This is a genomic window from Neobacillus sp. PVCKKU3 (assembly GCF_058323225.1).
This window is the reverse complement of the sequence record NZ_JBLVQN010000002.1, coordinates 115,343-173,013: the sequence shown is the minus strand read 5'-3', so window position 1 is coordinate 173,013 and position 57,671 is coordinate 115,343. Positions and strand designations below refer to the sequence as shown.

General features: G+C 42.1%; 54 protein-coding genes (2 of these 54 running past the window's edge). 14 read left to right on the top strand and 40 right to left on the bottom strand.

Annotated elements, in window-relative coordinates; genetic code table 11:
* A protein-coding gene (gene pepF / locus ACNQGS_RS02440; protein ID WP_491485966.1) for an oligoendopeptidase F crosses the window boundary here: on the top strand, window positions 1-744 show its 3' portion. It extends 1,074 nt beyond the left edge of the window; only the last 744 of its 1,818 coding nucleotides appear in the window; its start codon lies beyond the left edge, outside the window; its stop codon occupies window positions 742-744.
* Window positions 745-1,675: 931 nt separating this feature from the next.
* Here the strand turns inward: pepF and ACNQGS_RS02435 are convergent.
* Window positions 1,676-2,740: a tellurite resistance/C4-dicarboxylate transporter family protein gene (locus tag ACNQGS_RS02435; protein WP_491485965.1), complete on the bottom strand. Its 1,065-nt coding sequence runs from the start codon at window positions 2,738-2,740 to the stop codon at window positions 1,676-1,678.
* A 150-nt stretch (window positions 2,741-2,890) separates the two neighbouring features.
* Here ACNQGS_RS02435 and ACNQGS_RS02430 point away from each other — a divergent pair, with 150 nt between their 5' ends.
* A complete protein-coding gene (locus ACNQGS_RS02430; protein WP_491485964.1) occupies window positions 2,891-4,033 on the top strand; it encodes an acyl-CoA dehydrogenase family protein in 1,143 nt (380 codons plus the stop codon).
* A gap of 75 nt (window positions 4,034-4,108) precedes the next feature.
* On the opposite strand, the gene ACNQGS_RS02425 is transcribed toward ACNQGS_RS02430, so the two are convergent.
* The 10 genes from ACNQGS_RS02425 to ACNQGS_RS02380 form a co-directional block, all read right to left on the bottom strand.
* A complete protein-coding gene (locus ACNQGS_RS02425) occupies window positions 4,109-5,860 on the bottom strand; it encodes a bifunctional metallophosphatase/5'-nucleotidase (protein WP_491485963.1) in 1,752 nt (583 codons plus the stop codon).
* 146 nt (window positions 5,861-6,006) lie between these two features.
* On the bottom strand, window positions 6,007-7,002 hold the full coding sequence (locus tag ACNQGS_RS02420; RefSeq protein WP_491485962.1) for a VanW family protein: 996 nt from the start codon (window positions 7,000-7,002) through the stop codon (window positions 6,007-6,009).
* Window positions 7,003-7,302: 300 nt separating this feature from the next.
* Window positions 7,303-8,229 (bottom strand): thermonuclease family protein, encoded by a 927-nt coding sequence (locus ACNQGS_RS02415; RefSeq protein WP_491485961.1) that lies wholly within the window; start codon window positions 8,227-8,229, stop codon window positions 7,303-7,305.
* Between the two features lie 157 nt (window positions 8,230-8,386).
* Window positions 8,387-9,373 carry a proline dehydrogenase family protein gene (locus tag ACNQGS_RS02410; protein ID WP_491485960.1) on the bottom strand — a complete coding sequence of 329 codons (987 nt, stop codon included), beginning with the start codon at window positions 9,371-9,373 and terminating at the stop codon, window positions 8,387-8,389.
* 96 nt (window positions 9,374-9,469) lie between these two features.
* A complete protein-coding gene (locus tag ACNQGS_RS02405; protein WP_491485959.1) occupies window positions 9,470-9,970 on the bottom strand; it encodes a hypothetical protein in 501 nt (166 codons plus the stop codon).
* Between the two features lie 41 nt (window positions 9,971-10,011).
* Complete coding sequence (locus ACNQGS_RS02400; RefSeq protein WP_491485958.1) at window positions 10,012-10,950, bottom strand: NAD-dependent epimerase/dehydratase family protein; 939 nt, start codon at window positions 10,948-10,950, stop codon at window positions 10,012-10,014.
* Between the two features lie 84 nt (window positions 10,951-11,034).
* Entirely contained in the window at window positions 11,035-12,102 is a 1,068-nt protein-coding gene (locus ACNQGS_RS02395) for a phosphotransferase (RefSeq protein WP_491485957.1), read from the bottom strand.
* 32 nt (window positions 12,103-12,134) lie between these two features.
* On the bottom strand, window positions 12,135-13,313 hold the full coding sequence (locus ACNQGS_RS02390; RefSeq protein WP_491485956.1) for a carboxylate--amine ligase: 1,179 nt from the start codon (window positions 13,311-13,313) through the stop codon (window positions 12,135-12,137).
* Between the two features lie 14 nt (window positions 13,314-13,327).
* A complete protein-coding gene (locus ACNQGS_RS02385) occupies window positions 13,328-14,623 on the bottom strand; it encodes a glycosyltransferase family 4 protein (RefSeq protein WP_491485955.1) in 1,296 nt (431 codons plus the stop codon).
* Entirely contained in the window at window positions 14,620-15,276 is a 657-nt protein-coding gene (locus ACNQGS_RS02380; protein ID WP_491485954.1) for a PIG-L deacetylase family protein, read from the bottom strand. The genes ACNQGS_RS02385 and ACNQGS_RS02380 overlap by 4 nt, the downstream gene beginning before the upstream one ends.
* A 150-nt stretch (window positions 15,277-15,426) precedes the next feature.
* Here ACNQGS_RS02380 and ACNQGS_RS02375 point away from each other — a divergent pair, with 150 nt between their 5' ends.
* Entirely contained in the window at window positions 15,427-17,007 is a 1,581-nt protein-coding gene (locus ACNQGS_RS02375; protein WP_491485953.1) for an acetolactate synthase large subunit, read from the top strand.
* 68 nt (window positions 17,008-17,075) lie between these two features.
* On the opposite strand, the gene ACNQGS_RS02370 is transcribed toward ACNQGS_RS02375, so the two are convergent.
* The 3 genes from ACNQGS_RS02370 to ACNQGS_RS02360 all read right to left on the bottom strand — a co-directional run bounded on the left by ACNQGS_RS02370 (window position 17,076) and on the right by ACNQGS_RS02360 (window position 20,638).
* A complete protein-coding gene (locus tag ACNQGS_RS02370) occupies window positions 17,076-19,031 on the bottom strand; it encodes a TRAP transporter permease (protein ID WP_491485952.1) in 1,956 nt (651 codons plus the stop codon).
* A complete protein-coding gene (locus ACNQGS_RS02365; RefSeq protein WP_491485951.1) occupies window positions 19,018-19,551 on the bottom strand; it encodes a DUF1850 domain-containing protein in 534 nt (177 codons plus the stop codon). The genes ACNQGS_RS02370 and ACNQGS_RS02365 overlap by 14 nt, the downstream gene beginning before the upstream one ends.
* Before the next feature lie 79 nt (window positions 19,552-19,630).
* Window positions 19,631-20,638 (bottom strand): TAXI family TRAP transporter solute-binding subunit, encoded by a 1,008-nt coding sequence (locus tag ACNQGS_RS02360; RefSeq protein WP_491485950.1) that lies wholly within the window; start codon window positions 20,636-20,638, stop codon window positions 19,631-19,633.
* Window positions 20,639-20,832: 194 nt separating this feature from the next.
* On the opposite strand from ACNQGS_RS02360, the gene ACNQGS_RS02355 reads away from it, so the two are divergent.
* On the top strand, window positions 20,833-21,336 hold the full coding sequence (locus tag ACNQGS_RS02355) for a DUF2243 domain-containing protein (protein ID WP_491485949.1): 504 nt from the start codon (window positions 20,833-20,835) through the stop codon (window positions 21,334-21,336).
* Window positions 21,323-22,129: a cytochrome c oxidase assembly protein gene (locus ACNQGS_RS02350; RefSeq protein ID WP_491485948.1), complete on the top strand. Its 807-nt coding sequence runs from the start codon at window positions 21,323-21,325 to the stop codon at window positions 22,127-22,129. The genes ACNQGS_RS02355 and ACNQGS_RS02350 overlap by 14 nt, the downstream gene beginning before the upstream one ends.
* Before the next feature lie 31 nt (window positions 22,130-22,160).
* Here the strand turns inward: ACNQGS_RS02350 and ACNQGS_RS02345 are convergent, their stop codons facing one another.
* The 3 genes from ACNQGS_RS02345 to ACNQGS_RS02335 form a co-directional block, all read right to left on the bottom strand.
* Entirely contained in the window at window positions 22,161-23,066 is a 906-nt protein-coding gene (locus ACNQGS_RS02345) for a fumarylacetoacetate hydrolase family protein (RefSeq protein ID WP_491485947.1), read from the bottom strand.
* 14 nt (window positions 23,067-23,080) lie between these two features.
* A complete protein-coding gene (locus ACNQGS_RS02340) occupies window positions 23,081-23,851 on the bottom strand; it encodes a cyclase family protein (RefSeq protein WP_491485946.1) in 771 nt (256 codons plus the stop codon).
* A gap of 169 nt (window positions 23,852-24,020) precedes the next feature.
* A complete protein-coding gene (locus tag ACNQGS_RS02335) occupies window positions 24,021-25,211 on the bottom strand; it encodes an aminotransferase-like domain-containing protein (protein ID WP_491485945.1) in 1,191 nt (396 codons plus the stop codon).
* A 239-nt stretch (window positions 25,212-25,450) separates the two neighbouring features.
* Between ACNQGS_RS02335 and ACNQGS_RS02330 the strand changes: the two genes are divergently transcribed.
* Window positions 25,451-26,350, top strand: coding sequence for a DMT family transporter (locus ACNQGS_RS02330; RefSeq protein ID WP_464494301.1), 900 nt, complete (start codon window positions 25,451-25,453; stop codon window positions 26,348-26,350).
* Between the two features lie 32 nt (window positions 26,351-26,382).
* Here ACNQGS_RS02330 and cysI read toward each other — a convergent pair whose 3' ends face one another.
* Both cysI and ACNQGS_RS02320 read right to left on the bottom strand, forming a co-directional pair.
* Window positions 26,383-28,101, bottom strand: coding sequence for an assimilatory sulfite reductase (NADPH) hemoprotein subunit (gene cysI / locus ACNQGS_RS02325; RefSeq protein ID WP_491485944.1), 1,719 nt, complete (start codon window positions 28,099-28,101; stop codon window positions 26,383-26,385).
* 27 nt (window positions 28,102-28,128) lie between these two features.
* Window positions 28,129-29,934, bottom strand: coding sequence for an assimilatory sulfite reductase (NADPH) flavoprotein subunit (locus ACNQGS_RS02320; protein ID WP_491485943.1), 1,806 nt, complete (start codon window positions 29,932-29,934; stop codon window positions 28,129-28,131).
* Window positions 29,935-30,171: 237 nt separating this feature from the next.
* Between ACNQGS_RS02320 and ACNQGS_RS02315 the strand changes: the two genes are divergently transcribed.
* Complete coding sequence (locus tag ACNQGS_RS02315) at window positions 30,172-31,059, top strand: LysR family transcriptional regulator (RefSeq protein WP_491485942.1); 888 nt, start codon at window positions 30,172-30,174, stop codon at window positions 31,057-31,059.
* Between the two features lie 102 nt (window positions 31,060-31,161).
* Window positions 31,162-32,007: an MBL fold metallo-hydrolase gene (locus ACNQGS_RS02310; RefSeq protein WP_491485941.1), complete on the top strand. Its 846-nt coding sequence runs from the start codon at window positions 31,162-31,164 to the stop codon at window positions 32,005-32,007.
* Here the strand turns inward: ACNQGS_RS02310 and ACNQGS_RS02305 are convergent.
* Window positions 31,984-32,658, bottom strand: coding sequence for an NUDIX hydrolase (locus tag ACNQGS_RS02305; RefSeq protein ID WP_491485940.1), 675 nt, complete (start codon window positions 32,656-32,658; stop codon window positions 31,984-31,986). The genes ACNQGS_RS02310 and ACNQGS_RS02305 overlap by 24 nt on opposite strands.
* Before the next feature lie 121 nt (window positions 32,659-32,779).
* A complete protein-coding gene (locus tag ACNQGS_RS02300; protein WP_491485939.1) occupies window positions 32,780-33,283 on the bottom strand; it encodes a DinB family protein in 504 nt (167 codons plus the stop codon).
* Window positions 33,284-33,449: 166 nt separating this feature from the next.
* On the opposite strand from ACNQGS_RS02300, the gene ACNQGS_RS02295 reads away from it, so the two are divergent.
* Entirely contained in the window at window positions 33,450-33,845 is a 396-nt protein-coding gene (locus tag ACNQGS_RS02295; protein WP_491485938.1) for a DUF2243 domain-containing protein, read from the top strand.
* A 36-nt stretch (window positions 33,846-33,881) separates the two neighbouring features.
* On the opposite strand, the gene clpP is transcribed toward ACNQGS_RS02295, so the two are convergent.
* From clpP to ACNQGS_RS02255, 8 genes are all read right to left on the bottom strand, one after another.
* Entirely contained in the window at window positions 33,882-34,466 is a 585-nt protein-coding gene (clpP, locus tag ACNQGS_RS02290) for an ATP-dependent Clp endopeptidase proteolytic subunit ClpP (protein WP_491485937.1), read from the bottom strand.
* Between the two features lie 28 nt (window positions 34,467-34,494).
* Window positions 34,495-35,172 (bottom strand): sigma factor-like helix-turn-helix DNA-binding protein, encoded by a 678-nt coding sequence (locus ACNQGS_RS02285; RefSeq protein WP_491485936.1) that lies wholly within the window; start codon window positions 35,170-35,172, stop codon window positions 34,495-34,497.
* 155 nt (window positions 35,173-35,327) lie between these two features.
* On the bottom strand, window positions 35,328-35,474 hold the full coding sequence (locus ACNQGS_RS02280; RefSeq protein WP_491485935.1) for a hypothetical protein: 147 nt from the start codon (window positions 35,472-35,474) through the stop codon (window positions 35,328-35,330).
* Between the two features lie 144 nt (window positions 35,475-35,618).
* Window positions 35,619-36,329 carry a type 1 glutamine amidotransferase gene (locus ACNQGS_RS02275; RefSeq protein WP_491485934.1) on the bottom strand — a complete coding sequence of 237 codons (711 nt, stop codon included), beginning with the start codon at window positions 36,327-36,329 and terminating at the stop codon, window positions 35,619-35,621.
* 33 nt (window positions 36,330-36,362) lie between these two features.
* Complete coding sequence (locus tag ACNQGS_RS02270; protein ID WP_491485933.1) at window positions 36,363-37,709, bottom strand: glutamine synthetase family protein; 1,347 nt, start codon at window positions 37,707-37,709, stop codon at window positions 36,363-36,365.
* Window positions 37,710-37,711: 2 nt separating this feature from the next.
* Window positions 37,712-38,902, bottom strand: a complete 1,191-nt coding sequence (locus ACNQGS_RS02265; protein WP_491485932.1) for a M20 metallopeptidase family protein — start codon at window positions 38,900-38,902, stop codon at window positions 37,712-37,714.
* A gap of 14 nt (window positions 38,903-38,916) precedes the next feature.
* Window positions 38,917-40,281: an APC family permease gene (locus ACNQGS_RS02260; RefSeq protein WP_491485931.1), complete on the bottom strand. Its 1,365-nt coding sequence runs from the start codon at window positions 40,279-40,281 to the stop codon at window positions 38,917-38,919.
* Window positions 40,278-41,447, bottom strand: coding sequence for an amidohydrolase family protein (locus ACNQGS_RS02255; RefSeq protein ID WP_491485930.1), 1,170 nt, complete (start codon window positions 41,445-41,447; stop codon window positions 40,278-40,280). The genes ACNQGS_RS02260 and ACNQGS_RS02255 overlap by 4 nt, the downstream gene beginning before the upstream one ends.
* Before the next feature lie 310 nt (window positions 41,448-41,757).
* On the opposite strand from ACNQGS_RS02255, the gene ACNQGS_RS02250 reads away from it, so the two are divergent.
* Complete coding sequence (locus ACNQGS_RS02250) at window positions 41,758-43,527, top strand: sigma-54 interaction domain-containing protein (RefSeq protein ID WP_491486050.1); 1,770 nt, start codon at window positions 41,758-41,760, stop codon at window positions 43,525-43,527.
* A gap of 14 nt (window positions 43,528-43,541) precedes the next feature.
* Complete coding sequence (locus ACNQGS_RS02245) at window positions 43,542-44,870, top strand: aspartate aminotransferase family protein (protein WP_491485929.1); 1,329 nt, start codon at window positions 43,542-43,544, stop codon at window positions 44,868-44,870.
* 51 nt (window positions 44,871-44,921) lie between these two features.
* Here the strand turns inward: ACNQGS_RS02245 and deoD are convergent, their stop codons facing one another.
* Both deoD and ACNQGS_RS02235 read right to left on the bottom strand, forming a co-directional pair.
* Window positions 44,922-45,626 (bottom strand): purine-nucleoside phosphorylase, encoded by a 705-nt coding sequence (deoD, locus tag ACNQGS_RS02240; RefSeq protein ID WP_491486048.1) that lies wholly within the window; start codon window positions 45,624-45,626, stop codon window positions 44,922-44,924.
* A gap of 140 nt (window positions 45,627-45,766) precedes the next feature.
* Entirely contained in the window at window positions 45,767-46,336 is a 570-nt protein-coding gene (locus ACNQGS_RS02235) for a YitT family protein (RefSeq protein WP_491485928.1), read from the bottom strand.
* Window positions 46,337-46,496: 160 nt separating this feature from the next.
* Here ACNQGS_RS02235 and ACNQGS_RS02230 point away from each other — a divergent pair, with 160 nt between their 5' ends.
* On the top strand, window positions 46,497-47,621 hold the full coding sequence (locus ACNQGS_RS02230) for a CAP domain-containing protein (RefSeq protein WP_491485927.1): 1,125 nt from the start codon (window positions 46,497-46,499) through the stop codon (window positions 47,619-47,621).
* A gap of 558 nt (window positions 47,622-48,179) precedes the next feature.
* Here the strand turns inward: ACNQGS_RS02230 and ACNQGS_RS02225 are convergent.
* The gene (locus tag ACNQGS_RS02225) at window positions 48,180-48,881 is read right to left on the bottom strand and encodes a 3-oxoacid CoA-transferase subunit B (protein ID WP_491485926.1); all 702 of its coding nucleotides are present in this window, start codon (window positions 48,879-48,881) and stop codon (window positions 48,180-48,182) included.
* Between the two features lies 1 nt (window position 48,882).
* Entirely contained in the window at window positions 48,883-49,569 is a 687-nt protein-coding gene (locus ACNQGS_RS02220; protein WP_491485925.1) for a CoA transferase subunit A, read from the bottom strand.
* 401 nt (window positions 49,570-49,970) lie between these two features.
* On the opposite strand from ACNQGS_RS02220, the gene ACNQGS_RS02215 reads away from it, so the two are divergent.
* Window positions 49,971-50,747 carry an acetoacetate decarboxylase gene (locus ACNQGS_RS02215; protein ID WP_491485924.1) on the top strand — a complete coding sequence of 259 codons (777 nt, stop codon included), beginning with the start codon at window positions 49,971-49,973 and terminating at the stop codon, window positions 50,745-50,747.
* A 91-nt stretch (window positions 50,748-50,838) separates the two neighbouring features.
* Here ACNQGS_RS02215 and ACNQGS_RS02210 read toward each other — a convergent pair whose 3' ends face one another.
* The 6 genes from ACNQGS_RS02210 to ACNQGS_RS02185 all read right to left on the bottom strand — a co-directional run bounded on the left by ACNQGS_RS02210 (window position 50,839) and on the right by ACNQGS_RS02185 (window position 57,040).
* Window positions 50,839-51,369 carry a DUF2179 domain-containing protein gene (locus tag ACNQGS_RS02210; RefSeq protein ID WP_491485923.1) on the bottom strand — a complete coding sequence of 177 codons (531 nt, stop codon included), beginning with the start codon at window positions 51,367-51,369 and terminating at the stop codon, window positions 50,839-50,841.
* Window positions 51,370-51,435: 66 nt separating this feature from the next.
* Entirely contained in the window at window positions 51,436-53,175 is a 1,740-nt protein-coding gene (locus tag ACNQGS_RS02205) for a CocE/NonD family hydrolase (protein WP_491485922.1), read from the bottom strand.
* Between the two features lie 103 nt (window positions 53,176-53,278).
* Window positions 53,279-54,163, bottom strand: a complete 885-nt coding sequence (locus ACNQGS_RS02200; protein WP_491485921.1) for a glycine betaine ABC transporter substrate-binding protein — start codon at window positions 54,161-54,163, stop codon at window positions 53,279-53,281.
* Window positions 54,164-54,175: 12 nt separating this feature from the next.
* Window positions 54,176-55,012, bottom strand: coding sequence for an ABC transporter permease (locus ACNQGS_RS02195; RefSeq protein WP_491485920.1), 837 nt, complete (start codon window positions 55,010-55,012; stop codon window positions 54,176-54,178).
* On the bottom strand, window positions 55,009-56,208 hold the full coding sequence (locus ACNQGS_RS02190) for a quaternary amine ABC transporter ATP-binding protein (protein WP_491485919.1): 1,200 nt from the start codon (window positions 56,206-56,208) through the stop codon (window positions 55,009-55,011). Before ACNQGS_RS02190 ends, ACNQGS_RS02195 begins: the two co-directional genes overlap by 4 nt.
* Window positions 56,209-56,266: 58 nt before the next feature.
* Window positions 56,267-57,040 (bottom strand): IclR family transcriptional regulator, encoded by a 774-nt coding sequence (locus ACNQGS_RS02185; protein ID WP_491485918.1) that lies wholly within the window; start codon window positions 57,038-57,040, stop codon window positions 56,267-56,269.
* 269 nt (window positions 57,041-57,309) lie between these two features.
* Here ACNQGS_RS02185 and ACNQGS_RS02180 point away from each other — a divergent pair, with 269 nt between their 5' ends.
* Window positions 57,310-57,504 (top strand): alpha/beta-type small acid-soluble spore protein, encoded by a 195-nt coding sequence (locus ACNQGS_RS02180; protein WP_026576247.1) that lies wholly within the window; start codon window positions 57,310-57,312, stop codon window positions 57,502-57,504.
* Between the two features lie 69 nt (window positions 57,505-57,573).
* On the opposite strand, the gene ACNQGS_RS02175 is transcribed toward ACNQGS_RS02180, so the two are convergent.
* Window positions 57,574-57,671, bottom strand: partial view of a malate synthase G gene (locus tag ACNQGS_RS02175; protein ID WP_491485917.1) — the final stretch only. 2,080 nt of this gene lie beyond the right edge of the window; only the last 98 of its 2,178 coding nucleotides appear in the window; the start codon falls outside the window, past its right edge — the gene reads right to left on this strand; the stop codon is at window positions 57,574-57,576.

Below are 57,671 nucleotides of genomic sequence, written 5' to 3'. Positions count from 1 at the left end.
GACAATATAGGCAAATCAACCGGGGCCTTTTGTTCGAGCCCTTATGGCGCACATCCGTATATCTTGATTACATGGCAGGATAATATGCGCGGATGCTTCACACTCGCCCATGAATTCGGTCATGCAGGACATTTCTATTTAGCCAATAAGAATCAACGTATCATGAATGTCCGTCCTTCGATGTATTTCGTCGAGGCCCCTTCTACGATGAATGAAATGCTGCTGGGCCAGCATTTATTGGCTAATTACAAAGATGACAAGCAGATGCGCCGCTGGGTTATTTTACAGTTATTAGGAACTTACTATCATAATTTTGTCACTCACCTGCTCGAGGCTGAGTATCAACGTAGAGTGTATGCCTTGGCCGAAGAAGGCAAAGCAATGACTGCGAAAACATTAACAGAAGTAACTGGCACAGTTCTTTCCGAGTTCTGGGGAGACACAGTGGTGATTGATGAAGGTGCCCGCCTGACCTGGATGCGCCAACCGCATTATTATATGGGCTTATATCCGTACACTTACTCCGCAGGACTAACTGTTTCCACGGCTATGGCGCAAATTATCCAGGAAGAAGGCCAGCCTGCGGTTGACAGATGGCTCGACGTCCTTCGCGCTGGCGGAACCATGAAACCATTAGAATTAATAAAACATGCCGGCATCGACATGTCTAGCCCGGAACCAATTAAGAAAGCGGTAGCTTATGTTGGGTCACTAATTGATGAATTGGAGCGGTCTTACGAATAAAAGGTAGGTGTCAGGCAGTGCAAAAAGAAAAAAAGGCAAATTGTCCACCTGAGGCGGACAATTTGCCTTTTTTGTATATGATTGAATTTCATAACCACTGGAGTTCCCATTTTTTCAGCCGTGGGATGTTATGAATCTTTTATAACGACCGGAGTTCTGATTCCTTCGGGTATTCGGGTGTTATGAGCTCTACTTAATGACCGGAGCTCTGTTTTCTTCGGGCATTCGGGAGTTATAGAGGCCTTCATAACGGCCGGGCTCTGATTTCTTCGTGCATTCGGGAGTTATGAGCTCTTCATAACGACCGAAGTACTAATTTTTACGGTCGATTGAGAGTTATGATCCCTTTATAACGCCCGGGGCTCTGATTCCTTCGGTCGATCGGGAGTTATAAGTGCCTTCATAACGCCCGGAGCTCTGATTCTTTCGTGCGTTCGGGAGTTATGAGCTCTTCATAACGCCCGGAGCTCTGATTTCTTCGGGTCTTCGGGTGTTATGATCCCTTCATAACGCCCGGAGTTCTGATTTCTTCGTGCGTTCGGGAGTTATGAGCTCTTCATAACGCCCGGGGCTCTGATTCCTTCGGTCGATTGGGAGTTATAAGTGCCTTCATAACGCCCGGAGTTCTGATTTCTTCGGGCCTTCGGGAGTTATGAGCTCTTCATAACGCCCGGAGCTCTGATTTCTTCGGGCATTCGGGAGTTATGAGCTCTTCATAACGGCCGGAGCTCTGATTCCTTCGGTCGATCGGGAGTTATAACCATTTCATAGCGAACGGGAGTTCTGATTCCTTCGGTCGATTGGGAGTTATAAGTGCCTTCATAACGCCCGGAGTTCTGATTTCTTCGGGCATTCGGGAGTTATGAGCTCTTCATAACGCCCGGGGCTCAAATTCCTTCGGGCCTTCGGATGTTATGAGTTCCATAGGTTGTTAGGCACCATGCCCAACACCCGTATTGTTATGATTGGTTTTAATGTGGCGATACAAATGATGAATAAGTCCAATAAATACGGTCACCCATGCCCCCATCGCGATATAGACCATAATGTCCGGAATAACGGTTAAAAATGGCACCTTGAGGGCTTTCGAAAGTTGAAATGTGCTAAGCGTGTACATGGCAAGCGGAAATGCCATTCCCCAAAATTGCGGGTCATAGTTTATTGGCTCCCGATGATATAAATGCTTCCATACCATCAAAATGAATAAAAGCGGTATCCACCAAGTACCGGTAATCCAAAAGAATAAGGTGAATCCCTTAATAAATGGCGTTATTTCGATAAGAAATGACCAATTTTGTGAATTTAGAATCAACGTAGCACCCGCTAAGGTCGTTATCGCAACTGCGCCCATATTAATCCAATAAGGCGGTGTCAATGCGGAGAATTTCAACTCTATAAAAGTAAATCTATAAAATATCAGAGTTATAATGTTTATGTATAGCATACATCCCAAAAAGTACATGCACAGAGTAAAAAATAAAACCATATCCCTCCCTGCCACTAAATGCGGGGAAAGCAAGGTGCCGAGAATAGAAACAGACTGTGTCCCCACAACCGCAATTAACCAGCCGCCGTTAATCCCATCTGCCAAAGAAGGTTTATCATTTCGTATCGTTACGGCTGCGAAAAATGTATACATGACCAAAATCCATAAAAATATGGCAAGGTACCATAAAATGACCGCGATTGAATAATTCTTCTCAACGATAATAAGCTGGCTTCCGAGGACGCTGGTCCCTGCGACTAAGGTAAAAAAACCGGGTCCTTTTGTATGACTGGAGATGTCTGCTCTAAGACTAGGAAAATATTTAAATAACCGAATCAACGTTAAGAACCACAGAATAATATACGCCACCACATTAACATATAACAAAGCTATCGAAATCAGTTTCATTCCAAGCAAAAAGGCCGCAATCGATAATGCTCCGGTAGCCATCACCACAGCGAAATACCCGGGAAAAAGCGTTTTCGCAGTTTGCTTGATAAAATTTATCATCTTACCCACTCCTAGGATGCAAAAATATCTCTACTATAACAATAACATTTTTTCGACCTCTGTGATACAGCTCATAGAACAATAGCCGAGCCTTCTATATACTGGCAATAGATTGAAAATTCAGCAATGTCGAAAGGGGTTTTTAGAGAAATGAATTTATTGCTTTCTGATGAACAGACTCAACTCCAAAAAATGGTGAAGGATTTGGCTGCTGAAAAAATAGCACCTTTATCTAAACAATTTTATCAAAACGGCGCTTTTCCATCCGAAATTTTCTCCCTTCTTTCAAAACAAGGGTTGATGGGATTAATGCTGCCGCCGGTTTTTGAAGGAGCAGGTGCAGATACATACAGTTTCCTTATTACGATGGAATCCATCGGCAGGGCTTGCCCTTCCACAGCCTTCCTATTCAACACACATCTGGCTGCTTCATTAGCCATTCTTGCTATTGGTTCTCCCGCACAAAAGGAAAAATATTTAAAGCCGCTGGCACGAGGAGAATGGATTTGTGCCCTTGCAGGAACCGAATCAGGCGGAGGTTCGAACCCATTTACAATCCAAACAACCGCTGTCAAAAGCGGGGATTCTTATATTTTAAATGGAACAAAAACCTTTATCAGTGGTGCAGGCTCAGCAGATGTTTATTTGGTGATGGCGAAAACAGTAAACGAATCAGGCCAACCTGGATTAAGTATGTTTTTAGTCGAAAAAGGCACACCTGGATTTACCTTCGGAAAATTGGAGGATAAACTTGGGATGCTCGCTCTTCCAACAGGAGAATTAATTTTCGAAAATTGCCGCCTCTCAGGTGATGCCCTGCTAGGATCAATTGGATCCGGTCTTCAGGTAATGGGTGTGGCAGGCGGATTGGCTGCTTTAGGCGCGGGGTCCATCGCTTTAGGATTAGCCCAGGCTGCCGTTGATGAAACAAAGACTTATCTCAAGGATCGTCAAATCCTTGGGCAAAAACTAGGAGAAATGGGTGCAGTTCAGATGCGCTTTGCTGATATGCTGATTGAGCTTCAAGCAGCCCAAAGCCTTTTATACCAAGCTGCCCGTGACAGGGATACAAGTAAACCAGGACCGATTCCAACCGTCTTTCAGGCCAAAATCAATACCACGGAAAAGGCATTAAAAATCATTGATACCGCTATTCAATTACACGGGATGTATGGCTATTCCAAAGAATATCCGTTCGAACAATATTACCGGGATGCCCGTGCATTGACGATCCATTTTGGCAATAATGACGTGATGAGATCAAATTTAAGTAAAATGGTTCTTGGAGTTTAGAATGGTTTTTAGAGTCAAAAGAAAAAAGGGCTTTGATTTTCTTAATCAGCGCCCTTTTTTATTGCAAAGCTTCGATTATTTAACCTTCTGAATCCTATTTTGGTTGCTGTAGGTGAATGGTTTTGGCTGCGCCTGAATGTAATTCACTAGAACGTCTAAATCGACCGGACCAATCTCTTTATTGGTGGCCCTAGTGAATTCTGTGAAACCGTCTCCTCCGCCAGAGAGGAAGACGTTGGCCGCTACCGTATAGGAAGCATTAGGATCTAGTTCCGTTCCATCGGCAAGCTTGATAATTCCTACCCGTTGGCCTACAGGTTTCGTGGAATCCCAAGTATAGGTTATCCCGGAAATCTGCAGCATGGTCATTTTCGAGTCTGTCCACTGCTGGTTAAGCAAATTGCGAATTTGCTGACCTGTCATTACCATTTTCACCATATCATTATTAAATGGCTGAACCGTATACACTTCGCCCCATGTGATATCCCCAGGATCAAAATCTGCGCGGATCCCGCCTGGATTCATAAATGCCATTTGCGTCCCTAGTGCTTGTCTTTGGGCATTGGCAATGAAGTCGCCGAGAACCGATTCACCATTTTCGTTTTGCTTGGCTGTTAATGGTTCGGACGTGGAACCAACAACACGGTTTACAATCGGTTCAATTTTTGATTCATATCCTTCAATCATTTGTTTTATATCAGGGTCTGGGTCAATTCCCTCCTGGAATGTTGTCACAATTTCACCTCTTTTTGTGACAATATCCTTTGTCTTTGGATCAATCTCGATATCGACATCAGAAAAAGCCGTTCCATAAGAGTAGGCTTGAACTATTAACTTATTATCGATTGTGGCATTCATATAGGCATGGTTATGTCCGCCGAAAATCACATCCACTTCGTCATCAACACGATTGGCGATATCGACCAGCTGGCCCGTTGGGTTTTCCCCATTTGGACCGGAAGTACCCGGATTATGGGCTAAAACAACGATCGCTTTGACACCTTGCTTTTTCAATTCTGCAACGTTTTTATTAATGGCTTCGACCTCATCCGTAAATTGCAAACCTGCTACACCGCTTGGTACCACAATGGTTGGAGTTTCCGTTGTGACAACGCCGATAAAGCCGATTGGCATTCCGTTTACTTTCATGACTTGGTAAGGCGGCAAGATCGTTTTGCCTGTTTCTTTATTAATAACATTGGCGACCACCCAAGGGAATTGGGATCCTGCAAAATTGCCTGTTTTCGGATGGGAGCCGCCATGGATAAGCCTAAGCAGTTCATTTACCCCTTCATCAAATTCGTGGTTTCCAACCGTTCCAATATCAAATCCCATTCTGTTTAAAAACTCAATTGTCGGTTCATCCTGCAAAAGCGCGGAAACGGGCGGGCTTGCTCCGACCATATCACCTGCCTGGACAAGCAGGGTGTTTTTGTTTTCTGCTGCACGCTGCTTTAAATATGCCGCTAAATAATCAGCGCGTCCGACAGGTTTCCCGTTTACCTTACGGGTTACGTTTAACTGGCCATGCAAATCATTGATTCCCAAAAGCTGAATGGGAATATAGCGCTGACTCGGGGCAGGCGGCTTCGTTTTTTTCTGCTTTGTTTCCGGACGGTCTGAAATATGTCCATGATACTTTTCAGATAAACCTTGGTCGCCGTTTCCTCTTTGATTCTGTCTCACTGTTTCAACACTATGTGTTTCAGAAATTAGTTCATGATGCTGGTGACCCTCCGTCCCTTGAGCGGAGACCTGTAAGGTTCCCGCCCAGCCCATCAAGGAAAGAACAATAACAAAAACGAACATCTTATTTATCCACTTCATTCCATTTCCTCCTATATTTTTCTAACAAACCAAAGCTATTTTTCGCTTTGTATAGAAGGAATATGCATTTAAAAATTAACCAAATAAAAAAGTGGAGTCAGACACTTTATCCATATTGGATATAGTGTCTGACTCCACAAAAACATCTAATGTCCCTGTGCATAAAGGGTTTGATAAGCTGCGGATGTTCTTATTTCAATGGTTAATTTTCCTTTTCCGTAAATGGTTTTGATTAATAACGGCACTCCTGTGGTGTTTTGAAATTGAAAGTCCTTGCCGCCGTATGAGACAGTGGCATCACGGCCAGGAGGGACATAGCCAACCGAAAGTGAATGGTGATTCCATTCAATATATTGCACACCTACTTTGTCAATGGCATTAAACAATGTTGAAGACGTTTGGCAGATACCGCCGCCAATCCCATCGACCAGCTTCTTATTGACGATTTCCTTTGCGGGCTGATAGCCATGAGCAGCATCACTTGGGCCGACAGTTGTATTAAAGGAAAAAACATCTCCAGTACCAACAATTACGTTATCAATGGCTTCGCCTGATAGCTCGATATTCTTGGAGCGCCCCGCCACCCTACTGTCAAAGTATGTCGAGTACGATGCCAATACTACTTCTCCCAAACCAGCAATATCTTCAGGCTTATAGCCGCTTTCTGTCACATAAATTGGCAGATCCACATCCCCGCCTGCAACAGATGCCGCCATTATTTTTTCCACCAATTCCGATTCTTCAAGGATAATCCGCGGTTTTCCTTTAATTAATTGACCATTGGCATCGATTTTATCGAGAACCATCTTTTGATCATATCCCGGTTTCGCTTCAGTTCCTCTTGCCAAATCCTTCGCCCATTTTTCAAGTTCTTTTTGATAGGCATCTTTATTTGTTTCAAAGCCCATTTCCTTTGGTGAAAACGTTCTAATAGTTTCCTTAGTATTTGGATCAATAACATTGACTATAATTGGTTTTGGTTCTTCCTTCTGAGGTTTTTCTTCCCCTGTTTTAACAGGTGGTTTGGCCTGTTCTGTCACCTTTGGGCCAGTGTTCTCTTTGACCGTTTTTTCAGCACAGCCGGCCAATCCTAGTAAACTAGCAATTAAACAAATTGGCACGACCCACTTCCACTTTCCCATTACGCAACTTCTCCTCTTATCCTTTATCAAGTTGTCTTATCAACGCCATATTTGAGACCCACTGAACTATCCTATTCCGGAATACATGTCAACATGACTAGGTATTTCCCAATCTGCTTCAAATGACCTTATTAACCGACAAAATATGTAATGAGAAAACAGGGATTATTATCCAGTCCTTTATTATTATAAAACAAAGGTGATGTCGAATTTTGTCCGTTTGTCTGACTTAAAAACAAAAAAAGCCATCAAAAAGATGACTTTTTAGAACTGACCGGGAAAAATAACCGCCCTGCCGCCTTATTGCTCACACGCATAATTATCTTTATCTCGATCCATTTTCGCTTGATAAGCTGGGTGGCCGGCAGGAACACCGTTTGGATACACCTTCCTCAATTCAGTGCAATTTTGAAAAATCTCAGATTTAGTCCCTGTTGTGCTTGTATCCGTTCCGCTCGAAGTAGATCCTGTAGACGTGCTGCTCCCTGTTGAATAGGAACCGCTGCTTTTTGAAGTAGAACTTCCGTCCAGATCCCCCTTCGTCGTTCCATCTGCGCCATATGACCACAGACCTTTATTTGCTTCCCGTGCTTCCCGCGCGAATTTTACAAAAAACTCACTGTATTTGACATCCGGAGGATATGTGGAGGGTTCCGCATATCCATTTAAGACCAAATCCGCGTTGTACATTTTGCTGCGAATTTCCGCTTCATCCATATCATTTGTTGGTACATCCATCCAGATAATCCTTAAATAGCGTCCATAGCGATCGGTTGAGGATACATCCTTTTGCAGCCAAACCTGTTTTCCCTCCAGCTTCGATTTCGTATAATTGCTGGCTTCTTTACCGTAAACTTCATGTCTAGTCGTCGATTCCGGGGTGTTGACCCCAACAAAGCGAACTTTTCTTCCGTCTGAAGTGACAATCGTATCACCATCTACAACCCTGCCAACAGTGACTAGCTCCAAACCAAGACTTTTGGCAAGCTCCTCTTGACTTTGCTTGGGCTCAGTGACAGGCTCGCTATTATTCCCGACTTCTACTGGTTGCGCCGACTCTTTTACTTCAACATCAGCCTTCTTTTCTGTTGTTTCCTTTGAAACCGTATCTACTTTTGTTTTGTTCGTTTCCTTAGATGTAGGATCGTTAGAACATGCTCCCAACAGTAATGAAGTGATGACGGAAATGACAATTACCCAACTAGGGTTCCACTTAAATCTTTCCAAAGCTTTTCTCTCCTTTTTTAAAACAAACCGAACTATTCAATTAGTTTACTATATCATTTTTCATGAAAAATTTCTTTGGATTTACTTATATTTACAATGTAAATGCGTGTTTTAGCTAAAAAAACCCTCATTCCTGAAAATGAGAGTTTGTAGTTCATTATTTACGTTTATTTTTATTGCCTCTTGTCACACGTCCTAAAATAAAGGCTCCAGCCGCAACACCAAGAATCGTGTTTGTTTTCTTATTGAAAACTTGCTTCGCCACAAGATTTAAATTCTGTGGTCTTTCTGCAAGCCGACGCATGAAATAGCCGTACCAGTCGTTGCCAAATGGGACATACGTACAGAAATTAAAGCCTTCTTTTGCCAGCTTTAACTGCAGCTCTTTTCTAAAACCATACAGCATTTGGAATTCAAATTTATCGTTAGGAATATTGTTCAGTTTAACAAATTCCTTTACATGATTGATAATTCGATGGTCATGAGTGGCAATTGATGTAAATTTGCCGTTTAATAGGTGCCATTCAATCAACTTGATATAGTTGGCATCAATATCCTTTTTGTCCTGATAGGCAATCTCTGCAGGCTCTTTATAGGCTCCTTTTACAAGGCGAATCCGAAAGTTTTTATATTTTTCAAGATAATCCATTGCCTGATGGAAGTAAGCCTGGATAACGGTACCGACATTATCATACTCTAAAGAAAGATCATCCAATAGATCAAACGTTGGCTGAAGATGCTTGAAATCCTCCATGTCGATATTGACAAACATGTTATATTGATTAGCCTTGTCGACAATCTCTCTGACATTGTTTAAGCAAAGACTATAATCAATATCTAATCCAAGTTGAGTTGGTTTTAAAGAGATATGTGCGTCGGCATTATTAATATGTATTGCTTCGATAACTTTAAGAATCTGTTCCCTAGCAGCTGCTGCCTCTTCTTCTTTGAATACAAACTCACCCAAATTATCGACAGTACAGGAGATACCGTTGGCGTTGAGGTCTTTAATACTCTTAATTGCTTCCTCAATATTTGTTCCCGCAACAACACTTTGTGCTCCCATCTTCAAGCCGTACTTTTTAGCAGTACTATTAAGGAATTGATTTTGTGATAGGCTCATAAAAATATCTTTTAACATCATGACTGCTCCCTTTTACTGATGTATTCAATTTACAAAAATATTATAGCATACGCTTACAATAAAACTTATTTTGAGAAAATTCAAAATGAATCTAGCTTATACCCAATTATCGTCACCGCTGTCCCAATCTCCTTGGTCATAATCATCCTGCTGATTATCGTTGTCTGAATTGTCATAATCGTAATCCTGGTTTGAGTCATCCCCTAGTTCTTCCCGGAGTTGTTCAATTTCATCCTCTTGGATAATATTTTGGTCCATCAACTGCTGCATGATTTCATGGTCTTGCAGGTGCTGCATTGCTTGAAACTGATCAAAGCCAATTCTGCCTTGTTCAAAAAGATAGGTTAATAAAGCCCCTGCTGCCATGCCGCCTGCGAAGGTTCCGAACCGCCCAAAGCCACCATGACCTTGAGGGTAATATTCCTGCCTGCCGTAGTAATTTCTGCGCGGCGGTTCCATGATTTGCGGTCGGTTGCGATTGGTTAACGGTCGAATAATCAAAAAGTATACTAATAAGATAATGATTATGATGCTTGTAAAAATCATTTTCATCCCTGCCCTCAAATAGCTTAAGTCTGTCTGCCTATAGTCTTGCACTTATTTTAAAAAATAAAAGCCCCCATTTTAGGAGGCGATGTTCAGGCACCAACTGAACCTTTTTCATTTGTGTTCAAGTAATAATTTAGTGTTTCGGTTAGACCGCTATGAAGATCATATTTTGGCTCCCAGCCCAAAAGTGACTTCGCTTTGGAGTTGTTAAGGCAGCTGTGGAGGATATCTCCACTGCGGGCTTGCGAAAAGATTGGTTGGATGTTTTTAGAGGTAAGTTTGGAGATAGATTGAAAGAGTTCATTGATGCTAGTTTTTATATTGCAGCCAATATTAAAGGTTTCATTCGTACTACTGTTAAGCGAAAGCACATTTGCCTCGGCAACATCTTTCACGAAGACGAAATCTCTTGTCTGCTCTCCGTCGCCATAAATAAAGGGAGGAATTCCCTGAAGAACCTTTTGCGCAAAAATCGAAATGACCCCGCCTTCCCCTTTTGTGCTTTGCCGGGGTCCGTACACATTGGCATATCTCAATATCGTATAGGGAAGTTGATGCAAACTGTTAAAGGCTTTGATATACATTTCTGAGGAATACTTGGAAATCCCATAATAGGATAAAGGCTGAACAGGGAATGTCTCCTCTATACTTACATCATCCTGTTTCCCATAGACAGCACAGCTAGAGGAAAAGATAAATTTCTTCACATCAAATCGCTGGCTATTGGCCAAAAGCTGAATCGTTCCAAGAATATTTTGTCTGGCGTCCCCCGCCGGATCTTGCATTGAATAGGCCACATCCACCTGTGCTGCTAGGTGAATAACTGCATCCGGACGTTCCTTTGCAAAAACAGTCTCGATCTGCGGCGAGGTTATATCTACCTTGTAAAAGGGGACATCCTTTTCAACAAACTCAAGACTACCTGTACATAAATTATCGGCCACAACCGGATCATGGCCGGACTTTACTAAATTTTGCACCACATGAGAGCCGATAAACCCCGCTCCACCTGTTACCAGTACTTTCATTTATACTCACTGCCATCCAGTTCACTGAGATTGCCCTGCTTTTTTCTCATCAAAAAGTGATCCCCCTAACTTTCAATAAAAAACCTAATATAAATCGAGCTCCTTACCCCAAACCACGATTTTCTCAAGGTATCTTTTTAAAAGGAGGCTCTTTTCTCCGTTTAACACCCTTCGTAAATGATTAAGTAATCTTTTTTCCAAAACCCTTTGCAAATAAGTCATTTTTAAAAGCTTAACAGGATCTTCTTGAAAGACAATTCCGTACTTTGCCATTTCCTTGCTGTAAATGTCTACACATCGGCTGCGAATGTCCTCCTCCTTCTTATGCCAATCGGCGCGGAAATCAATAAGCAGTTCAACAAGGACAACAAGATCATACCAGCAAGGTGCGTATTTGGCAGACTCCCAATCAATCAATTGAACAGGCCAATTGTGCTCATCGCTCGTGTCTTGACAGCAAATATTGTGAATATGAAGATCACCGTGGATGAGGCACTGACCAGCTTCAATCACTTCCGGGAAAAATAATGGCCCCTTCCCCAAAATAACTTTAATGATATCATAAGCGGGCTCTACCAATTTCCTTAAATCTGGATCCTTCATGGCTAAATCCAGGTGTTCCTTTGTTTTTTCAATATGTTCGATTCTTTCCGTAGTCAACTCCTTAGACTCATAACGGGGAAGCCAAGAATCAAATAACGTCGCCTGCTCATCCGAAAGAGGGCTTTTGAAAGTAAGGGCATGAAATTTTGCCACCGTTGGAATCATCCGTTCCAGGTGATAAGGTCTCAGCTTAATCTGACCCCGAACGGGCTCCAAACATTCAGTGAACAGCCAGAATTCACCGTCCTTTACATCAGACTCGAGCCAAATCATTTTCGGCATCATTTCCTGAAAGACAGGATAGGCTTTACGATACATATTCATTTCTACGATGTGGTTTTCTTTTAGCGGTTGCTGAAAAATTTTCAGGATGACAGGAACGGTTTCTGATTCCGAATTTAAAGTTAGTTTCCAAACGCTTGTTTTATCCCGTGAATTCTTCAAACATTCTATTTCACTTAAGGTGACGGGTTTTTGAAGAACGCCCGCGAACTTTTCTTCCCAGCCATAGTACTGCCATTGACCGAGAATTTCTTCCTTACTAGTCAAAGGAAAAATCACCCCTTTTTTGGTAAAATTTTTTAATGCCTACCCCATAAATTGCGAAGATGCGAGACAAAGCTGCGACAGAACGGAAGCGGGTCGTCCCACCTGAACAGCGCCTCGACTTTTTTCCCGGAAAGACCCTTCAGCCACTCGAAAAATGTCATCTCACCGAGTCTTTTCTTTTGCCGGAAGGACAAGAAATCACGAACAAAGTAGACCCATTTGATTCCATCCTTCTGCACTACGACTGGCTCCGGATCTTGATTCGTAAGTGATAAATAATATAAATAGGCTAAATCAACGCCACAAGCAATCGATAAGCCTTGAGTCAAACCGATTCTTGGGTTAATTTCGATGAATTTAAACTTTCCGTCTCTAGGATCCTTCTTAAATTCAGCAATGGCCAATCCTTTCATTTCAATTGCCTTCAGAAAGGGAACAGCAAGCTCGATGACTTCCTCCTCCCTTTTGCTGACGACCAATGCCGAAGAGCCAAAGTGCGGCGGAAATTGATGAAGCTTTTGATTCATCCACAGACCCTTTAAAGCCATCTTCTTATCAAAAAAGGTTTTAACGGAGAAAATAGCATTCTCCTCACCCGGTATGGCTTCTTGAATCATTAGCTCTCCATATTGACGATAAAAAAGATATTCCTTTTGTAGTTGTGCGGCATCTTCAATCAAGATGGCTTTTTTATACAGCTTGTGATCAATATTAGAGCGAAAATGAGAGGAATGGACGGGTTTTAAAATACAGGGGAAGATCAGCTGTCCGATAATTTGTTCTAGCTGCTGTTCATCGTTTACGATAAAAGTCTTTGGACAGGGAACGCCGGATTTAACGGCCAATTCATAGGTCAGTCGTTTATCGAGGACTGCTTCGATTAGAGAGTGCTCTGGCAATAAAAAACGATAGTATTGCGATAAAACATATCTATTTTTTGAAATAAAATGAACATAATCGTCTGAGCCTGCTAACATGACCGCTTTCTGCGGAAAGTTATGTCCAATTTGGCAGAGAAAATAGAGCAGCTCCTCTTCTTCTGTAACCGGATTTGGACAGGCGCCGCAAATGGCATGCCGCGTTTTGCCAATTTTGTATTTTCCTAAAGTATCAAATGCATAAACTGTGATTCCTTTTTGGGCCAGGCTTCTGACGATGCCGATTCCGGTGGCACTCATATCAAGTACGACGGCAGGGATATCGTGATGCACACGTTTCCCTCCTTTCATAATAAAGATTGATAGATTCCAGCTATTTTTAGAGCCATATAATTCACAGTCAATTGTTTTTTCGCATAGTTCCGTGCCTGCCTCGCCAATTTTCTCCTTAAGGTCTGATTCTTTACGAGCCTAAGCAGTTTTTTTGCGAACTGTTTAGAATTGGCGGGCTCTGCTATCAGTCCGGAATATTCATCACGGATAATCTCAGGAATGCCGCCGCAATCAGTTGTTAAAATGGCTTGCTTGGCAAACATCGCTTCAATGACTGAAATCGGTAAAGTATCACTTGTCGTTGGTAACACAAAGATGTCAGATTCGCTTAAAAGATCCGGAATATCGGTCCGCTTCCCCAAAAATTTAACATTCTTCAATTGAAGGTCCTGAACCTGCTTCTCGAGTTCCTCCCGCATCTCCCCGTCACCGACAATACGGACTTCTACATTTCCTAGTTTTTTCTTAAGAAGGGCAAGTGCCTCGAATAAATATTTATGGCCCTTGCGCGGGCGAAGACGGGAAACGCAGGTAATCACGACGGTGTCCCGTTGTTTCGCCGCTTTCACTCTTTCAAATTGGATACCGGTATAAACGGTTGTCATCTTTTCATCTTCTGCTCCTAGATTTTGCAAAAGAGGCCTGAATACCTCGCACAAGATGACGATATGACTGGCGTTGGTTACTGCTTGTCTATCAATTTCAGAAAAGTAGAATTCCTCTATCGATCCCTTTTCAATTAGATTGAACTTTAAGCGGCGCTGGGTCATAAAACCATGCGGAGTGAATAATAGTGGTTTGTTATATTTCTGATTTAATTTTGCCATCACCAGTGCAGTAAACCGATCTTGCGAATGAATAATATCGTATTCTTTTAAATCCACACTTTTTGCCAAAGCTTCAAAAACAGATAAATCACAATAATTTCTTAAAATTTTTTGATTATAACTCCCATAACGGTTAATAAAAAATTGTTTTGCATTCTCGGTAATCTCAGACCGAAGCTTTTTCACTTCATCCCTTGGAAATTGATTCGGGCTCAAAACATCGACCTGGTGCCCCAAATCCTCAAGCCCGCTCTTCAAAGCCGCAATATAATTCTGCAAGCCCCCCACAAACGGATATTCCCAAAAAGTTGTCATTAAAATACGCAATTTATCCTTTTGAGAACTTATGGAAGAAGGTGTCTGACACCTTTTTCCATTATCCTCCAATTGTTCCGTTATTCCATAATATTTGTCCATTTGGGTGATGAGCTGCGGGAATAAGATTTGTGTGGAGGGTGGTTTATTTTTTTGTTCTTCAGTCACTTCCAAACCCTCCTGATGATTTCAAATGCTTCGGCATATTCGACACCGACCGTCATCCCGCGGACTCGAGCCAAATAGGTGACTCCCTCATAAGAACGTGGATGAGGATAAGGGCGCATTTCTACATCATAATGCTTTAGGGCACTGATTTTATCATGAATGGTATCGGATATATCGACAAAATAATTAGGTTTAAATTCCTTATCATTTGTGTGCTGACTCCATTCGCTTGAGGAAACTGTTTCGAAGCAGAGAATCTCTATCGGTCGCCTGCCGGGCAGAGGCCGGGCTGCCGTAAGGACCGCTTGAAACAGAACCTGATGATCTCGGTTTAGGTCGCCATAATGATGGGTAAAAATCATGCATGGGTCATATTGGGCGATTAGTTTTTCCACTTCCTTATTAAGTTTGTGCAAGGGAATCATTTCTAATAACAGGTTCGGCATTTCTAAAAAAACGGTTTCTTCTACCCCTAGTTGTTCGTTTGCTTTTTGCATAAAGGGCTTGATATGATTCTCCTCTTCCTTCCTCCCTTTTGCAGCAACAACGGTTACAACCTTATAGCCGTGATTAATTAATTTTTTTATTGTTCCGCCGATTCCGAGGATTTCGTCATCGGGGTGTGCTGCAACCACGAGAACTGTCTGATTCACTGTTCCACCTCACCTTATAAAAAATGCTTTCTTGTAATTATATGTAAAAAGCGTATCAGGGACAGGGACACCCGTTCAGGAACAATGAAAACGGGCAGATTTTTTGGACATTATTTGGTGAAAACTAGAGTATGAAAAAATTTGGGGGAGATGAATGATTTGAAAGTAACGGATGTGCTTGTACAATGCCTGGAGAACGAAGGTGTGGAATATATATTTGGAATTGTTGGTAAGGAAACGCTGGATTTTGCCGAATCCTTGTCAAAATCGGAGCAGATCCAGTTTGTAAATGTCCGGCACGAACAAGGTGCCGCTTTTATGGCAGATGTTTATGGGAGGTTAGCTAATAAACCTGGTGTTTGTACGTCCACTCTTGGACCCGGTGCCGCCAATCTATTAACTGGTATTGCCAGTGCCCAGCTCGATCATTCACCGGTCGTGGCCATTGTCGGCCAGGCAGGCTTGAATAGGCAGCATCCGGAATCCCATCAATTTGTCGACATCGTCAAGTTGTTTGAACCGGTCACAAAATGGAGCACGCAAATTCTGGAGTCTCAATCCATTCCAACTGCAATCCGAAAAGCTTTCAGAACGGCAAAATTAGAAAAACCCGGCTCTGCAGTGGTCACCCTCCCGGAAAATCTGGCAGCGCAGATGATCCCAAACAAACCTCTGCAGGTGCCGCCGATTCCAGACTTGGTTCCCGATATGGAGGCGATAAAATATGCCGTCCGCCTTATTGAAAATCATCTTAAGCCATTTGTCATTGTCGGAAACGGGGTCATCCGTCAGGATGCCGGGGACGCACTGCTCTCCTTTATCGAGGCCCTCGATGTCCCTGTCACACATAGTTTTATGGCCAAAGGGGTGCTGCCAAAAGACCACCCTCAGCAATATTTTACATTTGGCTTTAATGAGCAGGACAAAGTTTTAGTTGGACTAGAAGAGGCAGACCTCCTCATTGTCATAGGGTTTGATTTTGTTGAAAAATTGCCAAAGGACTGGAATCCGAAAAAGCTGCCGGTTTTCCATATTGATACAGTTCCGGCAGAGGTAAATGAGTATTACCCAGTTGAAGCTGAATTGGTCGGAAATATCAAGAAAACACTTGAAATGCTTGTGCAGCAAAAGCTTCCGCACAAAACTTGGGCCCCATCTGGCGGCCTTCAGGAAAAAATAAAGACAGCTTATCAAACAGAGCAAACCGATTCGAATTTAACGATCGAAAACATTCTTCATATAGTTGAAAAATGCACCAACGAAAATGCAATTGTGATTTCCGATGTAGGGGCCCATAAAGTTGCAATTGCCCGAACCTATCAGCCTAAAAAGCCGAATAGAACGATAATCTCAAATGGGCTGGCTTCAATGGGGATTGCTATTCCGGGATCCATTGGTGCGAAGCTTGCCTGCCCTTCCGACCAGGTTATTTGCATTACCGGAGACGGCGGAGCTTTAATGAATATTTCCGAAATCGAAACCGCCAATCGTTTAGGCCTTTCTTTTATCATCATTGTCTTAAACGACTCAATGCTCAAGCTTGAAGTCCAAACTATGAACAAAATGTTTGGAGAAAACTACGGCCTTACCTTCGGGAATCCTGATTTTGTCCAATTGGCCGAGAGCTACGGCATTAAAGGTTTCCGGATCGAAACGTTGTCGTATTTTGAAAAAGTTTTTAAAGAGGCACTTGCCTCAGAGGAAATCGTATTGATTGATGTTTCCCTCTGAAGTAACCCATGACGGGATATAAAAAGGCGGTTCCACCTTAGATCTTTTTGGTGGAACCGGCCTTGTGTTTAGGCACTAGTTTTCGCAGCATTTCCTCGTTTATGCATTACCTGTAAGCCGAATAAAAGCGCGAACGCCACCAGCCCGACAATGTCGCTTATTTTTTCCGGATAAATTAAGCATAAACCGGCAATCAAGGCGACAATCCGTTCTAACCAGTGCATTTTTCTCATCCAAAAACCAATTACACCTGCACTGATGGCAATCATTCCGATAAACGCCGTAAAGACCACCCAAATCACATACGTCCAGGTTGTATTAATCATTAGCAATTCCGGTGAAAGCACAAACATATACGGGATGATAAATGCACTGATCGCCAGTTTCGTTGACTCCACCCCTGTTCGGAATGGTTCACCTCCCGATATAGCCGCTGCAGACATCGCAGCTAAGGCCACTGGCGGTGTAATATCGGCGACAATCCCAAAATAAAACACGAATAAATGGGCTGATAAATCTGGGACCCCTAATAAAATGATGGCTGGTGCGGCAATCGTGGAGGTGATGACATAGTTGGCCGTCGTTGGAGAACCCATGCCCAATATCAGAGAAGCGATCATTGTCAAAAATAAAGTCGGCAACAAATATCCACCGGATAAATCGAGCAAGCCATTCGCCATTTTCAAGCCCAGCCCCGTCTTCGTCACCACCCCAACAATGATACCGGCGGCTGCCGTAGCGGCGGCCACTCCGAGGGCCGACCTCGCACCATCTGCCAACGCGTCGATGATTCCTTTAAAACCGATTCTGGTTTCTTTTTTAATCGCACTTACCACCACGGTAATAACGATTGACCAAAGAGCAGCGCGGATTACACTCATCCCGGACATCAACAACAGAACGATGGCAACAATAGGAAGCAATAAATAAAGCTTGCTGAATACTTCTTTCCGGTTTGGCATCTCTTCCTTTGTCAACCCGCGAAGGCCGATTTTCTTAGCTTCGAAATGAGTCATAATCCAAATTCCGGTAAAATACAGGACAGCTGGGATTGCCGCAGCTTTAGCGATGTCCCAGTAAGAAATCCCGTTTCCGATAAACTCGACCATGAGGAAGGCCGCTGCCCCCATTACCGGCGGCATCAACTGTCCCCCGGTTGATGAGGCTGCCTCAACTGCCCCGGCAAATTCCTTTTTATAACCAAGGTTTTTCATCATCGGGATTGTAAAGGCCCCAGACGTTACTACATTGGCGACAGAACTACCGCTGATTGTTCCTTGCAAGGCACTTGAGAAAACCGCCACCTTGGCCGGCCCGCCGACACTTCGTCCCGCAATCGCAATCGACAAATCGTTAAAGTATTCGCCCACCCCTGTTTTAATTAAAAAAGAACCAAATAATAAGAACAAAAAGATGTAGGTAGCAGACACCGCAATCGGTGTTCCCAATATGCCTTCCGTCGTAAAAAACATCGTTTGCACGAGACGGTCCAATTCCAAGCCGCGGTGCGCTAAAAAGCTGGGCATGTAAGGACCGAAAAGTGCGTACACCATAAAAACTATCGCAATAATCGCGATGGGCAGACCGACCGCTCTGCGGGTTGCTTCCAACACCAATACAATCGCTGCTAAACCTACATAAAAGTCTAGATCAGTAAGCATACCAGCCCGTAACACCAAGTCATCGATCATGAGCGGCCAATAGGCGCCAACAACGACTGAAATGGCAGCTAAAATATAATCGTACCAAGCAACCTTATGCTCTTTCCCACGTTTTTTCTTACTGGCCGGAAAAAGTAAAAAAATAAGCGCTAATGCAAAACCTAAATGAATAGACCTCTGCAGCTGGGCAGTTAACACTCCGAAAATTCCCGTATAGAGATGAAATAAAGAAAAGGCCAACAGAATGGCAAACACAATCCAGCCAATCCTACCCTTCAGCTTTCTTGCTCCTGCTTCCGGGTCGTATTTTTCTAAAAGCTCCTGCTGTTGTTCTTCAGACAGTGCTTCTTCATAAGTACTCAAGGATGTTCACTCCTTTCCAAATTTGAAATATATTCAGTTTCCGTATTTCTACATTAACGACTGTTCCCGGTTTAATGGTATGCGCTAAAGGATATTCCTTATGATTAAAAATGACGCGGTGATTGGCCCGAACCTGTCCGATTCGCAAATAAAAGGATGGGAAAATTCGTTTCATATCCTTGATGTAATACTTTCCGTTGAGTTGTTCAAAACGTTCTCCCTTATCGGCATTTGCCGGCATTCCGATTGATGTATCCTCATACTCTAATTCATATTGCTGAATTTGCTGGTCAGCAGTGATTTTGTAGCTTTCCACTACGTCAGACAGGTGGATTGAATGGGTGTACTTAATTTGAAAGGTGGATTCATTGTTTACTAGAATAAAAGCGGCTTTGGCACTTGAATGAACCGGTGTGAACACAAGCGCCTGCCGGAGTGGAATGAATGCTATTACAAGCATAGCGATAGATAAGCAAGTAGCTAGCACAATGAATATTTGTGCTATTTTATTAATTTTCATTTTTCCTCCTTAAATAATGAAGAAAACGAGACCGGCTAGCGTATGCCAGAGCCGGTCAATAATTGTGAACAAGATAGTTTTATTGGGCCTTGACGCCTTTCTCATCAAAGTATTTTTTTGCTCCCGGATGGACATCAATCCCTACCCCATTTAGGGCATTCTCCACTTTAATGAGCTTCCCTTTGGCATGGGTCACTTTATCGAGATTTTCAAAAATGGCTTTCGTGATATCGTATACGACTTGCTCTGACAGATCACTTCTTGCTACAAGCATGGCCTGGACAGCTACAGTAGAAACCACAGAACTGAGCCCATAAGTTCCGGATGGGACTTCATCCTTGATATAGTATGGATACTTTTTAATCAGCTCGTCGATTTTATCCTGGGCAATCGGGACAATCACCACGTTTTCTGTCGCGGATAGGCTCTCTACAGCTCCGGTTGGCGTACCTGCCGTTACGAATGCTGCATCAATTGTCCCGTCCTGAATTCCTTGGGTAGATTCATCAAAGGAAAGGTCCTGCTTTTGAATATCATTGAAGCTAAGGCCATGTACTTCGAGAATTTGCTCTGCATTTGCTGCTGTTCCGGAACCTGGTGCTCCCACAGAAACTTTTTTCCCCTTCAAATCTGCTATGGATTTGATACCTGATTTCTTAGTCGTGACAATTTGAATGGTTTCCGGATAGAGGGTGGCAATAGCCTTAATATTTCCGACCTTTTCCTTGAACATCAGCTTACCTTCAACAGCATAAGCCGCAATATCGGTCTGGGTGAAAGCAATTTCTCCGTCACCATTTTTTAAGGTGTTCATATTTTCCGCGGATGCTCCTGAAGTCTCAGCGTTTGCCTCAATTCCTGTGGCATCCTTAATAATCTTGGCAAAAGAACCGCCCAGTGGATAGTAGGTCCCGCCTGTTCCACCGGTCAAAATACTGATGAATTTTGGCTTCTCTTCTGCTTTTTCACCGCCGCTTGTCCCGGTTGTGGTCCCTTCCTCCTCCTTCGTGCTGGAACCGCATGCTGCCAGAATCATAGACATGACCACAACAAAAATCATAGAGAGAAGAAACTTTTTCTTTTTCAATTGTAGATCCCCCTTTAAAAATTTTCTGTCTGTCGTAACTATCTTTATTAAGTAGAAGGAGGAAACTTGTCATTTCTGGTTAAATTGGTTCTTTAGTCCTAATTTATGATTATGGCTATTCTATTTCGGATAAAGTAATGATAGGAAAAAAATAGACTGTTATAAATAACAGCCAATAAAACGAGGTTGGTAATATGGTTCGAACGATTAAACAAAAAAATAAGAAAGAAGTTTATTCTACTCGAAATGTCTGGTCGGGCTTCCTGTTTGGTATTGGATTGGTGGCATTTATAGATGAGACTTTTTTTCACCAGCTTCTCCACTGGCATCACTTCTATGACAAATCCACTACTGGCATTGGTCTGGTTTCTGATGGACTTTTCCATGCGTTTAGTTGGATTGCGACTGTAGGGGCATTGTTTATGGTGGCAGATCTGCGCCGCCGGAACGCATGGGAGACAACAAGATGGTTAGCTGGTATGTGCCTTGGTGCAGGTTTATTTAATCTATATGATGGCATCATACAGCACAAACTGATGAAGCTTCACCAGATTCGCTATAACGTTGAAATATTGCCCTATGACATCGTATGGAACGTTCTGGCAATAATGATTATAATCGCAGGCTTCATTCTTCTGCATCGGGCACGGAGAAAATCTTTGCCTTCAGGAGAAATGACAGAAAATGCACTCCAATAATCATGTTACTCATTATTTGGACGATACATTTTTACAGGTTGTCCTTTTATTGCCGCTCGTGTTGGTATTGTTTTTGTATCTGTTAGCAGTTTCCCTATTAAAATTTCGAAAAAAAACATGGCCGTTGAACCGGACATTTTTCTTTGTTTTAGCTATATGTTGTGCTGTTGCCGCGGTTAGCGGACCCTTAGCTGTGCGGGCCCATCAGGATTTTACAGCACATATGCTCAGCCACCTGCTTTTGGGCATGCTGGCTCCCTTATTAATGGTAATAGCGGCTCCGATGACAATAATTTTACGAACATTAAACGTGAATGCTGCGCGAAGACTTGTTTCCTTTTTAAAAAAGAGATATTTTCTGTTTCTTAGTGATCCGGTTGTTGCATCCCTGATAAACGTCGGAGGACTTTGGGTTCTTTATACAAGTGACCTTTATATGGCTATGCATAAACACACCCTTGTTTACGTGGCAGTCCATTTACATGTCTTTCTGGCAGGATATCTGTTTACAGCCGCGCTAATTTGCATAGACCCGGTAGCGCATCGAAAGAGTTTCATATATCGGGCAATCGTTATGGTTCTTGCTTTTGCCGGGCACGGAATCTTATCGAAGTATATTTATGCTTACCCGCCAGACGGAGTAGCGGCTGCTCAGGCGGAAGCGGGTGGCATGCTCATGTATTATGGCGGTGATGCTATCGACCTGATCATGATTATTATTTTTTGCCATCAATGGTATAAGGCAGCCCGTCTTCCTATTCCCAAACAAAAATTGGCGGCAAATTCCCCCTGAAAATAATTGGAGAAATGCCGCCAATAAAGTATTAAATTATTTGATTTCTTAATTTTCCTATCCCCGTTATTTCTAGTTCCACCGTATCCTCTGGCTCTAACCATCGGTGAACCTCTGGTCCAAGCTCGAGGAGGCAGCCCGTTCCGACAGTGCCGGATCCAAGGATATCTCCAGGGTAGAGCGTGACTCCAGCCGATGCCCTTTCAATCATTTGCCCAAATGAGTAATAGAGATCTTTAGCATTTCCTTTTGATAGGAGTTTTCCATTTACTTTGGCCGTCATCGTTAAATCAAAGCCGCGGCCGGAGCGATATTTTTCAAGCTCATCCTTTGTGACGATGACAGGTCCTATGGTTGTCGCAAAGTCTTTCCCTTTTGCTGGCCCCAGACCAATTTTCATTTCCTTCTGTTGCAGGTCACGTGCTGACCAATCGTTAAATATGGTGTAGCCGAAAATATAGTCTTCAGCTTCCTCTGCCTTGATGTTCTTCCCTTCCTTACCAATGATGCAGCCCAGCTCCAATTCATAATCCAACGCGAAACAGCCGGGAGGACGTTCTATTTTTTCATTGTGGCCCGACAAAACTAAATGGTTGGTAAAATAAAAGGCAGGTATTTCATACCATTCTTCGGGTACCTTGCGGCCTGTTAGTTTCCTTGCATTCAACACATGCAATTCAAAAGCCATAAAATCCCTTACACTTGGCGGATTTGGCAGTGGAGCTGTTAGTGTAACTTCGTTTAACTGAGCAGATGGCTCCGCAATGCCCTCCAAACTCTTCAAAACTGGCAAATATCCGGAATAGTTCTTAATTAACTCTAATAGATTATCAGGCAGCTCACCGTTGCTAACAAGATTAATATCATAAACGTTCTCATCCTTAATCCAGCCGGCTTTTTGGGTGCCGTTTGCATCAATAAATGTTATAAATTTCATTCCTATTGTCTCCTTTATTCAAAAATGGCAACTGGTCTCGCCCAGCCTGCGCTGGCACCTGTTATTTTGACTGGAAAAACCGCTAATTTGAAGCCGAATCGTTTTGGCAGTAAATCCAAGTTTGCCAGTTTTTCAATTTGGCAATATTCTGCTTCCTTTCCGACAAAATGGGCCGCCCACAGGACGCCATCACGCGGATTTTGCTTATAATCGGCAGCCTGATGATAAAGCGGAATGTCCCAGCCCCAGCCGTCTGTTCCCATTACTTTTATTCCTTTTTGAATGAGCCAGCGTGTTGCATCCGCTGATACGCCTGCATGCATTGCTGCATAGTTTTCTTCGAAGTATTTTTTATCGGCATCAGTTCTTATCAAGACAATGTCATAAGGTTTCAGCTGATAGTTCATTTCTTGCAATTGTTTTTCTAAATCTTCTATTTGGATTTCAAAGCCCGGCTGTCTTTCGCTAAAGTCAAAGAGAACACCATTGCCATAGAACCATTCAAGAGGCAGTTGGTCGATTGTTCTTGATGGTTCTCCTGCTGTTTTGGCCGCATAATGCCACGGCGCGTCAACATGTGTTCCGGTATGTGTTGTCAGCGTGACCGTTTCTACCGCCCAGGCAGCGCCGTCCGGAAAATCACTGGCCTTTAAGCCTAGGATTTTGGCCGCCTGCTCGGCCCCTTGTTCGTGCGATTCATAGATGATTTCAGGCGGGAACGGCTCCTTTGCTCTAATATCCAATGGAACACTTAAATCAATGATTCGCAATTGGCTGCGGTTCATTTAATTACCCCTTTTCCGTAAAGGTATAGGTTGGACATTTTCCGTTTACGACTGAAATCATAACAAATATAGGTTGAAAATGTTGTCGAAATATACCAATGAGTAAGTATTGACTCATCAAAAAAAGTGTTAAGGAAATTAATCCTTAACACTTTTTTCAATTTATATTTTATTTAGAATGTGCCGGTTTCAGCAGGACACTTACCAACCGGTCCATCCCTTCCTGAATCCGTTCAGGTGAAGAATGGCTGAAGTTTAGGCGGAAGGTGTTATACTTTGGCTGCCCTACATAGAATGGAGCTCCTGGCACGAAGGCTACACCTTTTTCAACTGCCTGATGCAGCAATGCGGTGGTATTAATCTCTTCATTGGCTTCCACCCACATAAACATGCCGCCTTTCGGTTCAGCACATTTGAACAAGTCAGTGCCGAGCTTTGCAAGGTAATCCCGCATAATCGTCATTCGAAGATAATACTCGCGACGGATTGTTTGGATATGGGAATCCAAGTCAAAATCGCGCAGCAGATAATATAGTGCCTGCTGGTCTATACTGCTCGAATGCAAATCGTTCATTTGCTTGGCTTTCGCCATCATTTGAATGATTTCGATCGGACCGGTTACCCAGCCTGTGCGTAGTGCAGGAACAACGGATTTCGAGAAGGTACTCGTATAAACGACATGGGTACGTTGCTCATCAAGTGATGCCAGCGGCTGGTAATACTCGTCGTCATGGAATTGAATATCCCCGTATGGATCGTCTTCTAATATCAGAATATTATATTGATAGCAAAGATCTAGTAAATGCTGGCGTCTTTCCGCGCTCCAAACCTTGCCGTCTGGATTTGAAAAAGTTGGAATGACATAAACAAATTTAGGCTGGTATTGTTCCAGTTTAACCTTTAAATCCTCAGGGTCCATTCCCTCACGATCACTATGGACAGCAATTACCTCCGCCCCGTATGAGTGGAACACTTGCAAGGCTGATAGATATGTAGGGTCCTCGGTGAGAACAACATCCCCTTCGCTTAGCATGATTCTTGAGAACAAATCAATGACCTGCTGAGAACCTGTTGTAACCAATATATTTTCAGGGGAAGATGTAATTCCCTTTCGCTCCATTTTAGTTTGAATCATTTCACGAAGCGGGATAAAGCCTTCAGTTAAACCGTATTGTAAGGCGTTGTTTCCTGAGGAAAAAACCTTATCATAGGCAGTTCTTACCGCTTCCACTGGGAAAATGTCCTCGGCAGGCAGTCCTCCGGCAAATGAAATGACATGAGCCTGCTGCGTTACCTTTAGGATGTCCCTGACAGCAGATGATTCAAAGCTTTGAGTACGAGATGCAAATGGATAATTCAATGTTAGTCGCTTCCTTTTTTGAAAAATAAATAGTTCAATTTAATGTTATTTTACTAAAGCATATAATTGAAAATTGATATTATTTTAAATAGTATAATATAAAATCCTTAGATGCAAGAATTTATTTCTAAATGTTTTGAAAAATTGAAACCATTCGCTTTCCTAAATAATTTTAAAGTAGTATCATAACTTAATAGTATTAACTGAATGTTTCAGACTAACTAGAAAGGGTAATTTACATGAAAAAAGGTGTTGCACTATTAATCTTAGCCACCATTCTTTGGGGCGGTAATTACATATGCGGACGTTTTCTGGCACCGGCCCTGCCTGCAACGCTGCTAAACACGATTCGGTGGGGCATATCAACGATCCTTCTTTGGGGAATACTTGCATTTAATAAAAAAGATTTCCCTATCCTAAAGAAATGGAAGGAATTTTTGATTCTTGGGTTTTTTGGGGTCTTTGCTTTTTCAACCTTAAATTACTTAGGATTAAGATCCTTAAGTGCTTCTCAAGCTGGAATGATATCTGCAGGGATTCCGATTGCCATCTTGCTGTTTACACCGTTTGTTTTAAAGGATAAGATTCATGCCAAATCGTGGATTGGTGCTGTCATTTCAGTGATTGGTGTGATGATTTTAATTCAGGGAAAACAAGGCGGGGCATCCCACAGCTCTCTAATCGGAGAAATTGAGATTCTGTTATCCTGTTTGGCATGGGGAATGTATACCGTTCTTTTGAAACGCTACGGGAAAAGTATGGATCCGTTAACCATGACGGCCGGCGCATCCTTTTATGGCACCCTATGGAGCGCGTTAAGCTGCATAGGCACCGTCGATACGGGAATGATCCATATGACCGGTTCCGCCTGGCTTGCAGTCGTCTACGTTAGTACATTGGCTTCTGTTGTTGCCTTCTTCTCCTGGAGCGCAGGAGTAGAAATGGTTGGACCGGCACTAGCGGCGCCATTTATCAATTTACTGCCCGTTTGGACCGTTGTATTTGGTGTTTTGTTATTAGGAGAGAGCGTGTCCTTGGCAACCCTGCTAGGAGGCATCATAACCATTATAGGTGCTGTTCTTGCAACCTATCAAACTCCAAATAAAAGTAAGAAAAGGGGCATGACCCGCACTGCCTAATGCACAGCGGCTTCATGCCCCTTCTTAATTTATTAGTCGTGGAAATTAGTTCCGTCTGTTACAGCTTTAATGATTTCAGCACGGATAACGTAGTCTCCGAAGTGCTCTCCTTCATTTCGTTCCTTCGCATAACGGCCAAGAAGGACGCTCAATTCATTTAGAATTTCTGCTTCACCAATGTTCTCACGATACATTTTGTTCATACGGCTGCCGTCAAAAGCGCCCCCAAGATACAAATTGTACTTTCCGACCGCTTTTCCGATCAGCGCGATTTCTGACAGCGCCGGGCGGGCACAACCATTCGGACAGCCAGTCATGCGGATCGTAATTTCCTCATCACGCAGCCCGTTCTCATCTACAATCTCTTCAATCTTATCAATTAGCTGTGGCAGGTAGCGTTCACTTTCAGCAAACGCCAAGCCGCATGTTGGCAGCGCAACACACGCCATTGAATTACGGCGCAGTGCCGTATGGTGTTTACCATCCGTTAAGCCATATTGCTCCATTAATTCAGAAATCTTTTTCTTTTTCTGACTAGAAACATTGGCAATCACAAGATTCTGATTAGGTGTTAAACGGAAATCACCAGTATGGATTTTGGCTAGTTCTTTTAAGCCTGTTTTCAGCTTGTAATCTTCATAATCTTTCACCCGTCCATTTTCAACAAACAAGGTAAAATGCCACTTGCCGCCAACGCCTTTCACCCAGCCGTAGCGGTCACCATTATGGTCAAAGTGGTATGCCTTTGCCTCATCCAAGCTCCAGCCTAGGCGGTTTTCTAATTCTGCCTTAACGGTATCTAATCCAAGGCGGTCAATCGTATACTTGAATCGGGCATTCTTTCGGACAGAGCGGTTTCCGTAATCGCGCTGAATCGAAATGGTCTTTTCAGCTAGCTCCACGATTTTGTCAGGAGTCACGAATCCGATTACTTTCGCAACCTGTGGATAGGTCGCTTTGTCACCATGTGTGCTTCCCATGCCGCCGCCGATGGCTACGTTGAAGCCAGCAAGCTTGCCGTCTTCGACAATCGCAATTAAGCCAAGGTCTTGGGAAAAGACATCGATATCATTAGACGGCGGTACAGCAATCCCAATCTTGAACTTACGAGGCAGGTAAGTAGGTCCATACAATGGTTCCACTTCTTCCACATCTGGAGTTCCAGCTACCTTCTCCTCATCCAGCCAAATTTCATGATAGGCTCTTGTACGCGGCAATAAATAATCGCTCAAATACTTCGCCCATTCATATACTTCGGAATGAATCTCCGATTGATAAGGGTTCGGGTTGCACATTACGTTTCTGTTAACGTCGCCGCAGGCAGCAAGCGTCGTCAATAGCGAATTATGAATCTCTTGAATCGTATTTTTCATGTTCCATTTTAAAATGCCATGAAATTGGAACGATTGACGAGTAGTCAGTTTGATGGTGCCGTTGGCGTTCTTATCGGCAAGCCCATCCAATACCAGCCATTGTTCCGGTGTTACAACACCGCCTGGTGCACGGACACGGAGCATAAATTGATATGCTGGTTCTAGTTTCTGTTTTTGCCGCTCATTCCGAAGATCGCGGTCATCCTGTAAATAACTGCCGTGATGCTTCATCAAACGGTTGTCATCATCTGGAATACCTGCGCTCAACCGGTCCTGCATTACTTCCGTCAGCGTGCCGCGTAAATAGTCGCTTTCTACTTTTATACGCTCGACATCACTTGGCTTACCATCCGGTGCTTTTAAAATTGAGTTCACCATGTTGAATAGACTCCTTTCAAAACCAAATCAATATACGTCACGCTGATAGCGTTTTAGCTGCTGCATTTCGGCTAAATACTCTTCTGCTTTATCACGGCTCATATGGCCTTCTTTTTCAATAATTTCAATTAAAGTATTATGGACATCATGTGCCATGTGCTTTTCATCACCACAAATATAGAAGTAAGCACCTTCCTCAAGCCATTGGAACAATTCCTTGCTTTGCTCTAACATGCGGTCTTGCACATATACCTTTTCAGCTTGATCTCGTGAAAAAGCTACATCCATTTTCGATAATACGCCATCCTTCAGCCATTTTTGCCATTCAAGCTGATAGAGGAAGTCCGTTACGAAATGTTGGTCGCCAAAGAACATCCAAGCTTTACCTTCCGCACCATTTTCCTCACGTTCCTGCATGAATGAACGGAACGGTGCTGCCCCTGTTCCTGGCCCAACCATAATAATTGGCGCATCCTGGTTGACAGGAAGTTTAAAGTTTTCGTTTTGCTGGATGAAAATCGGCAAGGTATCTCCTGCTTCAAGACGCTCCGCTGTTAAAATCGAGCAGACTCCCTTGCGCTCGCGGCCATGTGCCTCATAACGGACAGCGCCAATTGTCAAATGTACTTCATCCGGATTAGCTGACAAACTGCTAGCAATGGAATAAAGTCGTGCTGGAATTTTACGTAATACGGATACAAACTCTTGTGCCGATTCTCCCCAAGCACCGAAGTCATGGATTAAATCTAGTAAATCTCTGGACTCAATATAAGTCTTTAATTTATCCTCATTGCCTGCCGCTGTAAGCTCCTTCAACTCAACATTTGTTGAGACCTGAGCGATTTTTTCGAGCAGTGGTTTTGTCAACACGGTTATTTCATAATAAGAAGTAAGCACGTCTTTTAGTGGACGGGCATCCCCTTGTTTCACGGTAACAACTTCATCCGGACTCCATGTTAATTCCTGAAGTAACAGTTCAACTAGCGCAGGATCGTTCTCTGGATATATCCCCAGGCTGTCACCCGGCTCAAAGCTGAGACCAGATCCTTCAAGCGATAATTCAAGGTGACGAGTTTCTTTATTCGAACCGCGGCCGTTTAAATTAATATTTTCAAGGACCTCCGCACGGAACGGATTCGTTCTTGAGTACACAGACTCGGCAGTTTGAGTTGTTCCTGCAGGAACTGGGGCTGGTGCTGCACTTCCACCCTGTACTTCATTCATGCTGCCAAGAACACCTTGCAGCCATTCACTTGCCGGCTCGTCAAAATCCACATCACAGTCAAAGCGTGGATAAAGTCTAGTGCCGCCAAGCTCTTCCAAACGTTTGTCAAAATCTTTTCCGGTTTGACAGAAAAACTCATATGAGCTGTCTCCAAGTGCCAAAACGGAAAATTGCAGACCGTCAAGCTTTGGCGCCCGTTTTCCAAACAAAAATTCATGGAAGGATTTTGCGTTATCAGGCGGCTCACCCTCACCATGTGTACTAGCAATAATGAGCAGGTTTTGAACCTTTTTTAAATTATTTGGTTTAAAATCACTCATCGCAGAAACGGTTGCATTAAAACCGATCCCCTCAAGTGCCTGACTTGCTTTTTTGGCCAGACTCTTGGAATTCCCAGTTTGCGATCCATAAAGAATCGTCACCTCTTTAGATACGCTTTGGGATTGCACAGGCTGACCTGCCGTTGCTCCCAATACAATTGAATTCGCAGAGGCAGCAAAATACCCGCTTAACCAGACTTTTTGCGATTCTGTTAAGCTTGGCAGAAGACGATTTAGGAGCTCTGCCTGCTCCTCAGTAAATGGACTGTTCAATACCTGAAGTTGCAAAAAATATCACTCCCCTAAGGAAAATAAGCCATTTTTGAAATTGCTTTAAGACATCATTTTCATTGAAAAATTGATTACTATTATAATAGTTTTACTATTCCTATAAGTCAAGTAGGAATTATAGAAAAACTATGCTTGCGGATATTTCATTTTCACTTTACCGAATATCTAAACATTAGTAAAATAAATATTAATTATCGAAACTATTAGTTTTCTTAATAATAAGGCGGGATTCCTATGCATTACGAAGAATTAAAAACGTTCGTCACCCTTGCAGAAGTGAAAAATTTTACAAAAACGGCGGAGCTGCTGCTAATGTCACAACCCAGTGTGAGTTTACATATCAAAAATCTTGAGAAAGAATTTCAAACAAAATTATTTCTGCGCTCTCCCAAATTCCTGCAAATCACTCCAACGGGTGAGATACTTTACGAACGAGCGAAACAAATGATTACCATTTACGAACAAACTAGGCAGGATATTCTTGAACACCAAGATTCCATAAAAGGGGAATTAATCATTGGGGCCAGTTTTACGATTGGGGAATACATCCTCCCGTCATTACTGATTGACCTACAGAAAGATTATCCGGAATTGAATCTTCACGTGGTGATCGGCAATACCGAGGAAATTGCGCAATCAGTCAAATTGTATAAAGTGGATATTGGATTAATTGAGGGGCACACAAATGAAAAGGAACTATCGGTCCACCCTTTTATGGAAGACGAGTTATTCGTGGTTTCATCGAACGACCATGAACTCACCCAAAAACAAGAAGTAACGATGGCTGAGCTGCAGAATCAAACATGGGTAACACGGGAAAATGGTTCCGGAACCCGTGAGTATTTAAATCATGTTATTCGTTCCAATGGTTTGAAGGTCAAATCCTTTTTAACCATCAGCAGCAGTCAAGGGATTAAGGAAACGCTTATCAATGGAATGGGGCTTTCACTTCTGTCCGGCAGTATCATTGACAGGGAGGTCAAGCAAGGGCTGCTATCTATTATTCATGTAAAAAATCAAACTTTTAATCGAACTCTTTCATATATATATTCGCCTATCATGGAAGAAAAGCGAAATGTGAAGACGTTTATCTATGCTTTAAACAATAAATGGCTCAGTTAATATTCTTTCCTATCCTTTTAGCAGGATTTTTCCATTAACACGATGAATATGTAAGAAAAATAAATAGAAATCTGCCGAAAAAGGATGAAAGGATGTATTTTTATGAAAAAAGTAAATGATTTTAAGATAATACGTGTGCCCGTTCCGACCCCTACTTTGCTTCCCCATATGACAACAAACTGCTATTTGATTGGGAATGGGGAGGAAAGTATCTTGGTTGACGCCGGATATGACCAACCGGAAACGAGAAGTGTAATAGAAAATGCCCTTGTTGAAAATGAAATCGCTGTCCCAAAAACGATTATTCTTACACACTCCCATCCTGACCATGCTCCTGGTGTTTGTCAGCTTATCGACTGGAATCCGGTTGTGTACTGTCATCACCTTGAAAAAGAGGAAACTCAATCAGCCATTTCACCTTGGAGCAATATTTCTTTTTTTAATGATTTGGACGTTCTTCGTGTTGCGGGTGAGGAAGTGCATATTCTTCATGCCCCTGGCCATACGGCTGGCCAGTTGAACCTGTATATTCCTTCTAAGCAAATTCTCCTCGCAGGGGATAATATCGTCGCGGAAGGAACATCCTGGATTGGCCCTCCGGATGGTGACATGGGTGATTATTTTAACACCCTCCATCGCCTGCAACAGTTAAAGATCAGTAAAATCGGTCCTGGCCATGGGGAATGGGTTACAACGCCGTATGAGCACATTGAGTTTGTGTTAAACCGAAGATTGTATCGTGAAAACCAAATTAAGGACTTGCTGAAAGAACATCAGTGTTTAACTTCTGTCGATTTAACGAATTTGATTTATCAAGATTCCATTCATCCTAGTGTGTTTGAAGTAGCAAAAAGAACAACTGAGGCACATTTAATCAAATTGATAAACGAGGAATCCGTTACACAGCATGAAGAAGCCTATATGTTAAAAAACAATCTTGTAGTCTGATCGATTAAACTCCGGCATCGAAAGCTGACCGCTTTTTACATAATGAACAATCGTTTTCAATGTATGAATCGTTGGCGGTGCTAATGGAATTGTTTCCTCTTCATATCGAGTTAGAGCTTCTTGGGGATTAATCCATAAAGAATCATCAATTTCATTTTCATCTGGTATTGGCGTTTGACCCTCAGGCAGCCTGGCCAGGAAGAATTTTGTATCAAAGCGAATTTTGCTCTGACTAGGTGTGACAATTCGGCCAAAATAAGTTAAGGATTCTAGATTCAGATAAAGCGCTTCCTTTTTTAACATGTGTAAAAAGGAAATTTCTCCTTTAATTAACAGACGGCGGTATTCCAGGGCGGTATCTTCTTCCAAAAGAACTGGGGTACCGTCGACTGTTTGACAAAGAAGAATGCCTGCTTCCTCAAATAATTCACGTGCCGCGGCGATATAGTAAGACTGGCTTATTGATTCATCCCGCTTTTCGTTTTTTATATACTCATCATCATGGATGGCATCGCTATCATCTACCGCTCCCCCGGGGAATACATAAATACCTCCCATAAATTTCATCGTTTTCGGTCTTTGTGTCAAGTAAACTCTATTGAGATGATCCAATAACACGACTGTGGATGCAGGTCTTGGTGTAACCTCCATATTTCTACCACCTTTCTGTTATTTATAGTTTAATTACATCTATATTCAACCAACCGAGCAAATTTCCCTTCCTTTTTCCATAAGAAAGAGCACACTATTTTTTAGTGTGCTCGAAAAGTGTTTATATGGCTGGTGCTTCCATTCCCATTTGGCCCCATTCTTCTCTGGCAGGACCATATACACCAGGCACCTGAAGTCCGGCTTGACGCATTAGCACGGTCATCTGGCCGCGGTGATGGATGACATGCTTGATGAGAAGACTTAGAGTAACTGCCTTTGGCATCGTCATCCCAAAAACATCTTTCATATCTTTTAACGAGTCATCGGTCCACTGCTGCTGGACTGCTTCCACGGTGTCGGCACTTACCTTGCGAAATGCATCAGCGATAGTTTTGGCTGAAGTTGGGACTGTTCCTTCGTTTTCAACCTGGGCTACATTGATACCGAATTCCTTTAACATTCCCGGTGTACTGGCAACGATATGCCAGGCAATTCTCCCGAGCGAACGATCATCCGCTGACACCATTTGCTGAAGGGAACCATCGGTCAACGCATCCATGATTTTTTGTGTAGACCCCGCCTCTTGGTTCCATTCCTGCACGAATTCTTGGATTGATGTATACATGAGTATTCCTCCGTTTTGTTGGTCATGATTTACTACCTATATCATTATTACCAAAATGTGGTGGTTCATGTATGTATTTCTTTTTCAAAAAAAGATTAACGAAGCTTGTCTATTAGAATATAATTTTAAAAGTGGTTTTAATTTTTTCTAAAAGGAGAAATATCAATTGCGGATTCTTGGAGCGATTACAGCTTTCTTTGTAACAGATTTTTTCTTTCATTTAATTGATGCTTTAGCCATGGGGCTAAAAGCGGAAACGCAAGCCCAGCGGATTGGCGCAGTGTTTTTTGGGATGCTGGTGCTGTTAATTCTAATGGCAATCTTTTATCGGTTCTTTTCGCGGTCCTTCTTTAATGGATTTACCGTTGCCGCAGGGCTGTTCTTGAGTTTTGACATTGTTGTCTTTCATTGGATTTTCCAGCTACACCGGATCACCAATGGACCGGAAGCCAATTGGCTGGAGCCGTTGTTTGTTGTCTTTGGTTCCATTTTTGTTTGGTTTGGTATCAAACAAGAAAGATCTGCTGTCACTAGCAAGCATAATGGTGTACCATTTTCTTAATAAAAACCGCCTGGATTGTCGTCCAGGCGGTTTTTGTTAACGCTTCGGATATAAAATCTCATCTATTATCCCATACTCTTTAGCTTCTTCAGCGCTCATGAAGAAATCGCGGTCTGTGTCTTTTGCTACTTTTTCAATCGGCTGGCCGGTTCGCTCCGCGATAATTTGATTGATGTGCTCGCGGAGTTTTAAAATGCGGCGAGCGGAAATTTCAATTTCTGTTGCCTGTCCTCTAGCCCCTCCCAACGGCTGATGAATCATAATTTCACTGTTTGGCAAGGCAAATCGTTTCCCTTTTGTTCCGGCAAGGAGCAGCATAGCGCCAAACGATGCCGCCATACCGGTACAGATGGTTCTGACTTCCGGCTGAATGTATTGCATGGTGTCAAAGATGGCAAACCCAGCTGATGTCGATCCTCCCGGAGAGTTAATATAAAGGGAAATTTCTTTTTCGGCGTTATCCGCCGCTAAAAATAAAAGCTGGGCGACTACGCTATTGGCGACATGATCATTGATTTCATCGCCAATGATGATAATTCTGTCCTTTAACAAGCGCGAGTATATATCATAGGATCGTTCGCCACGATTCGTGTTTTCAATTACGTATGGAATTGTACTCATAATAACCGTCTCCTTATAAGCAATTTGGCTAGGCAGCCATGCAGAGAGTGCTTGAAGGAGAATAGCTTTGAATAGACTTTGCTTTTGGAATTTCGCTGATAAATAAAGGCATTGCTTCAATAAGAATAGTTGGATCTTCGTTTTTTAATGCCTCATAAAAGAGTTCTGATAAATGCTCACGTTCATCGATATTCCAGTATGGTTCTACGGTCTGGAACTGGTCTTCCTCTATTTTATTCAGCCGATTTTTGGCTCGATGCAAGTTAGCCTTTACCGCCATTTCTGTAGTGTTTAGGATTTCGGCAATTTCCTTTATTTGATATTGAAACGCTTCTTTTAATAAAAAGATTATCGATTGCTTTGGGGTGAAATGATTGATGAGCATCTCAACAGTATTGAATAGTTCATCCCGAGGAGCGTTGAGGCATGCACTGGTAAATTCAGTATCCTCTTGAATGCTTTCCTTTTTTCTTTTGCGAATGACGTCCACCCAGTGGTTATAAGCAATTTTATTTAACAGGGCGGGCGTTACGCTTTGCTGTTGATTTTCATACTTTAATGCTTTTAGATAGGTTTCATGTGCAATATCGTCGCCATCCCAAGCGTTTTGAGTAAGAAAGTGACAATACTGCTTGAGTTTTGGATACTGCACCTGCCAGTATGAATCCGCTAGTTCATCGACTTTCGGGTTAAGCTTGTGTAACATGATTTTCACTCCTTTTGCACTCTCTACACAATAAACGGATATGGGGAGACGAAAAGATACGGGGTTGGAAAATTCTTTTATAAATTTAATTTATCATATTCGAAAATGAAAGTAATAACACGATATACATAAAAAAACGCCATTTCTGGCGTTTTTCATGACAATTGGTTGTTATTTTCATTAATCATCTCTTTAACATCTTGAGAAATTTTATCGAAGGTTTGGTTTACTCTATTCATAATAGCTTCATTATCTGTTTCTTTTGTTTGGTTTTCGGAAATTTGGTTATGCTCTTTTTCCATAAAATTCACCTCCACTTTTAGAGTGCTTCATTATGGAAAAATTTATTACACACCAAGGCCAAGATAGACTAAAGTTAACATAATATTATTATAAAAAAGCAAGCACTATTAACATAAATAGTGCCCCGCAAAGTCAGTTGTATTTTATTTATGAAACATTAAAAATCCCGCTTCCATATTATTTAGCAAAGTAAATAGTAAGGACCTAGCTCCAGCTATTGATTTTTTCTGCTTTAGCCAAGCTACGGGCTCTTGGATATAGCGGTCAGGTGTGATTTGATCTCCAAAGGTACCCTGAAGGAATTCAATAATCTCCTCTGAAAACTCAGGATGAAACTGCAGCCCAACCACCCTTTCTCCAAAAGCAAAGGCCTGATTCTTGCATCCTTCACTTTGTGCGAGGTTCTTAACACTTTTTGGCAGGTCAAAGGTATCTCCGTGGTACTGGAACGCATGAAATGTAGAAGGCACTCCGTTAAAAAGGGGTATTTCTCCCGATTCAGGAGTTAGCTCAATTTGATGCCAGCCGATTTCCTGATGGGTATGGGGATATACGTTACCTCCCAAAACATCAGCCAAAAGCTGCGCCCCTAAACAAATCCCCAGCACCCATTTATCCTGATTGATCGCTTCTTTAATAAAATTCTTTTCGTCCACAAGCCATGGATAAAGCTCCTCCTCGTATGCTCCCATTCTCCCGCCTAGAATCACCAGCATGTCAAAATCGTTTATTGAAGGAAACGCTCCATTTTCATAGACAAACGTGCATGATATATAATGATTTCTTTCCAATGCCCACTCTTCAATGAAGCCTAAAGTAGCCAATGGATCATTCTGTAAGTAATGTATTCTCAATACTCTTCTCCCTTGCTTGGTTTAAGAGGTTTCTTAAAATCTGGCAGAAAAAAGATTTCGTTCCCAATTGCTTACATATCGGGAATATTTGTCCCATTCTGTTCTCTTTATCTTGATAAATTCTTCCCAAATTGATCTGCCGATAGTTTGGGCCAAAACGGAATCCTGTGCCAAATAATCAACCGCTTCCTTTAAGCTTCTTGGCACCCAGCTAATATTTCTTTCCTTCAATTGGAACTCGGATGCAGCACTTACATCGAAATCTACCGGTTCGCCAGGATCAAGCTGGTTTTGAATCCCCCTTAAACCTGACGCTACCAAACAAGCCGCTAAAAGATATGGGTTGCATGTTCCATCCGCACCACGATATTCAAAACGTCGTGCTCTTCTTTTCTCTGGAATACGAACTAATACCGAACGATTTCCTGAGCCGTAACAGATATGAGCAGGTGCCCAGGAACCTGGCTGCATCCTTTTATAGGAATTAACGCTAGGTGCCCCAATTGCTATTAAAGAAGAACCATGCTTTAAAAGTCCGCCGATAAACTGATAGGCTTTTTCAGACATATCAAGTCCACGCTGGTCTGTCGGATCTTCAAAAAGATTTTCCCCCGCTTCATCGTAAAGGCTGATATGGACATGTAGTCCGCTGCCGGCTAAGTGTTGAAAGGGCTTAGGCATTAAGGTCCCGACCATTCCTTTATCGCGGGCAATCTGCTTGAATAAATGCATGAAAGTGACTTGGTCATCTGCCGCTTTTAAAGCATTGGTGTATTTTAAATTGATTTCAAGCTGGCCTGGTCCATATTCACTTGAGATTTGCTCAGTTTTAACTCCCATGCCTTCAAGGGAATAAACAAAGTCTTGGATGAAATCCTCTTGCAAATCGGCGCCTTCGGATGAGAAACAATGGCTGTTATCGGCAGGAACCAGCTGTCCATCTTGGTCCTTCAAAAGGTAAGCCTCCTGCTCGAAGGCCATGTACATTTTTCCGCCAAGCAGGGTTTCTACCTCATTTAACAGCCTTTTTAACGCCCCTCTTGGACAGCCGTGCCATGGTTCTCCATTATTATCAACTAGGTCACACAGCATCCGGGCAGTGTTTTTTCGGTATGGAAGGATAGCAAAGGTGCTTGGATCCGGAACAGCGAAGAAATCTCCATCATTCGGACCATATGCCGGGTTTGGAATATATTCATCAAAAGTATCAAAGCTCATAATGGCTGAACTAAAATTGACTCCCTTTTCCATTGCATCCTCAAGCTGTGCCGGGCGGATTGTTCTTCCACGAGTCACCCCAGCATAATCTACGAATTCCACACGGATAAATTCAATCTTTTCTTTTGCTACGATATCAAGAACCTTTTCTTTTGTAATCATCTTTATTCGACTCCTTTATGCAATCTGTTCAAAATGACATAGGTGAATAGCTCGACCCCAATGGGAATGATCGAGTCATGAAACTCAAATTGAGGATGGTGTAAATCAAAAGCTGGTTTCCCCTCCTGAGCGACTCCCAACCTAAAATATGTACTTGGAACTTTTTCAGCAAAAGCCCCAAAATCATCCGCACCCATCGATGGCTCGTTCAATTGGAATACCTTTTCAGGTCCAAGAAGCTCTTTTGCACCTTCCTCTAATGCTTTCGTCACCCAATCGCTATTGATAACCGGAGGATGGCTTTCTTTATAGTCGACGATTGCCTTACCGCCAAAGACTTGGGCGATATTCTGGCACATTTCTGTTACTTGTGCAGCTAATCGTTTTCGAGTCTCACTTGTAACGGCCCTTGTTGTCCCTTCCATTATTACTCTGTCTGCCACAACATTGCTTGCTGTTCCCCCGATAATTTTTCCGACATGTACCACAACTGGTTCTACAGGGTTGCTTGCTTTTGTGACTAACGTCGGGAATGCCTGAAGAATCTGCGACCCTATCGTAATCGCATCAATTGCTTGATGCGGCCTTGCACTATGGCCGCCTTTTCCTTCTACGATAATTTCAAAATCGTCGCAGGAAGCGGTAATTGCTCCATATTTTACACCGACCGTCCCATGCGGGAGGTGAGGCCACAAATGAAGAGCCAGCATGGCATCAACAGACGGATTTTCTAAGACTCCTAGTTTAATAAGTTGCTCGGCAGCCCCATCGGCTTCCTCTCCTGGTTGAAAAATGCAGCGGACTCTCCCAGACAATTGACTTCTTAAACGATATAACTGATAAACCGTTCCAAGGAGAATCGTCGTATGGCCGTCATGGCCGCACGCGTGCATAACCCCTGGGTTCTTCGATGAAAAATCGAGACCGGTTTGTTCGCGGATCGGAAGGGCGTCAATATCCGCCCTAATACCGATATGTGACCCGTCGCCGTGTTCCCCGATAATATCTACGAAAATACCAGTTTCACCAATCGCTTGATAAGGTATTCCCCACTCTTCCAGACAGGAAGCAATAAAGCGGGAGGTCTCAAACTCCTGAAAGGAAAGTTCAGGATGCTGATGGAGATGACGGCGTATTTCAAATAGTTTTGTTTCAAGGTCTTTTCGTACTGCCAATTCCTTTTTGGTAAGCACTGTTGAATGCCCCCTTACATTGTTGTATCTTTACTTGAAGTGTTTGATAGATTTTTAGACTTATTAAATAACTTAAATAGCACATACAGGACTACCATGCCAATTGCGCCCCGAACCAAGGTCATTGGCGAGCCGATAAAGGTTCCGTAGAAGACGATTCCAATTCCCACGAAGCCAAGAACCGGGAATAACGGATAGAGAGGTTGTCTCCAAGGGAGTTGTTTGACCTCTTGCAAAGCTTTCTTTCGATATAAAATTCCAGCAATAAGTGCTAATGTCCAAGAAACCAGCCAGGCTAAAACCAGTTGAGTGGAAAGTTCAACATATAGGAAATCAGGATTCAACACCCCTAAAACAACTAATCCTACAGACAACGCCCAAACCACGATAATTCCGTAAACAGGTGTACCAGTCTTAGGGTGAACATACGCAAAAAAGGAAGGTAAAAATCCGCTCTTTGCCTGTGCATAAAAAATCCTTGATGATGCATAAAGTGTACCCATTAAAATACAAGTGGCTGCCGCAATCCATGCCGTCATATTCATGATGTAGGCACCGGCAACACCAAATACCATTCCTGCCGCTTCGGTAAATGGAGAACTATCCATGGTAATTTTGTCCCAAGGAATTAATCCCTGCAATACAGCCTGTGCTGTCGAATACAAAATAAGGAAGGTCAAACTAGACCAAATTAACGCTTTTGGCAGATCCTTCGGATTTTTCACCTCTCCTCCAGCAGTTGCCAGCGTAACTGCCCCTAAATAAGCATAGGTTCCAAGTGGAATTGCTGACCAGAACCCATCCATTCCGTGTGGTAAAAATGGTGTGAAGTTTTCAAAGTTCATATCTTTGATGCCGATGATTGAGAAAAGGGCCATGACAAGCGTCATAATCACAACGAGAATCAACTGTGTTCTGGCAGCGATTTCTGTTCCGAGAATATTCAGTACAGCAAAAAGGGTAATAAAGAAAATGGCAAAAAACATTGGCCATAAGTCACCTTTTAGCTGCGGGAAAAACCACATGGTAATTTTCCCCAATGCGAGCCCAACACTTCCTCCGGCAATAACCCAGCCGAGTGCAAAGGTGAAACCTGACAAAAAGCCCCACCATTTTCCCATAAAGCGCTCGACCCATGTAGACATGGCTCCTGCAGTCGGCATTCCGACAGCCAGCTCCCCTAGCGCAATCATCAAGAACAACTGCGACATTCCTGCTACACCATAGGCTAGAATCGCTCCAGGTCCCGCGGTCGCAATCCCCTGCCCCATCAATAGGAAAATCCCATCGCCGATAACGGCACCTACACCCAGTGCCCAAATGGACCAGTAGCCAAGCTTTTTCTGTGATTCAAGCCCTAATTGATTATTGTTGCTCATCCAATCGCCCCCTTTAAATATTTCTGATAAACATTTTCAAAATTACGGAATAGTACCATTTCTCCAATGACTCTTGCTGTTTCGGCATCCATATAATCGGATTCTACCCAAGAGGTTAAAACCTCTTCGAAGCACTCCTTAAATAAATGAACACCAAGCCAGTTCATTTCCGGTACCGTAAAGGCGTCTGAACCGTACATCACCTTATCAAATGGCGCAAATTCAAATACCTGTGAAATAATTCGCTTGACCCCGTGGCCGCTAAATGGATTCTGCAAGGAAATATCCATATAAACATTAGGCAGTATACTGACAATGAAGGCCGCTTCTTCCACCCAAGGGTATCCCCCGTGAACAAGATGTACTTTTGTATCTTGATATTTCTCATCTCTTAGCATATCTAATAGAAAACTAGGGCTTGCTTTTGGCAGCACCACTTCACCGTCTCCAACACCTGTGTGAATATGCATAACCTTGTCCGATACGGTACATTCCTCCATGGCAATATGCAAACAATAATCGCGGAAGCTTTTCACCGTTGCCCTGGTGTTCGCTCTAAATTCGGAATACTCATCGGCAGCACCCTTTTCATCCATTGGTCCGATTTCAAGACCGCTGCGGTATGCAATGATCGACTTTAATCCCACCACTCCATCTTTTTTCAATTCATTTGCTAAATCTTTACGATATTGATCTTTAAATTCTGCAAAAGTTTGACATTCCTCGCTCAAACGGACCATCACCGGTTCAATTCGATAAATTTCCCAGATTCGTGCCCCGCATAAATCTGCATATTCTGATTTCAAGAGCGGGGGCTGCGGATAGCCAAAGTCTCCGACGATTCCGGTAATGTTGGCATCTTGGAAAAGTTCCCGAGTATACCTTTTGAAATCAAGCGCTCTCGCATTCCGCTGTTCCACTACCGCTTCGAGTGTCGGATCACATGAAAAATATTTTGCTAAACGCTGAATCAAAATTTGCACCCACATGTTACTTCCTGGATATGGCTGTTTAGCAACCCGCTGATAGTTTTCTGGAATTTGGTTCGGAATGACAGCAAGCGACAGCTTTCTTACAAACTCATCCACTGTAAAAGGCTCCGAATTGGCTATGTATGGATGTGCATGGACATCGATCGCTTGACAGTCCTGTAATGATACTTTCATTTGTTTCCCTCCTTGGTTGTATGAAAAATGTTATGCAAATTTTATGCCAACTTTTAATGTTCGGAAAATAGCTCGAAGAACCTTATAGTAACAAGGAAAAAATAATATTCCTCTTTATCAAAGAATGTAATTCTAGAGAAAAAATTTTTTCTATCGAAAAATATTTTTCGGTAAATCTTTTTCATTTTTATTAAAATTCAAAATATATATTTGGAACTTGCAATAATTATGATAATATTTTGAAAATGGGACCTTTCCTTTTTAAAGAGACAAAAATTTTTCGCTCATTATTTTTCATGTTAGACAGGTGATGAAATTGAATGTTGATCAGCATCCGTTATTAGAAGAAGTATGGAATCAAGCCTTTGATTGTATGATGGTTATCAATGAAGATGGAAAAATTATTTCCTTAAACCGCCCAGCGGCAAGGTTATTTCAAGGCAGTCCATCTACCCTAATCGGATCTTCTGTATTTGAACTTATTCCCTCTGAAGAGTTTGAGAGGTGCTTTCAGAAAAAGGGAAAAACGGGCATCCCGATTTCTTTGGGTACGAAGCAGTTTGTCGGGAATATTGGCTGCCATGAAAACATGGATAAAAGTATTACCTACTATTTATTCTTAAAAGACATCACTCATGGTCAACAGCTACAGGAACAAATTAATGAAATGAATAAAGTCAGGCAATTATTTGACGTTATCCTAGACCAGCTTGAGGAAGGAATTTGTGTTATTGATGAGCACGGTAAGATTCTTTTTTACAATCGGAAATCAGGGGAAGTGGATTCTTTAGAGCCGGACGCAGTTAGAAACAAACGGGTTCCTGACATCTGGAATGTGGATGAACATACAAGCACACTCTTAACGACTGTTCGTACAGGAAGGACACTAAATCATCGAGAAACACATTTCACCACAAATGGGAAACCGGTTACGACACTTGTAAGAACCGTACCGCTGCTTCTCGGGGAACAAAGGACAGCTGCAATGGAAATTTCGAAGGATATTACAGAACAAAAACAATTAGCTGACACCATTATGGAGCTTCAGAAACAAACAAAGAGCCCTTCATCCCTTCCTTCAACCCTGGCATTACAAAAGAATCATACCCGTTTTCAATTTGAAAACATTATTTTTTCAAGCCGGGAAATGGCTCAAACCATTGAACAAGCCAGAAGATCAGCGAGGTCTAAATCAAATATCCTGATTATTGGTGAAACCGGGACAGGCAAGGAATTGTTCGCTCAAAGCATCCATAATGAAAGCCCGAGGAAAAACAATCCTTTCATTGCTCAAAACTGTGCAGCTCTGCCTGAATCGCTCCTCGAAAGCCTCCTCTTTGGAACGACTGTAGGAAGCTTCACTGGAGCGGTGGATCGAGCCGGATTATTTGAACAGGCACAAGGAGGAACGCTTTTACTGGATGAGATTAATTCGATGAGTCCAAACCTTCAGGCAAAGCTTCTTCGCGTCCTGCAGGAGCGCAAAGTTCAGCGTTTAGGCTCGGCAAAAGTCATTGACATCGATGTTCGTGTGATTGCCACTATGAATGAAGAGCCGCTTGAAGCGATTTCTCAAGGGAGGCTTCGGGAGGATTTATATTATCGACTCGGGGTGGTCAACCTTGTGATTCCTCCTTTGCGTAATCGTAAGGACGATATCAGGACACTGGCCCATCACTTTATCGCTAAACATGCGAAAGCATTGGATGTATCCGTAAGCGGATTAGATGAGGATGTTTACCAATTTTTCTATCGTTATCAATGGCCGGGAAATGTCCGCCAGCTTGAGCATGTCATCGAAGGCTGCCTAAATCTTGTTTATGATGAAAACACAATTGGCTTTGACCATTTACCGCCCGTCATGAAAAACAAAATCCAGCATTATGAACAACCTTTAGCAATAGAATCACCGGTCCAGTTATCAGGGAATTTGCCGGATCAAATTGAAAAACTTGAACGCATCATGATTGAACAGGCGATGAACCATTCTGGAGGAAACATCACAAAAGCTGCAGAACAGCTTGGAATCTCAAGACAAAATCTTAATTACAAGCTGAAAAAATATCTTATTTATTCTTAAAAGGGGGAACAATTTTGAGCCAGACTTTTTTGAAAGCCGAAGATCAAGTGATTGCCAACAGTTTAAAAATCCGCTTTTACCCGATTGCTGTCCAATCCGCGAAGGGCACCCGTGTTACTGGTCAAAATGGCACGGAATATCTCGATTTAACAGCGGGCTGGGCTGTTTCAGGAATTGGCTATGGACATCCTAGGATTGCAAGCAAACTTAAGGAGCAATATGATAGACTATCATTTACTTCCCAGCTTTCAGCACCAGAGCCGACAATGGTGTCTCTTGCAGAAAAACTACTCGATATCACCCCGGGAGATTTTCCAAAAAAGGTTTGGCTTGGCCATTCTGGTTCAGACGCCAACGATTGTATCGCCAAACTCGTTCCTCTCGCAAAAAACCGGACGAGAATGATTTCGTTTATGGGATCGTATCATGGACAGACCATGGGCTCCCTTTCCCTCTCTGGGCATCCGGCCCAATCGCAATTTATCGGAAGCGGGAATGTGATCAAAATCCCATTTCCGAATCCATACAGGCCGCCTTTTGGGGAGACAGATCGCTTAACCGACCAAGTGCTGCAATACCTAGAACAAGAAGTGTTTAGAACTATCTGTCCACCGGAACATACGGCGGGAATCATCATTGAAGGAATTCAAAGTGATGGTGGATTAATTGTTCCTCCTGAGGACTTTTTGGCGCGCCTTGAATCATTATGCAGGCATTATGAGATTAGTCTTATATTTGATGAAGTGAAAGTTGGTTTAGGGAGAACAGGAAAATGGTTTTCGTTTGATCACTATGATGTGGTTCCAGATGCCGTAGTTCTCGGCAAATCCTTGGGCGGTGGACTGCCTATTAGTGCAGTAGTAGCCAGGCAAGAAATTCTTGATGTGGGCACTGGTATTCATATGTTTACAACAAGCGGAAACCCTGTTTGTAGTGCTGCCTCCCTGGAAACACTGCAAATCATCGAGGATGAAAGTTTAATAGAAAATGCACGAGTTAATGGAGAATATTTCATGAAGCAGCTCGAGAAGCTTCATGAAAAGTACGAATGGATTGGGGATATCCGCGGAAAAGGTCTTGCGATTGGAGTGGAGTTAGTGGAAGATAGATTCACGAAAACCCCTGCAGCCGCAAAAACAGCCGCTATTTGCTATCGTTGCTTTGAACTGGGGCTGCTTGTTTTTTATGTCGGTATCCATAGTAATGTGATTGAAATTACTCCTCCGCTTACCATCTCCAAGGAGGAAATTGACCTGGCAATCTCCATTTTGGATCAATCCTTTTTCGATCTGCAGGAGCAAAAAATCAATATGGATTTGGTCAAACAATACGCTGGTTGGTAAAAAAATAGGTGTCAGAACTAAGTTCCTGACACCTTTCATGGTTTCGTCGATTTATGCCAACTCCAGCGCAACCTCCATCATGTTTGTAAAAGCGGTTTGTCTTTCCTCTGGAGTTGTTTGTTCACGGCGAAGGATATGGTCGCTTACGGTTAGGATCGTCAGGGCATTTACCCCTGCATAGGCAGCGTTCAGATAAAGTCCGGCCGTCTCCATCTCCACTGAGAGAATCCCCATCTTCTGCCACTTTTCCAGTGCGGTTTGGTCAGCATTGTAGAAGATATCACTGGTCAGGATATTTCCAACATGGACTGGGAGTCCTTTTTGATCGGCCGCTTTCTTTGCTTTGTCCAATAATTCAAAGGATGCAATATTGGCGAATTCACCGGGTAAATTGTATTGGTGGACATAACGAGAGTCGGTTGAGGCCCCCATCGCCAGTACAAGATCATACAAATTCATATGATCCTGAATGGCCCCGCAGGTTCCGATCCTTATTAAATTTTTTACCCCAAAAATATGTATTAGCTCCCAAGAATAGAGACTCATGCTGGGCATCCCCATTCCTGTCCCCATGACGGAAATTTTCTTCCCTTTATACGTTCCGGTATACCCGAACATGTTCCGGACCGAGTTGAATTGTTCCGTGTTTTCCAAATACGTTTCCGCAATAAATTTTGCCCGTAATGGGTCACCCGGCAAAAGGATCGTTTCCGCAATTTCCACTCCATTTGGTTTGATATGAGGTGTTTCTTTCATCTCGTTCATGACATTTTCTCCTTTTAGTAAAGGTAATTTTTATTAAGTTCTCGCTTTTAGCCTTTTTTGATACAGCATTATTAAAATATACCATTAATAGAAATGATTCTCTATTTTTACATTAATCAATAAACATAAAGTTAATACCCTTCAATTAAGGATGTGATAATCCCTACAGTTACAATGGCAAGACAGGAATAGAGAAAGTGATGTACATCCAGAACCGTGAATCCCGCCAAAACAATCAGCCCATCTATGAAAATAATGGTTAGTGCTAGATTGATTGAAAAGCTCCTCGATATTAGTTTGGCGAGTAAATCCGTACCCCCTGTGCTGGTTTTATGACGGAGCATAAGTCCCACACCGATTCCAATGATGATTCCTCCGACCAGCGCACCGGTCAAACTTGAAACGGAAAATTCGTCTCGAAGCGGCGCAAGTAAATCAATAAATAAAGATGAAACAAGCAGCCCTTGAATGCTGCTTAAAAAAAATGCCTTTTCTTTCACCAAAGCCAATATACATATGGGGAGACTTAATAAAATCATTGAAATCCCCGTTTGAAATTTAAAAAAGTAAAACATAATTAGGGCGATTCCTAAGATACCGCCATCGATTAAATGGTTAGGAATAAAAAAACCATTTACCCCAATACCTAGCAGCAGACTTCCAACTAATGTAGCAAAAAGTTTCTCGAAAATAGTAATCACCTAGTCCAACCTTTTTAATTTTATGATATGAAGGCATCAAAAAATTAAGAATAAGCTAATTTGCAACATTTTCTGTTAAAATAGTAACTAAACCCATAGAGACACTTATAGATAACAGCGCGATTGGCGAGAATGAAATTAGTTATGGAGGTGGAAAAATTTGACTCGAATATTAGCTATTATTTCATTATTATTTTTATTTAATTATTCAGCCCCGCTAATTGAACAAAAATTAGACCATACCGATAAGGTGCAAGCAATTGATAAGATCCAATCAGAAGTCAATATTCCGGAAATCATGTCTGCGATTGGGCAAATATTTGCCCAAGTTGAACAGCTGCTGAAACAGTTAAACCTAAACTTGGAAGAACTTCCAAAGACACCAAAAAAAGAAGAACCGATTGAAAAAATTGAGCTGCAATCACCTAACAAGCAACTCCTTTCTATATCAAATATTGAATTAGGCCAAACGAAGGAACAAATTGAAATGAATGTAGGAGCAGCCAAACGGTCTTCCCTTAATGAATATGGGAGTGCTTGGTACGCCTACCACAATAATTACCATAATTTTTTTATGGTGATGTACGATGAAAACAATAAAGCTTCAGGAGTATATACGGACCAAGATTTAATCTCTTCTGTAAATGGGATTAAGCGAGGAAGCTCAAAGGACCAGGTTCATACAATCCTGGGTAATCCTCTAAAGCAAATTCAAAAAGGACGGTATGTCTATCAGTTTGAGGAAGACAGGGATTATGATGTGTATTTGCAGGATAATGCGTTTGTGACCATTTTTTATGATAAACACGAGGGCAATACCGTAACTGCGATGCAGATGATCAGAAAAGACATTGAGGATAAGAAAACTGATTTTTACACGAAAGCAAGTCCGGAATTAAAAGAGGGCTTTGAGTACCAAATGTTTGATTTAACAAATGCTGCCCGAGTGAATCATCAGCTTCCTGTCCTGACTTGGGATGAGCACGTGAGAGAAACGGCGCGAAAGCACAGCTCGGATATGGCTGTGAACAACTATTTTGACCACACGAATCTTAAAGGACAATCCCCTTTTGATCGAATGAAAGAAGACGATATTATTTTTCGTTTGGCCGGAGAAAATCTTGCCTACGGACAGTTTAGTAGTATTTTCGCTCATGAAGGGTTAATGAACTCGCTCGGCCACCGGGAAAATATTTTGCGTGAAGGATATCGATATCTTGGTGTAGGCGTCGCATTTAATAACGAGTCGCACCCTTACTATACAGAAAACTTTTATGCAAAATAACAGGTTTACCCATCCCAGTCATTACATTTTGGACACCAGTAGGCACCATAATAAAAGGAATCCAAAAGGGTTTCAGGCTATCGAAAAAAATTCGATAGCCTTTTGTTTACTTGATTGGGAGAACGTCCGTATAACCTGGGTTCGGACACTTTCTCCTTTTTTTTAATGATTTTGTCCGAAGGTTGTACAGGTTCGGACACTTCCTCCTCTTTTTCAAGTGCCTTTGTCCGAAGATTATACGGGTTCGGACACTTCCTCCTCTTTTTCAAGTGGTTTTGTCCGAAGATAGCACTGGTTCGGACACTTTCCCCTCTTTTTCAAGCGATTTTGTCCGAAAGTAGCAATAGGTCGAATACTTCATCCCCTTTTACAACTTGTACCTCCTCGAGGAAAAGAAGGTGACTGGCGCGGAAATATCAACAGGCCAGTTAGCAGGGACAATCATTAATGAATTAAACAAAAAGTAAAATTGCCGAGAAAAATCCCCTTTCTCGGCAATCTGGGGAACCTTTAAGGGTTCCTATTTTATTGATATGGTATCGTTTTAGATACCAAATTCTATTTTAATATAAGTTGCTCTTCTGTTATAGAATCTCTCTTAACCCATTTGAAATCATCTGCAATTTCGTAGGAAGCAGGTGTCATTTCCTTCAACTGTTCGAAAGTAAGTTCATCTACCATTTCTACCAGATAAAGCTTCCCATCACGGAATTTAAAAACAGCATACTCCGTAACGATAGTGTCGACGCGATTTTTCGCTGTTAAAGGATAGGTACATTCCGGAAGGATTTTCGGTTCTCCTTTAGGTGATAGATGCGTCATCGCGGCAATAACTCTTTTTGCTCCAACTACGAGGTCCATTGCCCCCCCTACACCAAGAACATCCTTTCCTGGTACTGCCCAGCTAGCGAGATCACCGGTTTCAGAGACTTGAAGTGCACCGATGACAGTAGCATCAAGATGGCCGCCACGCATAATACAGAATGAAAGAGAACTATCAAAGTAAGAAGCGTGAGGCAATGCTGTAATTGGCTGAACACCTGAGGCATTAACTAAATCCATGTTTTCCGGATCTACAACAAAGTCAGGCCCAGGTTCTGGTCCGGCACCCAGAATACCGTTTTCGGAATGCAAGGTAACAACTCCCTTTGGCAAATAATCTGCTACCAGGGTTGGAATTCCAATTCCAAGATTCACACAACCTAAAGATAACTCCTGCGCACAACGCCACGCTATATAATGCTTAACAGAATAGCTCATCTTACACTTCCTCCCTTTTGACAACGATATCAACAAAAATAAATGGTGTTACAATCTTATCAGGATCTAATTCACCAATTTCCACAATTTCGTCTACTTCCACAATCGTTAATTTTGCTGCCGTCGCCATGGCTGGGTTAAAATTTTGTGCTGTCTTTTTATAGACAAGATTACCCGCCTTATCAGCCTTATGGGCACGGATAATAGCCACATCAGCAGTCAGCGATTGTTCAAGCACATGCTCGCGTCCGTTATATGTACGTGTTTCCTTCCCACGGGCTAGATCTGTTCCCGCAGCTGTTGGGGTGAAAAATGCAGGAATCCCTGCGCCGCCTAAACGAATCGCTTCTGTAAATGTTCCTTGCGGCAATAACTTGATTTCAACACTTCCTTCACGATTCGCTTTCACAAGTTCCTTATTTGTTGAAAAGAAACTCCCTACTACTTTTTTGATGCGATTTTGCTCAAACAAATCATTCAGAATGGAAACACTGCCAAGACTATTAGTAATTAAGGTAAGATCACGCAGCTCCTCCCGTCTAACTAAAGCCCTCGAAAGATGACGCGGCATACCAGGGAAACCAAATCCCCCTACCATAATACTGGCGCCTTCGGGGATCTTCCCAATTGCCTCGTCTGCTGTTAAGAATTGCACCTTCGTTTGAATCTGTTCAATCGTATCGTTCATTCTGCATTCTCCTTATGAATTTACTGTTTTTCACTTTCATACTAACCGGTTGGTATGTTATCATGTTAAATAATAAGACAAGAAGTAATTTTCTGTCAATTGACATTTGAATAATATTTTTATCTTTAAAGAATAATAAATTTTTTCTCGTTATTCCAAGATAATTTAACTTTGAAGAGTGTCAATATAATAATACAACTATCATAAAACATTGTCATAACAATATTTTCGTGCTTTTTCGACAAAAATCTAAAAATTTTGAGTAATCTGCTAATTGCGTTGACAAAGCGAATATAGCATGTACAATAATAACTGTATTGTTATTCAATTTTCAGTTCTGAAAGGGTTTTTATTATTTAAATATTTTACATAACTATTAAACTATTGAAAGGATGTTTGAAATGAAGTTAGAAGAAGTTGCAAAACAAATCTCCACACCGTTGGATGCCCCAGCTTTCCCACGCGGGCCATATCGATTTAATAATCGCGAATACTTAAACATTGTCTATCGTACTGATATCGAGGCTTTGAGAAAGGTAGTACCTGAACCGCTTGAAATCGATGAGCCGCTTGTGAAGTTTGAGGTGATCCGGATGCCGGATGTGACCGGTCTGGGATCTTACACGGAGTGTGGTCAAGTCATTCAAGTTAATTACAATGGTGAAAAAGGCGACTATGTACACTGCATGTATGTGGATAATCATCCAGCCATAGCTGCAGGCCGTGAAGTTGGAGCGTATCCAAAAAAACTAGGCAAACCAAGTTTATACATTGATTCTGATACACTTGTAGGTACTTTGGACTATGGAACCTTACGAGTAGCAACCGCAACGATGGGTTATAAGCATCAGCAAATCGATTTAGAAGCGGCCCGTGAAGAAATTTGTAAGCCGTACTATATGCTAAAGGTTATTCGGGGACAGAATGGAAAGCCTCGTATTTGTGAGTTGGTGCGAGGAGAGATTAAGGACATTACAATCAAAGGTGCATGGACTTCCCCTGCCCGCCTCCAGTTGTTTGCCCATGCTCTTGCACCGCTGGCAGACTTTCCTGTGCTAGAAATCGTTTCGGCTTCCCATATCCTGACTGACCTATCTCTCCCACGTACAGAGTTAGTTCATGATTATTTGGCCGAAGCTAGTGTACCTTCAACTAAGGAATTAGTAAGCCAAAAATAAGTTGGTAAAAAGGATCAGACCCCATCGCTTTATACTAAAGCACCGGGGTCTGACCCTTTTAAATAAAAAAGACCAGCTGCAATTTTAGCAGCTAGCCGGTTTTCTTTTTTGGATTTTTTCTCCGGTCCAGTAAATATCCTCCCTTAAAAAACCTAGGTTCATAGGATACAATAAAAGCATGTGGTTCAAATTTTTCAATCATGGAGATCAATTCCTTTTCACGATTTCGTTTCGTGAAAATTTCCATTTTATAACGGTCTCCATCACGTCCTTCCCCAACAAACAAGGTAACTCCAAACCCATTGTTTCTAAGCGTTTCCATTAGTTCTATGTTTTTTGTTTGGGTGTTGACCGTAAAAATAATATAACCTACCGCTAATTTCTGTTCTATTTTGGTCCCGTAAATGATCCCTATGCCAAATCCAACTGCATAAACAACCATCGCTAATATACTCTGACTTCCATTAAAGACTAAAGCTAATCCAAATACATAAACAAGCATTTCCGCCATACCTAGGATGGCAGCAAGGGCGGTGAGATTTCTAACTAAAAATATGATTCGAAGTGTAAGTAACGGTACATAAATAAGCTGCAATAATAAGATTAAAAAGATTTCTAACACACGGAGCACCTCAGATAAATTGACTAATGTGAAGAAAAAGCAGCCTGCGCTGTCAAATGACAGTTATTACATATATTTTTCTATCTCAATAACCGGCAGCAACAGATAGGATGGATATTCCTCCTGATGGAAAATTGTTTGCCGAGCACATTTACTTTCAAGACTATCAATCATCGTTTTTCCTGTATTTAAATTCGCATCATAGCGCGGGAAATTGCTAGAGGATACCTCCAGCCTAATACAATGACCTGGCAGGAACACATTACTAGTAGCCCACATATCAATTTCGATTTCGACGGTATTACCCGGTGTTTGATTTGACAAACGAACAATTCCATCAGTAAGATTATAAGCTGTTCCATCTGGCAGGACATCAATCAGCTTTGCTGTGAAGTCTGTAGAAACTGCATCTGTTTGGACCCAAAGCTTTGCCTTGACTGGACCTGTCACTTCCAAAGGCTGTTCTAGAGGCTGTGATGTATAAACAAGGACATCCTCCCTTTCTTCAATGCTGCGTTGGTCCTGAGGGCCGTACGTATGAGCACCAGCAAATAATGTTCCCCCGCCTTTCGTTGGAACCGGATTTTCAGGGTCATAAATGAACTGATCATTCGGTTCGTTCCCTTGCTTTTCCCAAGATAACACACCATCACCAAACCTCGTATTGGCCTTCCCTTCGCTATGTAAATAGAAAGGCTTATAATTAGTCCGGGCTAATGGCCATTCATATTCATCACGCCACTCATTAATGCCCATGACAAAGATTTTTATTGGAGCTTCATTCACAATCCCTGTGTCTATTCCTTTTAACCAAAAATCAAACCAGCGCAGATGTAATCCCGTCAAATCTTCCTTGTAATCAATCCAGTCACCTGCGGCATGAAGGCCAAAAGACCGTTCACCAAGAGTCGATGTATACACTCCATGTCCCCAGGCACCAATTATTAATTTCTGATTTTCTCTAGCTTCAGATGTTGCTGCTTTTTCCGACATTCCTTGATAGTTTTGAATCGTCGACGGAAGGAGATTATCATACCAACCGGCAATATGATACGCAGGTACCGTAAATTGATGATATTTATGAGATATACTCATTCTTTCGCCAAGTTCTTCTCTTACCGTTTCATCGAAGGAATCATAGAATGCTGCGGCTACTCCAAGCTCTTTCAGCGGCGGCCAGTCCTTAACCGGTCTGAATCGGTACCACTCGTTAATATTGTTGTAGAAGTGCGCTAATTGCTTCATCTTTTCCGCAATAAGTTTAGGGTCTTTGTATTTCCGTTTGATTTCATCCGGCGCCAGCGATTCAAGCCCCCATGTTTCTGAGGAAGCAAGCAGAAATGCGCCGCTTTCCGTAAAGGTAGTGTCACGGCGATTGCTTAAGGTCATTACGGGTGCGATTGCTTGTAAATGCGGCGGCTGTTCGGATGCCGCCAATAATTGCGTGAATCCATAATAGGATAATCCGAACATTCCTACCTTTCCATTTGAAAAAGGTAATTTCGCAGCCCATTCAACCGTATCATAGCCATCTTCCGCTTCATGGATCATCGGGTAGAAGTTTCCTTCTGAATTATACCGTCCCCTTACATCTTGGTTAATGACGACATAACCGTTTTGGACCAAGCGGTTCGTATCCAAATAACGATGAGAGTAAAACGGCAAATCTTTGTTGTAAGGGTGCCTGGTTACTAGTACAGGGAATTTCCCATCTATATTCGGCCGATAAATATCAGCATATAGAACAGTTCCGTCTCTTAACGTACAAGGAACATTTTTCTCCACCAAAATTTGATTCGTTTCCAAATTCCTCTCTCCTTGCCTAAGTTTATTTATTGCAAAGTACTTTTGATGGTAAAAATAACTCTGTGCTGACTCATAATAAGTCAGCACAGAAAGAATTCATGTCTTATTTTCCGGTCATTGCTTTTACTTTATCTTGGTTGTTCTTAATCCACTCTTGGGCAACCTTCTCAGCGTCTTCCTTGTTTTCAATTTTGGCAATCATAGCTTCTACATCATCGATGGAAATGCTCCAATTACTTAAGAATTTATAGGCATCTGGAGCCGTTTCTTTCAGCTTTTTATTTGTGATGACGTGAATGGAAGAAGAGTGCAAAAATTCTTTGTCATCTTTTAAAACCTTTAAATCAAATTTGTTGAACATCGTGTGCGGGCGCCAGCCGAAAAAGATAACTGGTTCTTTCTTGGCCATTTTACGCATTGCTTCTGCCAGCATAGCAGCTTCTGATGAATTAACCTGTTTCATATCTAAACCGTATCCTTGAATCATTTCGTCAATGGTTTTTTGCGCACTTGTCCCTACTTCGATGGAATACATTTCATTTTTAAATTCACTTTCTTTTCCCTTTAAATCAGCAATCGAATTAATATCAGTCATATATTTCGGGACAACCCAGCCTGTTGCAGCGTCTTTATAGCTGACAGCTGTGTCTTCAATGGAGTCTTTGTATTTATCCAGATAAGGAGTATGTGCAGGAATCCAGGAATCCATAAACACATCAATATCTCCTCGTGATAAACCTGTATAGACGCTCCCAGCATCGGCATTCATTTCTTTAACGGTATATCCCATATCTTTCAAAATAAGACTGGCAACTTTAGTAGGCGGTACCGTACTGCTCCACGGAGTTAGTCCGAAAGTAATGGTTACTGATTTTTTATCCTCTTTTGCATCCTGTTTCTTTTCTTGACCTGATGTACTTGAGGATGAACAGCCTACAACAGACAAGAGCAACATGGCAATGATAAAACCTAGCAATCCCTTTTTCATCTTTTTTCCTCCTTAAAATTTGGTTTTTTGACCTAAGCTTTGCGTAATCCGGTCGAGAATAATCGCTAATACAACGATGGCTAATCCGGCGGTTAACCCAAGACCAACGTTAACAGTTGCGATTCCCCGCAATACGGAGGAACCCAGCCCTGGTGCACCAATCATAGAAGAAACGACCGCCATTGATAGTGACAACATGATGGTCTGGTTGACACCTGCCATGATCGCAGGCATTGCCAGTGGAAGCTGAACTTTAAACAATAACTGTGTTGTAGTCGACCCAAAAGCTTTCGATGCTTCCACCACTTCAGCTGGTACTTGTTTAATCCCTAAGCTAGTCATTCTTACTGCTGGCGGGGCGGCAAACACAAAGGTAGCAATAACTGCCGGGACACCGCCAAGCCCGAATAAAAGAATTGATGGAATTAAATAAACGAAAATAGGCAGAGTTTGCATGAAATCTAGTATAGGACGAATAACTTTATCAACACTCCTGCTGGTTGCACTAAGAATTCCCAGTGGAACACCGATAAACACAGAAACAATTGTAGAAACAATCATAATCCCAACTGTTTGCATCGCCGCTTCCCACATTCCGACAGAACCCATATAAAGACAGCCCACCAGAGTGAACAGCGCCAGTCCTTTTCCGGAAATTCTCCACGCCAAAATAATGAGAATAATCGCGATGATTTCGGGCGGGACAGCGATTAAAAGCTTCGTAATCATATCTATAAAGGATTGGAATACATTGCTGATTCCATCAAAAAAACCACTCATATTAGGAAGAAACCAGTCATTTATAAATTTGTTGGTCCATTCCTCTAAAGGTAATTTGAAATAGTTCACGCTGAAACCACCACCCTATCGTTGCTTTTCCCAAGGACCAATCCTGAAAGAATAGAAACCCGTGATACAATCCCCATTAACTTCCCATTTTCTACGACGGTAATTGGATATTTTGCATTAGCGGCAAGGCCAATTAAGTCATTTAACGGAGTATCAGGTTCTGATAGAGCGCTTTTAATTAAAACTCTTTCCAATGGAAGATTTTCATTAAACGCTTTAATGGCATGATCAATTGTTAATAAACCAAGATAATTCTTTTCCCTATCAACAACATAAATAATCGGTGATCCGGCTTCCTCCATTCTTCTAACCGCTTCCTGAGATCCTTCATGATAAAACATAACGGCCTCCGGTATTTTCATCACATGGGATGCTACTAAAACTTTAGAACGGTCGATATCTTGGACGAAGTTAGCAACATAACTGTCAGCAGGATTGGACAAAATTTCTTCAGGTGTTCCGATTTGAACGATTACTCCGTCCTTCATGATGGCGATCCTGTCACCGAGCTTCAGGGCTTCATCTAAGTCATGAGTGATAAATAAAACTGTTTTTCCAATTTTGCTTTGCAGCCTTAACAGTTCATCTTGCATTTCTTTACGGATAATCGGGTCTAGCGCACTAAAGGCTTCATCCATTAATAAAATGTCAGTATCGCTTGTTAATGCCCGGGCTAAACCAACACGCTGCTGCATGCCGCCACTCAACTGGTTTGGCATGCTTTTTTCATAGCCCTTCAATCCTACGTCCTCAATAATTTTCATCGCTCTAGCTTCTCGTTCCGGCTTTTTTACCCCTTGGATTTCTAGCCCATAGGCCACATTATTCAAAACAGAACGGTGTGGAAGCAGGCCAAATTTTTGAAAAACCATCCCTAGCTTTTTTCGTCTCATTTCAATTAAGGCTGTCTTATCCATCTTGGTGATGTCCTGTCCATCGATAAAAACCTCACCGGCAGTAGGTTCAATTAACCTATTAATCAATCTTATTAAAGTAGATTTACCGCTGCCTGAAAGCCCCATAATGACAAAAATTTCACCTGGTTTTACCGACAAGGAAACCTGATTTACCCCGACGGTCATTCCTGTTTTATTTAAAATTTCATCCTTTTGTTCCCCGTTTTTAAGCATTTCTATTGCCTTTTGTGGCTTTTCTCCGAACACCTTGGTCAAATTTATGATTTCGATTTTGTTCATAAGCTTTCACCTCTTTTTGTAAATTTAGCTCCAGAAAAAATTTTTTGAAGTATTTGCATTAGAAAAAAGAAGACAATTCCTTAATTATTTTTTTGATTTCATGTGCAAGCTGATCAAAGTCTTCTACTTTTTTAAAATTACTGATAATAAAAACGGTTATTACAAATTCAAGCTTTCCCAGTTTATTTTCGATGGGAAAGGACAGTCCTGTGATGCCTTCAAAATGTTCATTAATACTAACTGCATACCCTTGACTTCGGATGGTGGACAGTTCGCTGATGTATTTTTCTCTTTCGTATGTTGTATTGTCGGTATATTTTATTAAACCGATTCGGTCAAGAATCTCATTTCTTTCATTTTCAGGCATGTAAGATAGAAATAGCTTTCCTGATGCACCGGCGTTAAGAGGAAAACGTTGTCCCACGTTGATAGAGAGGCTAAATGGAGATTTTGGGTTGGTTTTCTCTATGTATATCCATTCATCGCCAATCCTTTGGATTAAACCGCAGGTTGACTCTGTCAGTTGGCTAATTTTCTCCATATAATCCTTCGCAATAGCCATGTAATCAATTAACTCAGTGGCACGGTTCCCTAAGACGATTAAATAGGGACCCAAGGAAAATTTTTTCGTTTCTTCGTTATAGAGGAGTATTTTCAAGCTGACCAAAGTTTGAAGTATTCTATAGCTAGTAGATCGATTTAGACCAGTGCCATTGCTTATTTCCGTTAAAGTCGACTTTTTGTTTTTTGGTTTTCCCAAAAATGTTAAAATATCAAAAGCATAAACAACGGCCGGAGCAGAGTACTTATGCTCAACATCATCTGTTCTCATAAGTTCACCTCACATTCAACTGATTTATTCTTTGATTGCAAAAAGTGTTTAAATGTAAAAACAAGTTCAAATAAAAAAACTGATTTTATATAAGAACTTTCATTTCATATATAGAATACTTATTTTTCAGAATATTGTCAATAATCGAATATTGACTTGTTTTGTCGTTTGATTGGAATATTTTACGACGAATTGAATACTTCGCTTTTGGTAAAATTATTTACGAGCATACTTTTCTTGCTCAAAAACTTCGTCGGGAGTGATGTATCATGGCTAGAAACAAACTATTGGTTCCTGGTGCAGGCAATGTTCTGGATCAAATGAAGGAAGAAATCGCCAACGAGTTTGGAGTGCAGCTTGGTGCTGATACGACCGCACGAGCGAATGGTTCAGTCGGCGGCGAAATGACAAAGCGTCTCGTTGCTTACGCTGAACAATCCCTGCGAAATCAACAAGGCCAATAACCTGTGATTTCAACGAAAAAAGCTGCCCCGCTGGGCAGCTTTTTTCAAACAAGTAATATCACCCGCTGATTAATTTTTAACGGATAATTTTGCTTTTAATTCTAGACGGCGGCGGTGAAGGATTGGTTCGGTATAGCCGTTTGGCTGGTCGTATCCTTCGAAGACGA

What these genes read in the sequence shown, in the direction of transcription:
- ACNQGS_RS02435 (WP_491485965.1), bottom strand. Translation starts at nt 2,740, where the DNA reads ATGATAAATTTTATCAAGCAAACTGCGAAAACGCTTTTTCCCGGGTAT.
- ACNQGS_RS02430 (WP_491485964.1), top strand. Translation starts at nt 2,891, where the DNA reads ATGAATTTATTGCTTTCTGATGAACAGACTCAACTCCAAAAAATGGTG.
- ACNQGS_RS02425 (WP_491485963.1), bottom strand. Translation starts at nt 5,860, where the DNA reads ATGAAGTGGATAAATAAGATGTTCGTTTTTGTTATTGTTCTTTCCTTG.
- ACNQGS_RS02420 (WP_491485962.1), bottom strand. Translation starts at nt 7,002, where the DNA reads ATGGGAAAGTGGAAGTGGGTCGTGCCAATTTGTTTAATTGCTAGTTTA.
- ACNQGS_RS02410 (WP_491485960.1), bottom strand. Translation starts at nt 9,373, where the DNA reads ATGATGTTAAAAGATATTTTTATGAGCCTATCACAAAATCAATTCCTT.
- ACNQGS_RS02400 (WP_491485958.1), bottom strand. Translation starts at nt 10,950, where the DNA reads ATGAAAGTACTGGTAACAGGTGGAGCGGGGTTTATCGGCTCTCATGTG.
- ACNQGS_RS02375 (WP_491485953.1), top strand. Translation starts at nt 15,427, where the DNA reads ATGAATGATTTGAAAGTAACGGATGTGCTTGTACAATGCCTGGAGAAC.
- ACNQGS_RS02365 (WP_491485951.1), bottom strand. Translation starts at nt 19,551, where the DNA reads ATGAAAATTAATAAAATAGCACAAATATTCATTGTGCTAGCTACTTGC.
- ACNQGS_RS02355 (WP_491485949.1), top strand. Translation starts at nt 20,833, where the DNA reads ATGGTTCGAACGATTAAACAAAAAAATAAGAAAGAAGTTTATTCTACT.
- ACNQGS_RS02350 (WP_491485948.1), top strand. Translation starts at nt 21,323, where the DNA reads ATGCACTCCAATAATCATGTTACTCATTATTTGGACGATACATTTTTA.
- ACNQGS_RS02345 (WP_491485947.1), bottom strand. Translation starts at nt 23,066, where the DNA reads ATGAAATTTATAACATTTATTGATGCAAACGGCACCCAAAAAGCCGGC.
- ACNQGS_RS02340 (WP_491485946.1), bottom strand. Translation starts at nt 23,851, where the DNA reads ATGAACCGCAGCCAATTGCGAATCATTGATTTAAGTGTTCCATTGGAT.
- ACNQGS_RS02330 (WP_464494301.1), top strand. Translation starts at nt 25,451, where the DNA reads ATGAAAAAAGGTGTTGCACTATTAATCTTAGCCACCATTCTTTGGGGC.
- cysI (WP_491485944.1), bottom strand. Translation starts at nt 28,101, where the DNA reads ATGGTGAACTCAATTTTAAAAGCACCGGATGGTAAGCCAAGTGATGTC.
- ACNQGS_RS02315 (WP_491485942.1), top strand. Translation starts at nt 30,172, where the DNA reads ATGCATTACGAAGAATTAAAAACGTTCGTCACCCTTGCAGAAGTGAAA.
- ACNQGS_RS02310 (WP_491485941.1), top strand. Translation starts at nt 31,162, where the DNA reads ATGAAAAAAGTAAATGATTTTAAGATAATACGTGTGCCCGTTCCGACC.
- ACNQGS_RS02305 (WP_491485940.1), bottom strand. Translation starts at nt 32,658, where the DNA reads ATGGAGGTTACACCAAGACCTGCATCCACAGTCGTGTTATTGGATCAT.
- ACNQGS_RS02300 (WP_491485939.1), bottom strand. Translation starts at nt 33,283, where the DNA reads ATGTATACATCAATCCAAGAATTCGTGCAGGAATGGAACCAAGAGGCG.
- clpP (WP_491485937.1), bottom strand. Translation starts at nt 34,466, where the DNA reads ATGAGTACAATTCCATACGTAATTGAAAACACGAATCGTGGCGAACGA.
- ACNQGS_RS02285 (WP_491485936.1), bottom strand. Translation starts at nt 35,172, where the DNA reads ATGTTACACAAGCTTAACCCGAAAGTCGATGAACTAGCGGATTCATAC.
- ACNQGS_RS02280 (WP_491485935.1), bottom strand. Translation starts at nt 35,474, where the DNA reads ATGGAAAAAGAGCATAACCAAATTTCCGAAAACCAAACAAAAGAAACA.
- ACNQGS_RS02270 (WP_491485933.1), bottom strand. Translation starts at nt 37,709, where the DNA reads ATGATTACAAAAGAAAAGGTTCTTGATATCGTAGCAAAAGAAAAGATT.
- ACNQGS_RS02260 (WP_491485931.1), bottom strand. Translation starts at nt 40,281, where the DNA reads ATGAGCAACAATAATCAATTAGGGCTTGAATCACAGAAAAAGCTTGGC.
- ACNQGS_RS02255 (WP_491485930.1), bottom strand. Translation starts at nt 41,447, where the DNA reads ATGAAAGTATCATTACAGGACTGTCAAGCGATCGATGTCCATGCACAT.
- ACNQGS_RS02250 (WP_491486050.1), top strand. Translation starts at nt 41,758, where the DNA reads ATGAAATTGAATGTTGATCAGCATCCGTTATTAGAAGAAGTATGGAAT.
- deoD (WP_491486048.1), bottom strand. Translation starts at nt 45,626, where the DNA reads ATGAAAGAAACACCTCATATCAAACCAAATGGAGTGGAAATTGCGGAA.
- ACNQGS_RS02225 (WP_491485926.1), bottom strand. Translation starts at nt 48,881, where the DNA reads ATGAGCTATTCTGTTAAGCATTATATAGCGTGGCGTTGTGCGCAGGAG.
- ACNQGS_RS02220 (WP_491485925.1), bottom strand. Translation starts at nt 49,569, where the DNA reads ATGAACGATACGATTGAACAGATTCAAACGAAGGTGCAATTCTTAACA.
- ACNQGS_RS02215 (WP_491485924.1), top strand. Translation starts at nt 49,971, where the DNA reads ATGAAGTTAGAAGAAGTTGCAAAACAAATCTCCACACCGTTGGATGCC.
- ACNQGS_RS02200 (WP_491485921.1), bottom strand. Translation starts at nt 54,163, where the DNA reads ATGAAAAAGGGATTGCTAGGTTTTATCATTGCCATGTTGCTCTTGTCT.
- ACNQGS_RS02190 (WP_491485919.1), bottom strand. Translation starts at nt 56,208, where the DNA reads ATGAACAAAATCGAAATCATAAATTTGACCAAGGTGTTCGGAGAAAAG.
- ACNQGS_RS02185 (WP_491485918.1), bottom strand. Translation starts at nt 57,040, where the DNA reads ATGAGAACAGATGATGTTGAGCATAAGTACTCTGCTCCGGCCGTTGTT.
- ACNQGS_RS02180 (WP_026576247.1), top strand. Translation starts at nt 57,310, where the DNA reads ATGGCTAGAAACAAACTATTGGTTCCTGGTGCAGGCAATGTTCTGGAT.